Annotated in this window: 56 protein-coding genes (2 of these 56 cut by a window edge); 29 read left to right on the top strand and 27 right to left on the bottom strand. The window is 56.4% G+C overall.

Annotated features, from left to right (window positions below):
* Positions 1–201 carry the 3' end of a sigma-70 family RNA polymerase sigma factor gene (locus AAF465_05185; protein MEM7082105.1) on the top strand. 360 nt of this gene lie to the left of the window's left edge, so the window shows 201 of its 561 coding nt (coding positions 361–561); its start codon lies off the left edge, out of view; its stop codon occupies positions 199–201.
* A 166-nt stretch (positions 202–367) separates the two neighbouring features.
* Here AAF465_05185 and AAF465_05190 read toward each other — a convergent pair whose 3' ends face one another.
* On the bottom strand, positions 368–571 hold the full coding sequence (locus tag AAF465_05190) for a hypothetical protein (protein MEM7082106.1): 204 nt from the start codon (positions 569–571) through the stop codon (positions 368–370).
* Positions 572–925: 354 nt separating this feature from the next.
* Between AAF465_05190 and AAF465_05195 the strand changes: the two genes are divergently transcribed.
* Positions 926–1,669 carry a hypothetical protein gene (locus AAF465_05195; protein MEM7082107.1) on the top strand — a complete coding sequence of 248 codons (744 nt, stop codon included), beginning with the start codon at positions 926–928 and terminating at the stop codon, positions 1,667–1,669.
* Between the two features lie 231 nt (positions 1,670–1,900).
* Here AAF465_05195 and AAF465_05200 read toward each other — a convergent pair whose 3' ends face one another.
* From AAF465_05200 to AAF465_05220, 5 genes are all read right to left on the bottom strand, one after another.
* On the bottom strand, positions 1,901–2,614 hold the full coding sequence (locus AAF465_05200; protein MEM7082108.1) for a hypothetical protein: 714 nt from the start codon (positions 2,612–2,614) through the stop codon (positions 1,901–1,903).
* Positions 2,615–2,902: 288 nt separating this feature from the next.
* Positions 2,903–4,021, bottom strand: coding sequence for a hypothetical protein (locus AAF465_05205; GenBank protein MEM7082109.1), 1,119 nt, complete (start codon positions 4,019–4,021; stop codon positions 2,903–2,905).
* Positions 4,022–4,320: 299 nt separating this feature from the next.
* Positions 4,321–5,298 carry a phosphoserine phosphatase SerB gene (gene serB / locus AAF465_05210; GenBank protein ID MEM7082110.1) on the bottom strand — a complete coding sequence of 326 codons (978 nt, stop codon included), beginning with the start codon at positions 5,296–5,298 and terminating at the stop codon, positions 4,321–4,323.
* Positions 5,299–5,332: 34 nt separating this feature from the next.
* Positions 5,333–6,919 carry a phosphoglycerate dehydrogenase gene (gene serA / locus AAF465_05215; protein MEM7082111.1) on the bottom strand — a complete coding sequence of 529 codons (1,587 nt, stop codon included), beginning with the start codon at positions 6,917–6,919 and terminating at the stop codon, positions 5,333–5,335.
* Positions 6,920–6,931: 12 nt separating this feature from the next.
* The gene (locus tag AAF465_05220) at positions 6,932–8,113 is read right to left on the bottom strand and encodes a phosphoserine transaminase (protein ID MEM7082112.1); all 1,182 of its coding nucleotides are present in this window, start codon (positions 8,111–8,113) and stop codon (positions 6,932–6,934) included.
* A 207-nt stretch (positions 8,114–8,320) separates the two neighbouring features.
* Here AAF465_05220 and AAF465_05225 point away from each other — a divergent pair, with 207 nt between their 5' ends.
* The 4 genes from AAF465_05225 to AAF465_05240 all read left to right on the top strand — a co-directional run bounded on the left by AAF465_05225 (position 8,321) and on the right by AAF465_05240 (position 13,880).
* A complete protein-coding gene (locus AAF465_05225) occupies positions 8,321–9,664 on the top strand; it encodes a serine/threonine-protein kinase (protein MEM7082113.1) in 1,344 nt (447 codons plus the stop codon).
* Entirely contained in the window at positions 9,661–10,482 is an 822-nt protein-coding gene (locus tag AAF465_05230; GenBank protein MEM7082114.1) for a protein phosphatase 2C domain-containing protein, read from the top strand. Before AAF465_05225 ends, AAF465_05230 begins: the two co-directional genes overlap by 4 nt.
* 184 nt (positions 10,483–10,666) lie before the next feature.
* Positions 10,667–12,103 (top strand): tetratricopeptide repeat protein, encoded by a 1,437-nt coding sequence (locus tag AAF465_05235; protein ID MEM7082115.1) that lies wholly within the window; start codon positions 10,667–10,669, stop codon positions 12,101–12,103.
* A 13-nt stretch (positions 12,104–12,116) separates the two neighbouring features.
* Positions 12,117–13,880, top strand: coding sequence for a CRTAC1 family protein (locus AAF465_05240; GenBank protein ID MEM7082116.1), 1,764 nt, complete (start codon positions 12,117–12,119; stop codon positions 13,878–13,880).
* A gap of 275 nt (positions 13,881–14,155) precedes the next feature.
* On the opposite strand, the gene AAF465_05245 is transcribed toward AAF465_05240, so the two are convergent.
* Complete coding sequence (locus AAF465_05245; GenBank protein ID MEM7082117.1) at positions 14,156–14,704, bottom strand: VPLPA-CTERM sorting domain-containing protein; 549 nt, start codon at positions 14,702–14,704, stop codon at positions 14,156–14,158.
* Positions 14,705–15,207: 503 nt separating this feature from the next.
* On the opposite strand from AAF465_05245, the gene AAF465_05250 reads away from it, so the two are divergent.
* Positions 15,208–15,387, top strand: a complete 180-nt coding sequence (locus AAF465_05250; GenBank protein MEM7082118.1) for a hypothetical protein — start codon at positions 15,208–15,210, stop codon at positions 15,385–15,387.
* 14 nt (positions 15,388–15,401) lie between these two features.
* Here the strand turns inward: AAF465_05250 and AAF465_05255 are convergent, their stop codons facing one another.
* From AAF465_05255 to AAF465_05265, 3 genes are all read right to left on the bottom strand, one after another.
* Positions 15,402–15,752, bottom strand: coding sequence for a hypothetical protein (locus AAF465_05255; protein MEM7082119.1), 351 nt, complete (start codon positions 15,750–15,752; stop codon positions 15,402–15,404).
* 82 nt (positions 15,753–15,834) lie between these two features.
* A complete protein-coding gene (locus AAF465_05260) occupies positions 15,835–16,728 on the bottom strand; it encodes a hypothetical protein (protein ID MEM7082120.1) in 894 nt (297 codons plus the stop codon).
* Positions 16,729–16,916: 188 nt separating this feature from the next.
* The gene (locus AAF465_05265) at positions 16,917–18,086 is read right to left on the bottom strand and encodes a glycosyltransferase (protein MEM7082121.1); all 1,170 of its coding nucleotides are present in this window, start codon (positions 18,084–18,086) and stop codon (positions 16,917–16,919) included.
* 441 nt (positions 18,087–18,527) lie between these two features.
* Between AAF465_05265 and AAF465_05270 the strand changes: the two genes are divergently transcribed.
* From AAF465_05270 to AAF465_05320, 11 genes are all read left to right on the top strand, one after another.
* On the top strand, positions 18,528–19,184 hold the full coding sequence (locus AAF465_05270) for a hypothetical protein (GenBank protein ID MEM7082122.1): 657 nt from the start codon (positions 18,528–18,530) through the stop codon (positions 19,182–19,184).
* 173 nt (positions 19,185–19,357) lie between these two features.
* On the top strand, positions 19,358–19,960 hold the full coding sequence (locus tag AAF465_05275; protein ID MEM7082123.1) for a hypothetical protein: 603 nt from the start codon (positions 19,358–19,360) through the stop codon (positions 19,958–19,960).
* A gap of 241 nt (positions 19,961–20,201) precedes the next feature.
* A complete protein-coding gene (locus tag AAF465_05280; protein ID MEM7082124.1) occupies positions 20,202–20,891 on the top strand; it encodes a Bax inhibitor-1 family protein in 690 nt (229 codons plus the stop codon).
* Positions 20,892–20,973: 82 nt separating this feature from the next.
* Positions 20,974–21,708 carry a hypothetical protein gene (locus AAF465_05285; GenBank protein ID MEM7082125.1) on the top strand — a complete coding sequence of 245 codons (735 nt, stop codon included), beginning with the start codon at positions 20,974–20,976 and terminating at the stop codon, positions 21,706–21,708.
* A gap of 73 nt (positions 21,709–21,781) precedes the next feature.
* Complete coding sequence (locus tag AAF465_05290) at positions 21,782–22,480, top strand: alpha/beta hydrolase (protein ID MEM7082126.1); 699 nt, start codon at positions 21,782–21,784, stop codon at positions 22,478–22,480.
* A 36-nt stretch (positions 22,481–22,516) separates the two neighbouring features.
* Positions 22,517–23,122: a pyridoxamine 5'-phosphate oxidase family protein gene (locus tag AAF465_05295; GenBank protein ID MEM7082127.1), complete on the top strand. Its 606-nt coding sequence runs from the start codon at positions 22,517–22,519 to the stop codon at positions 23,120–23,122.
* Between the two features lie 125 nt (positions 23,123–23,247).
* Positions 23,248–23,718: a DUF4399 domain-containing protein gene (locus tag AAF465_05300; GenBank protein MEM7082128.1), complete on the top strand. Its 471-nt coding sequence runs from the start codon at positions 23,248–23,250 to the stop codon at positions 23,716–23,718.
* 3 nt (positions 23,719–23,721) lie between these two features.
* A complete protein-coding gene (locus tag AAF465_05305; GenBank protein MEM7082129.1) occupies positions 23,722–25,671 on the top strand; it encodes an MFS transporter in 1,950 nt (649 codons plus the stop codon).
* 140 nt (positions 25,672–25,811) lie between these two features.
* Positions 25,812–26,669 (top strand): acyl-CoA thioesterase II, encoded by an 858-nt coding sequence (locus tag AAF465_05310; GenBank protein ID MEM7082130.1) that lies wholly within the window; start codon positions 25,812–25,814, stop codon positions 26,667–26,669.
* Positions 26,670–26,892: 223 nt separating this feature from the next.
* Positions 26,893–27,747, top strand: a complete 855-nt coding sequence (locus AAF465_05315; GenBank protein ID MEM7082131.1) for a hypothetical protein — start codon at positions 26,893–26,895, stop codon at positions 27,745–27,747.
* A gap of 11 nt (positions 27,748–27,758) precedes the next feature.
* Positions 27,759–28,943, top strand: a complete 1,185-nt coding sequence (locus AAF465_05320) for a DUF4785 domain-containing protein (GenBank protein ID MEM7082132.1) — start codon at positions 27,759–27,761, stop codon at positions 28,941–28,943.
* A gap of 237 nt (positions 28,944–29,180) precedes the next feature.
* On the opposite strand, the gene AAF465_05325 is transcribed toward AAF465_05320, so the two are convergent.
* Complete coding sequence (locus AAF465_05325; protein ID MEM7082133.1) at positions 29,181–29,798, bottom strand: lamin tail domain-containing protein; 618 nt, start codon at positions 29,796–29,798, stop codon at positions 29,181–29,183.
* A gap of 257 nt (positions 29,799–30,055) precedes the next feature.
* Entirely contained in the window at positions 30,056–31,033 is a 978-nt protein-coding gene (locus AAF465_05330) for a hypothetical protein (GenBank protein ID MEM7082134.1), read from the bottom strand.
* A gap of 357 nt (positions 31,034–31,390) precedes the next feature.
* Here AAF465_05330 and AAF465_05335 point away from each other — a divergent pair, with 357 nt between their 5' ends.
* Positions 31,391–32,089 carry a hypothetical protein gene (locus AAF465_05335; GenBank protein ID MEM7082135.1) on the top strand — a complete coding sequence of 233 codons (699 nt, stop codon included), beginning with the start codon at positions 31,391–31,393 and terminating at the stop codon, positions 32,087–32,089.
* 12 nt (positions 32,090–32,101) lie between these two features.
* On the opposite strand, the gene AAF465_05340 is transcribed toward AAF465_05335, so the two are convergent.
* The 3 genes from AAF465_05340 to AAF465_05350 form a co-directional block, all read right to left on the bottom strand.
* Positions 32,102–33,100, bottom strand: coding sequence for an HD domain-containing protein (locus AAF465_05340; GenBank protein ID MEM7082136.1), 999 nt, complete (start codon positions 33,098–33,100; stop codon positions 32,102–32,104).
* A gap of 118 nt (positions 33,101–33,218) precedes the next feature.
* Positions 33,219–34,010, bottom strand: coding sequence for an exodeoxyribonuclease III (gene xth, locus AAF465_05345; GenBank protein ID MEM7082137.1), 792 nt, complete (start codon positions 34,008–34,010; stop codon positions 33,219–33,221).
* 166 nt (positions 34,011–34,176) lie between these two features.
* Complete coding sequence (locus tag AAF465_05350) at positions 34,177–36,207, bottom strand: M3 family metallopeptidase (GenBank protein ID MEM7082138.1); 2,031 nt, start codon at positions 36,205–36,207, stop codon at positions 34,177–34,179.
* A 408-nt stretch (positions 36,208–36,615) separates the two neighbouring features.
* On the opposite strand from AAF465_05350, the gene AAF465_05355 reads away from it, so the two are divergent.
* A complete protein-coding gene (locus AAF465_05355; protein MEM7082139.1) occupies positions 36,616–38,664 on the top strand; it encodes a S9 family peptidase in 2,049 nt (682 codons plus the stop codon).
* A 143-nt stretch (positions 38,665–38,807) separates the two neighbouring features.
* Here AAF465_05355 and AAF465_05360 read toward each other — a convergent pair whose 3' ends face one another.
* From AAF465_05360 to AAF465_05375, 4 genes are all read right to left on the bottom strand, one after another.
* Positions 38,808–39,365 carry a DUF1415 domain-containing protein gene (locus AAF465_05360; GenBank protein MEM7082140.1) on the bottom strand — a complete coding sequence of 186 codons (558 nt, stop codon included), beginning with the start codon at positions 39,363–39,365 and terminating at the stop codon, positions 38,808–38,810.
* 96 nt (positions 39,366–39,461) lie between these two features.
* Entirely contained in the window at positions 39,462–39,656 is a 195-nt protein-coding gene (locus tag AAF465_05365) for an RNA-binding S4 domain-containing protein (protein ID MEM7082141.1), read from the bottom strand.
* A gap of 46 nt (positions 39,657–39,702) precedes the next feature.
* Positions 39,703–40,608: a GIDE domain-containing protein gene (locus tag AAF465_05370; protein MEM7082142.1), complete on the bottom strand. Its 906-nt coding sequence runs from the start codon at positions 40,606–40,608 to the stop codon at positions 39,703–39,705.
* 140 nt (positions 40,609–40,748) lie between these two features.
* On the bottom strand, positions 40,749–41,318 hold the full coding sequence (locus tag AAF465_05375) for a LemA family protein (GenBank protein MEM7082143.1): 570 nt from the start codon (positions 41,316–41,318) through the stop codon (positions 40,749–40,751).
* Positions 41,319–41,388: 70 nt separating this feature from the next.
* On the opposite strand from AAF465_05375, the gene gorA reads away from it, so the two are divergent.
* The 4 genes from gorA (at position 41,389) to AAF465_05395 (ending at position 45,444) form a co-directional block, all read left to right on the top strand.
* Positions 41,389–42,735 carry a glutathione-disulfide reductase gene (gene gorA, locus AAF465_05380; protein ID MEM7082144.1) on the top strand — a complete coding sequence of 449 codons (1,347 nt, stop codon included), beginning with the start codon at positions 41,389–41,391 and terminating at the stop codon, positions 42,733–42,735.
* Positions 42,736–42,747: 12 nt separating this feature from the next.
* The gene (locus AAF465_05385; protein ID MEM7082145.1) at positions 42,748–43,221 is read left to right on the top strand and encodes a DUF3291 domain-containing protein; all 474 of its coding nucleotides are present in this window, start codon (positions 42,748–42,750) and stop codon (positions 43,219–43,221) included.
* The gene (locus AAF465_05390; GenBank protein ID MEM7082146.1) at positions 43,221–43,772 is read left to right on the top strand and encodes a gamma carbonic anhydrase family protein; all 552 of its coding nucleotides are present in this window, start codon (positions 43,221–43,223) and stop codon (positions 43,770–43,772) included. Before AAF465_05385 ends, AAF465_05390 begins: the two co-directional genes overlap by 1 nt.
* Before the next feature lie 127 nt (positions 43,773–43,899).
* The gene (locus AAF465_05395) at positions 43,900–45,444 is read left to right on the top strand and encodes a DUF4139 domain-containing protein (GenBank protein ID MEM7082147.1); all 1,545 of its coding nucleotides are present in this window, start codon (positions 43,900–43,902) and stop codon (positions 45,442–45,444) included.
* Positions 45,445–45,561: 117 nt separating this feature from the next.
* Here the strand turns inward: AAF465_05395 and AAF465_05400 are convergent, their stop codons facing one another.
* The 3 genes from AAF465_05400 to AAF465_05410 form a co-directional block, all read right to left on the bottom strand.
* On the bottom strand, positions 45,562–45,843 hold the full coding sequence (locus AAF465_05400) for a DUF427 domain-containing protein (protein ID MEM7082148.1): 282 nt from the start codon (positions 45,841–45,843) through the stop codon (positions 45,562–45,564).
* Positions 45,844–45,906: 63 nt separating this feature from the next.
* Complete coding sequence (locus AAF465_05405) at positions 45,907–48,471, bottom strand: FtsX-like permease family protein (protein ID MEM7082149.1); 2,565 nt, start codon at positions 48,469–48,471, stop codon at positions 45,907–45,909.
* 24 nt (positions 48,472–48,495) lie between these two features.
* Positions 48,496–49,182 (bottom strand): ABC transporter ATP-binding protein, encoded by a 687-nt coding sequence (locus AAF465_05410; GenBank protein MEM7082150.1) that lies wholly within the window; start codon positions 49,180–49,182, stop codon positions 48,496–48,498.
* On the opposite strand from AAF465_05410, the gene AAF465_05415 reads away from it, so the two are divergent.
* The gene (locus tag AAF465_05415; protein MEM7082151.1) at positions 49,181–49,825 is read left to right on the top strand and encodes an arylesterase; all 645 of its coding nucleotides are present in this window, start codon (positions 49,181–49,183) and stop codon (positions 49,823–49,825) included. The genes AAF465_05410 and AAF465_05415 overlap by 2 nt on opposite strands.
* Before the next feature lie 161 nt (positions 49,826–49,986).
* Here AAF465_05415 and aroE read toward each other — a convergent pair whose 3' ends face one another.
* Both aroE and hemB read right to left on the bottom strand, forming a co-directional pair.
* Positions 49,987–50,814 (bottom strand): shikimate dehydrogenase, encoded by an 828-nt coding sequence (aroE, locus tag AAF465_05420; GenBank protein MEM7082152.1) that lies wholly within the window; start codon positions 50,812–50,814, stop codon positions 49,987–49,989.
* A gap of 126 nt (positions 50,815–50,940) precedes the next feature.
* Complete coding sequence (hemB, locus tag AAF465_05425) at positions 50,941–51,936, bottom strand: porphobilinogen synthase (protein MEM7082153.1); 996 nt, start codon at positions 51,934–51,936, stop codon at positions 50,941–50,943.
* A 118-nt stretch (positions 51,937–52,054) separates the two neighbouring features.
* Here hemB and AAF465_05430 point away from each other — a divergent pair, with 118 nt between their 5' ends.
* Positions 52,055–52,576, top strand: a complete 522-nt coding sequence (locus tag AAF465_05430; GenBank protein MEM7082154.1) for a sigma-70 family RNA polymerase sigma factor — start codon at positions 52,055–52,057, stop codon at positions 52,574–52,576.
* A gap of 25 nt (positions 52,577–52,601) precedes the next feature.
* The gene (locus AAF465_05435; GenBank protein ID MEM7082155.1) at positions 52,602–53,363 is read left to right on the top strand and encodes a DUF3379 family protein; all 762 of its coding nucleotides are present in this window, start codon (positions 52,602–52,604) and stop codon (positions 53,361–53,363) included.
* Between the two features lie 119 nt (positions 53,364–53,482).
* On the opposite strand, the gene AAF465_05440 is transcribed toward AAF465_05435, so the two are convergent.
* Positions 53,483–53,953, bottom strand: a complete 471-nt coding sequence (locus tag AAF465_05440; protein ID MEM7082156.1) for a hypothetical protein — start codon at positions 53,951–53,953, stop codon at positions 53,483–53,485.
* Between the two features lie 261 nt (positions 53,954–54,214).
* Between AAF465_05440 and AAF465_05445 the strand changes: the two genes are divergently transcribed.
* Entirely contained in the window at positions 54,215–54,811 is a 597-nt protein-coding gene (locus AAF465_05445) for a DNA-3-methyladenine glycosylase I (GenBank protein ID MEM7082157.1), read from the top strand.
* Positions 54,812–54,888: 77 nt separating this feature from the next.
* On the opposite strand, the gene AAF465_05450 is transcribed toward AAF465_05445, so the two are convergent.
* Positions 54,889–55,572, bottom strand: coding sequence for a hypothetical protein (locus AAF465_05450; protein ID MEM7082158.1), 684 nt, complete (start codon positions 55,570–55,572; stop codon positions 54,889–54,891).
* Between the two features lie 89 nt (positions 55,573–55,661).
* On the opposite strand from AAF465_05450, the gene AAF465_05455 reads away from it, so the two are divergent.
* Positions 55,662–56,057, top strand: a complete 396-nt coding sequence (locus AAF465_05455; protein ID MEM7082159.1) for an MAPEG family protein — start codon at positions 55,662–55,664, stop codon at positions 56,055–56,057.
* A 166-nt stretch (positions 56,058–56,223) separates the two neighbouring features.
* On the opposite strand, the gene AAF465_05460 is transcribed toward AAF465_05455, so the two are convergent.
* A protein-coding gene (locus AAF465_05460; GenBank protein ID MEM7082160.1) for a S8 family serine peptidase crosses the window boundary here: on the bottom strand, positions 56,224–57,671 show its 3' end. It continues 1,552 nt past the right edge of the window; 1,448 of the gene's 3,000 nt are visible here — the last part of the coding sequence; its start codon lies beyond the right edge, outside the window; it ends in the stop codon at positions 56,224–56,226.

Consider the following 57,671-nt stretch of genomic DNA (forward strand, 5'->3'; position numbering starts at 1 on the left):
CTGATGCTGCACGAAGCGCTAGAGCGCTTAGCGGACGTGGACCCGGAGCGCTCGCGCTTGGTCGAACTTCGCTTTTTCGGTGGGCTGACGATTGAGGAAACAGCGGCGGTGTTGGGTAAATCGCCGGCAACCGTAAAACGAAGCTGGGAAGTGGCCCGGGGTTGGTTGTTCCAGATCATGAATAAGGGCAACACGGCCTGACCGCCTGTGGTGTCCGCCCGTTGCGTCCCGGGCCTACGAGAGGGTGCAGGCGTTGAGGGCGAATCGCGTTGTGCCCCTTCGTGAGCGGGTCCGCTATGCCAAGCGATCACCTGTAATGAGACCAGGCAGTTCCAGCGGATAGACCCGGCACAGACCCGGCTTTGAATCAGTCGGTCCGTTCGGCTTGGTCAAGAATCAGAAACTCACCGGAATTATCGATCGATTCGAGCAGCTCTTCCACATCACGCCGCAGAGCGTGATCGGTGCCGCACCGTCGGTCAAGAAACGTACCGCGTGCGACCGGCTCCAGTGCCAGCACTTCATCGCAAATCGACATGATTAATCGGTCCCTGTCTGATGGTGGCGTCATTTCCGTTTCCATCCGCGCGTCGTAAAAAGGCCCGGTTGGGCAGGCTAGGCGGCCTCGCCCGGGTACATAAGTACAGGCGCAAGTGAACGCGATTGTGGATCAATAAAGTTGTTCGTTGGGCAGATCGGCGATGCGGCACGCGATGACCTCGCGTTGTCGGGCAAAAGCGACGAAAGAACCGCCAAAAAAACGGGCCCGACGTGAGCTGTTTTTGATCGGTCTTGCGCCTAATCATTATGAGCACAGTCAGAATTCGATGGCTGTCTGTGTTGCTCGCGTCATTAACCAATATAAAACAATGATTTAAGCGGTCGCCCGGAGAGGCGATTCGATAAAAAAGGGGGAGAACCAACCATGGCCATTCGACACACTCTGTGCGCCTTACTACTGATGATGGGTGTCAGCAGTCACGCGGCGCTGACTCTGGAATTCACCACGCCCTCCGGCACCGCCGGGGCGAATGACGCGATCGAGATTTGGCTGACGCTATCAACCGATACCGGATTTAGCTTTGATCCGTTTGATCCTGACGGCGATATGTCTTACGGCGGGGCCATTGACCCATCCGACGTGCCCAATGAGGGCTTTTCCTTCGACGCCAATATGGGAACGGGCGGTTTTGTCGAATTCGATTTTATTGAGTTTGTCGGTCTTTCCCTGTTCGCCACCTGTAATGGTTCCTTTGTTGTGGAAGACGGAACGTGCGGGTTCGGCATGGGCGGCACCGACAATTATTCCTTTTCGTTTGGTCCGGGACCGTCACCCGGCAACGACCCCATATCGCTGGCTGCGGGCGAATCGCTCGACTTTCTCTTCGGCACATTTACGCCCGTGGCTGGCGGTGCTGAAGCCGGTACGTACGACTTTTTCCGGGTTGGCCTTTCGTTGTTTTTTGCCGGAGTCGGTTTTGATGACTTGGGTGAGGAGGTCGCCGTGGACGCGTTCTTTGATCTTGCCCTTGCGTGCGAAGACGGTGACCCGTCTTGCGCGTTTACACGCACCGTCAGTGCGACACCTGTGCCGGTTCCAGCCGCCGCTTGGCTTTTTGCCAGTGCGCTACTGGCGTTGAGCAGTTTGAGTCGACGACGACACCGATAACAATGGACCAACCCCGCTAAGAAAATCATCAAGGAGAGAGACAGTCGTAGGGTCTAAGACAACGACTGACCGCATGGAGTGATGCCTATGCATGAGGGACGCAACTAACAAGGATGTTTTCTTTTTTGCCCTGGGGGCAAGTGTGGCACGCGAATAGCCCCGACTGCCACGCGACGAAGGCTGTACCGCACAGGTGTTTCACCGATTGTTGGTACAGTCTTTTTTTTACGCTCAAAAAGCGCGGGTCGCCCAAACTCTGATATCGCTATCCGCAACCGGGTCGGTCAGACCAAACAGTGCTCCGGCGAATAGGCTCCAACCGTTACTCAAAGGCAGATTGGCAAACGGTCCCAGTGCGTGACGCTGCTCGTCACCGTCGGCAAAATCGCTGGTTGATCCAAAGTCGCTGAACAATTCAATGCCAAACTGGCGATTGTCGTCAAGCGTCCGATATAGGTTTGCACGTGTCTGTAACCCCACACCGTCTCGGCCACCGCTGCCCAGGTCGACGGTAGTGAGCAACAGCGCGCGCGCTTGCCACTGATTAGCAAGACGAAACTGATTCATCCAATTGACACCAATCGTTTCATTGCGACCGCTGTCTCGCACCCGCACATCGAATCGTACGCCGGTCTGCCAATCGGCCGATTGATCGGTGATGTCCCAAAACAATTCGCCCTGCACATAATCGAAGTCGAAGTCACGGCTTGCGGTTTTGCGCGTTTGCGCTACGACGCGCCACATGAGTCGACTATCGAGTGCTTGCTGGTAGTGCAGACGCTGCGCAAAACCATTGGTATCGTCCACAAACGCCGCCCGATACTGAATGCTCCTATGGCCTTCCTTGACCACAGGCCCAAAGACGCCGCCGGTGTTTTGGGCCTGCGCTATCGGCAGGAACAACCAAATTAGTACGCTGGTGGCAATTGCCTGTCGCTTGATCACGGTCAAAGTCTCCTTTCAAGGGCCGGTTTCGATAGCGCAATAAGTGTGGCGTGATAAGGCGTTTGTCGCAACGCCGGATGAGTCCCATCGCTGCGGATCACTCACAGGGGCGATGCTAATCGAGTGGGTGTCATGGACCGGTGATAGGCACCTCTAACGCGCCACCATTTGCGGTCACGGCGTCGCGGCTGAACGCGCCAAAGGCGGGCAATACCCCACTTCTGTGCCATTTTATCGTCGTCGACCGCGACACTTGACATCGCCGCGGGTGCGAACTATCACGTGCGATCAGCGTCGAGTGATCACGAAGCTCTCATCGTTGAACCACAGGCCATTGTGCTTGTGTAACACCCGCGCCGTGGCCTCCAAATAGTTACCGGACTGCAAGGCTTCCTCGAGGCGCTGATCATCGATTTGGGCCACATACACGGCTGCATTCCAGGCCGCAAACAGCGTTGACGTGCCGATGCTCTCGCCAATTTCTTCAGGGAGTGTGTGCATCTGGTACTGGAACAGGCCGTGCTCCTCGGCGCTGGCATCGATGGTGTAGTCATTCGATTGCTCGTCGAGCATCCGGCGAAGTTCACGCATGAGTTCGTGCCGATTAACCTGGAAGGGGTCTTCCTCGGGCCAAATTTCGCGAATGATCTCAAGACCTGGATCGAGACCGCAAGACTGAACCGCGATGAGTCGACCACCGGAGCGCAGTGCGCGTGTAAGCGGGGACAACACGTACTTAACTTTGAATTCGGCGCTCATGCGCGCTCGCCAAGGCTGTGACGCGATCACCAGGTCAAAGTCCGCACGCGGTGTGTCTTGTTTTGGTACGACCGAGTCCAGTAGAAACTTGTGGTCCTTTCGATAAACGACCAACACCGAGGGTCGCACGTAAAGTGGGTTGCCCGTTTTCTCGCTCGATTTAATCTGCCACCCGTCCACCAAAAACTCATCGAGACTGCCAAGCTGCTGGTCGTATTCACTGGCAGAGTTTCCTTCAAGCTCGACCACGCGCCAATTGATGTCTTCGAGCGCCATCTTGCTTGGGGTCAGCCACGGCGCTTCTTTGTACAGCATGTTGGTGTACACAACCACGGTTGCCGGATGCTCGACAAACCGATCCGGTAATATTTCAAGGCTTAAACGGATGTCTTCTAGACTGATTTCCTTACCGACGACGTAAAAGGGGTGGGTTGGAAAATGGAAGTGCATGGATCGCATGACGTGCGCCAGAATCGTACCGTCACCCATACCCGCGTCGAACACGCGTAGTGCTGGCGGTTGTGGCTCAAGCAGCGGCAGTTCACGTGATGCTCGCTCGCCCACCTTGCGTTTTTCATTGCAGGTGTTAACGAAAGCCAGATACTTTTGACGGTTGTCATAAAAGCGAATAGGTCGTTTGGCTGCCACGTGAGGTCTCCGATCCACATAGATAATCCGGGACAGCGATTACTATAGTCGAAGACTGGTTCGACGGGTGAGACTCAGTCGACGCTACTGGGCGCTGCATTGGACTGACCGGGCGGTGTGTTATGGCCGCGACAACAGTGTTTCGGGCGCTTTGTGTGTTGATTTCGGCAGCGGTTCCGATGCTGTTTGCGGTGCATTAAGCCGACTCAATTTTTTAAGTTATTGATTATTAATCGATTCGAGCGATTGCTTGGACAGGCTGCAGACACTGGGGTGTGGCGGCGCGACGGGTGTCTTGTTCACTGTGGCGGCGCGGCGCGACCAAAATCGAGCCAGTCGGTTAGGCGATCAAGCGGCGCGTGATCCAAGTGCCACGGCGTAGCGCCGTGCACAACCGGCTTGGCACGGTAGGCCACACCAACGCCGGCTTCGCCAAGCATGGCCATGTCATTGGCGCCGTCGCCAATGGCACACACTTCGTGTGGCGCCAGATTGAGCCGCTCACGCTCTTCGCGCAGCACGTCCAGCTTAGTCGCCTGCGTTACGATCGGTGGGCTGACAAGACCGGTCAGTGCGTTGTTGTCCAGCGCCAGCGTGTTCGCCACCACGCGGTCAACATCAAGAAGACGGCCGACATGATCGGCGAAATGGGTGAAGCCTCCGCTGATGAGGACAGTGCGGGTGCCTCCGGTATTGGCCGCGTCCAACAGTGTTTTTGCACCCTGGCTGAGTTCCGTGTGCTGCACACACGCATTGAGTTGTTGTAGGGAGAGTCCCGCCAGCAATGCAACGCGTTCGTTGAGCGCCGCAACGAAATCGAGCTCGCCGTTCATCGCACGCGCGGTAATCGTTGCTACCTGCTCGCCGATGCCAACATGCGCGGCCAACTCGTCGAGCGACTCGGTGGTGATGAGGGTGCTGTCCATATCGCAGACGAGCAATTTGACCACGGGTTTATCGATCGGCATGACCCACACGTCGACGGCCTCTTTGGCACGCCACAGTGTTTGCCACAGATGCCAAGCCCGGCGACCATCGGCATAGATGGACAGCGCACAGTGTGTGTCATCCGTGATCCAGTCACCGGTGGAAGTGAGACCCACGCGTGCCAGGAGTCCCGTGGTGCTTTTTTTGGCCTCGCTCAAGACCGAGTCGTCCCCGGCGAGTCGAATCTCAAACTCGCCGGTGATTGCCTCAACCCAGTAAGGCACAGAGTCGCTAAACGGTGCCTGCGCCGCGTCGCCGGAGCGAAGCCGTGGCAGTTGCGTTATCGACATTGCGATTTCGATCCAGTATCGGCCGTCATGTGGGTCATTGGCCAAACCGGAGGCTGTGGGCATCCTGAATGTGATCGAGCGAGCGCAGACCGGCCAGTTGCTCAGGTCCCAGCGGGGCATCGACCTCAAGCAGCGCGATGGCCTCGCCGCCACTATGGCGTCGACCAAGATGCATGTTGGCAATGTTAATGTCGTTCTGGGCGGCAAACGTACCGATGGCACCGATTACCCCAGGCTGGTCCGAGTTGGTTAGATACACCATATGTGGGCCAAATTCGGATTCGAGTTTGACGCCTTTGATATCCACTATGCGGCCCACTTTCTTAAACAGCGTGCCGCTGACGGTGCGCGAGCGACTTTCGGTCGTGACTTCAAGCGTAATGCGATTATGGTATTCGTTTTCAACTTCACTGCTGGCGGTCGTCACGACAATGCCCATATCACGGGCGACTTGCTGGGCGTTCACCGCGTTGACATTGCAATTGCTGGGTTCCAGCACGGCCTGTACCGCCTGCGTTACGATCGGCTCCATATTAAGGGTGGTCACGTCGCCATAGAGCGACAACGTGATGCCCTTTATCGCCTCGCGCGACAGCTGTCCGGCAAACGCGCCAAGGTTTTTTGCGAGTGTTAAGTAGGGAGTGAGTACGATCGCTTCTTCGGCGGTGAGATTCGGCGCATTGAGGGCGTTAGCGATCGCGCCATCAAGTAGATAATCCGACAGTTGTTCGGCGATCTGTACTGCCACTTTCTCCTGCGCTTCTTGTGTTGAGGCGCCAAGGTGTGGCGTGCAAATCACATTGGGTAATCCGAACAAGGGATTTTCTTTCGCGGGCTCATCGGTGTACACATCAAGCGCGGCCCCATGCAGATGATCGTTGAGCGCCGCCATTAGCGCCAGTTCGTCGACCAACCCCCCTCGTGCGCAGTTGATGAGCATGGCACCCGCTTTCATTTTGTTGATCGCGGTGGCGTCGATAATGTTCTCGGTGTCGGGCGTGCGCGGCACATGCAGTGACACGATGTCGGAGCTTTTGAGTAAGTCGTCGAACTCCACTTTTCGAATGCCAAGACTGTCGGCACGCACTTCGGTTAGGAATGGATCGTAGGCTTGGACGCGAAGGCCAACCCCCATCGCTTTTTTGGCGACGATCGAGCCGATATTGCCTGAGCCGATAATACCAAGGAGTTTGCCCGACAGTTCCGTGCCCATAAATCGAGACTTTTCCCATTTGCCAGCATGCGTTGAGGCATTGGCCTGCGGAATGTGTCTGGCTAACGCGAACATCATGGCCAACGTGTGTTCGGCCGTGGTGACGGCGTTACCAAACGGTGTGTTCATCACAACGATACCGCGCTCGGTACAGGCGCCTTTGTCAATGTTGTCGGTGCCAATGCCGGCGCGCCCGACCGCTCTGAGCCGGGACGCATGCGCGAGCAGTTCGGCGGTGACTTTGGTCGATGAGCGCACGGCAAGTCCGTCAAACTCCCCGATCAAATCGGTGAGCTCTTCGGGCGACAGTTTGGGCGACGAAACGGCTTCGATACCCCGGCTTTTGAAGACGGCCGCAGCCTGACTGGACATGGTGTCGGAAATTAAAACGCGAAGGGGAGTAGTCATTGACAGGTTTCCTTAAGAGTGTTCGTGCAACCAGCGAGTAAATGCCCAGTCGAGCCAGGGCAGCATGGCGGTAATATCGTCGGCTTCGACCGTCGCACCGCCCCAGATACGCAGGCCCGGGGGTGCGGCTCGGTAAGCATTGATGTCGAAGGCCACACCTTCGTCGGCCAGCCAGCCGCAGAGCGTTTTAACGGCGCTGCGCTGTTCCTCTTCACCAAGACGGGTAAACGTCGGGTGGGTAATCTTGAGGCACATTGATGTACACGATCGTGTTGCCGGTTCGTCGGCCAGCCAGTCTATCCACTGGCTGTCTCGCACCCACTGATCAACGGCCGCAAAATTGCGTTTCGAGCGATCGAACAGTGCCTTTAGCCCGCCTACATCCTGCGCCCAATCGAGCGCTGAATGGAGATCCTCAATGGCCAGCATGCTGGGTGTGTTGATGGTGGCGCCTTCGAACACCCCTTCATTCAGTTTGCCCTTTTTTGTGAGCCTGAAGATTTTGGGTAATGGCCGGGGTGGTGTGAACGTCGTCAGTCGCTCCACGGCTTTGGGCGATAACGCCAGCATGCCGAATCCTGCCTCGCCGCCGAGCACTTTTTGGAACGACCACGTAACGACGTCGAGTTTTGCGTAGTCGAGCGGCATGGCGAACGCGGCAGACGTCGCGTCGCACAGAGCGAGCCCCTCTCGATCGGCGGTCAACCAATCCAAATCGGGCACACGTGTGCCGCTGGTGGTGCCGTTGTACACAAACACCACATCGCGGTCTGGCTGTACCGCCGATAAGTCAGGCAATGCGCCATAGGGCGCGCGCAGATAACGAACATCGTCCAGCGCGAGCTGTTGCTCAATGTCGACCGCCCAGTCCGATGAAAAGCTCTCCCATACCAACACGTCGACGCCGCGGGCACCGAGTAGTGACCACATGGCCATTTCGAATGCTCCGGTGTCGGAGGCAGGTACCAGTGCCAGTCGCCAGTCGGCGGGTAGCTCGAGCAGAGTGGCCTGACGATTGATAACCGATTGAATGCGTGCTTTGTGTTTCGGTGCGCGGTGGCTGAAACCAAGATGTTGGTCGGAGAAGTGGGCGGGCGACCAACCCGGATGCTTTTTGCAGGGGCCCGACGAAAAGCGTGGGTTCACCGGGCGCACAGACGGACGACCGGCAACACCCCGATTAGGCGTGTTCACAATGTTAACCTCTAGTTATTGGCGGTTTGCGCCGCCGACGCACGAGTGACGATACAGAGGTTTTCGAGGAATGCAACCGCGTGGCGTGGCGACTGAGTGAGTGCTCAGTTTGGTATGCGGTTTAAGAGCAGGCGCAATAGCAGTTTGTTACACTCGTTGCACCGTGCCAGACACCGCCTAATGACACTGCGCTGACAGCTTGCACTCATGAATCAGGAAATACGTTTTCGCAAACGCCAGCGGCACGGCAAGTACCGCATTGAGAGCTGCTTATTGCGCGGGCCTTACGCGAATGTGTACAGCGCGTGCGATACGGTCGAAGGCGTTAAGGTAGCGCTTAAGCTGCCGCATAAAGATCTGTCGAACAAGGATTACCTGAGCGATTTTTTGCGCGAAACACGGATTGCCGCCAAGCTTGAGCACGAGAATGTGCTGCCGCTCAAAGACGCCAGCTTCATAAACGATATTTTTACCATGGTGACCCCGCTTGGCGCGGAGACGCTCGAGGCGCGACTCAAGCGGCGGCTGTCCAATGAAAAAGCGTTCGACTATGCAAAGCAGCTGATTTGCGGGGTAGCGTACGCCCATGAGCAGGGCATCATGCACTGTGATATCAAGCCCGCTAATTTGATTTTATTTGGTGACGGTCGCCTTCGTCTGGCGGATTTTGGTATTGCCAAAACCACGTATAAAACCATTCAAGCATCTGGATCCGGCACGCTGGGGTATCTGGCGCCCGAACAAGCGATGGGTCGCCCTTCGTTTCGCTCAGACGTGTTCGCGGTGGGATTGATTCTGCACCAAATGCTCAGCGGTGCACTGTACGAGTGGCCGTTTCGATGGCCATCGTCGGGTTACAAGCGACTCAAGCAGCGTGCGCACCCAAAACTCGTCGACTTTCTGCGCAAGGCGCTTGAATTTCAGCCCAACAAGCGGTTTCGAGACGGTCCCGCGATGCGTAACGCCTGGATACTGTTGGAGCGACGCGGCCACCTGCATGGCAAAACACGCTCCGCGGCCACCAAGATGGCACCGGGGCGTCAACACACCGGTAGTAAAAGTGGTCGGCATTGGCGCGAAATTCAGTTCAAACAATTCCAGCGGCGTTTTGGTAAAGCGCTGGACACCCACATGCAGTGCACGGAGTGCCAGGGGCCGATTGCCGAGAGCATGACGTACTGCCCGTGGTGCAAAACGAAAACGCAAGGCCAACCCGACAACACGCGTTATGCCTCGGTGTGTCCACACTGCCAGCACGGTGTTAAGAACGACTGGGAATACTGTCCATGGTGCTACGGTTCGGGCTTTGAAACGTCGACCAAGCGGCGCGCGGATAAACGCTATACCGCGACGTGTCATCGCAAATCGTGTGGCGGGCCGATTATGCCTTTCATGAAGTACTGCCCTTGGTGCCATGCGCGAACCAAGCAACAGTGGACGCTGCCGGGTATGGTTCAATGCGAAAAATGCAATTGGGGTATCGCCGGCGAATATTGGGACTACTGTCCGTGGTGTTCAACAGCCAATACGGCCAATAAGGAACGTCGATGAGCGGTCTGCTGACTATTCCAAAGAGTCAGAAACTGGTTCGCGGTGATTTGGCCACGATTGAGCATCAACGTATCAACGTCGGGGAAGTGGCGTATTTTGCCCACTCGAGCCCGGACAAATCGACCGGCAATGAAGACAGCCTCGGCGTGATGGAGCTCGATGATCGACGCGCCGCGCTGGTGGTGGCGGATGGCTTAGGCGGTCATCGCGCGGGTGCGGAGGCCTCGGCGACCGCGATTAACTCGTTGTTCAGCAGTTTGGCCCAACACGACGACGCACGTTCACTGCGCGCGACGATGATGAATGGTTTAGAGGCGGGCAATCGCAATGTGATGGAGGTGGGTGGTGGTGCCGCGACGACCATAATCGGCGCGTTGCTCGAGGACCATACGCTGCGCATCTATCACATTGGTGATTCGGGCGGCCTGCTGGTTGGACAGCGCGGCGCCATCAAGCTGCGCACAGTGGCGCATTCACCGGTGGGTCATGCGGAGGCAAGCGGGCTCATCGATGAGGAGATGGCGCTTGCGCATGAGAGTCGGCACATTGTGTCGAATGTGCTTGGCAGCAACGAAATGAGTATCGAGGTCGGCCCTATCGTAAAGCTTGCTCGCTTTGACACGCTGCTGCTTGCCAGCGATGGCTTGCTCGACAATTTGCGTACCAGCGAAATCGCGGCCCTCATACGCAAGGGCAAATTGCCCGTCATCGCCGAGGCGTTGCGGGCTAAGATTCAGGAACGTATGACCACGCTGTCGCCGCAACATCCCAGCAAACCGGATGACCTGAGTTTCGTATTGTTCCGGCGCACGGCCTGATTCATCGCGACCCGCTCGCGCGTTACCCGCCTCCAATTTATGACAAATGCCTCGCTGCGCCAGGGGCCGATCGCGAGCCGGTGCGGTGTATCGGTAAATTGGGGGTGTGTCGTGACCGGTATTGAATCCGTGCTCGCAACCGGCGAAGATGTCAGTTTGCAGCGCAAACAACGACAAAAACACCGTGACTCGATGGCTTAACACGCGCTTTATCTTTCTTCTTCTGCTCGCAACGGCTGGCTGCGAGCGCGGGGCGCGTGTGGCCGATCTTGAGCCGGTACCGGTGGTCGAGACATCGCGCTACTTGCCGGTGATACAAGCCCAGTTTGCCGACGCGATGCAGGCCGTTGACGAGTCACCCGGCAATCCGGACGTCAATGCACAGCTTGGTCGCCTGCTGTACACATACGATCAGTTTGAGTCTGCAGCAGTACTATTTGAACGTGCGGCGGCGCTTCAGCCGCGCGAGTTTATTTGGCCCTATTTGTCGGGCCGAGCCCGCGCCGAACTTGGGCAGACCGAACGGGCTGAACAATCGCTGACGCGGGCGCTGGCGCTTGAATCGCGCTACGCGCCGATCAATGTGCACTTAGCGGAGCTGTATCTCAAAGCTAATCAGGATGCGGCCGCTCGTGACGCCGCTGAGCGCATTCTCGAGCACGCACCTGAGCGCCCGGAAGCGCATTTTATTTTGGCGAAACTAGCTGTCCGCGATGGCAAGTTCACGCAAGCACTGGCGCGTCTACAGCGTGTCGAACAACTCTCGGGCCGCTTCGCCGCACTACACTATCAGTATTCGCAAACGTATCGCATGCTCAATCAACCGGATCAGGCGGATGTGCACCTTCGGCTTTATGAGCAACTGCGAGAGGTCACCGCCGATATTAAGGACCCGGTGATGGGCGAGGTGCACGCACTCAATCAAAGCGTGGACTATCTGGTGTCGCAAGCGAAATGGCATGTGGCGAACGGTCGCAACGAACCCGGCTTAGCCTTGCTGGAACGAGCGGTCGAGAACAATCCGCAAAGCCTAGCGGCGCATGTCACATTGGTCGGCGTATACTCGTCGAATCGTCGCTTTGCGGACGCCGACCGTCATATCGCGGCCGCCAGCGCCATCGATGAGAATCACCCTAAACTTCAATATGCCATTGGCGTTGCGCGAATGATCGAGGAACGTCGCACCGAAGCCACCCGAGCATTTGAGCGTGCCTTACGCGCCGATCCGCAAAACGTTGACGCCCATGTGCAAATTGGCGTGCTTCTGGAACAGCAGCGGCAGCCGGAGCGCGCCGCGCGTCGTTATGAGCGAGCGCTGGATCTCAAACCCGCACATCGCGTTGCGCATTGGCGGCTAGGTCGGCTTAAATTGAATCAGAACGATGCGACGGGTGCGTTGGCGCATCTGACGCAAATTCGCTCGTTGGTAGACCCCGCTTCGCCCGAAATCTTGCTGGATCTGGCCCGCGCGTTGGCGCTCGACGAAGACTATGCCCAAAGCATTGTTGTACTGGAGGAGGCCAAAGCTGTTGCTCAGCGTTTCCGCAACCAGAATGCGGCTCAACAGGCGTCGATGCTACTCAACCAATATCGCAATAGGCGCTCGGACAGCACACCATGATCAGTCGACCACGATGAACATTCGTCTCTTCCACTGCCGGGTACTGACGTCCATCGTCGTCGCTATGCTCATCACGGCCTGCGGGGAGCAGAACACACCCACCACTCAATCGGCCGTCGAGGACACGGCTGCCGCCGCTCCGATCGGCCCCATGTTCGACGATATCGCCGCTCAGACCGGTCTTGAGTTCGAGCACTTTGTTGGCGCAACGGGTGAGTTTCTGATGAGCGAAGTCATGGGCTCGGGCGTGGCGCTGATGGATTACGATAATGACGGCGATCTCGATGTGTATTTGATACAGGGCGCCATGGCGGACCCGCGGCGTAGTCTTTCCGAGTCGATTTTTGACCCGCCCGACGGCGCGCTGACCAATCGCCTGTTTCGCAACGAACGCATTCCCAGCGGCACGCTCTCATTCACCGATGTGAGCGAGATCTCGGGTCTGGACCATGATGGCTATGGAATGGGTGTTGCGGTTGGGGATATCGATAACGACGGGGACGCGGATGTCTACCTCACCAATTTCGGACCCAACGTTTTGTATCGCAACAATGGTGACGGCACCTTTGAGGACATCACCGATAACAGCGGCATCCGCGCGCCGGGTTGGACCACCAGTGCCGCGTTTGCGGACTTTGATCGCGACGGGGATCTGGATTTGTTTTCGGTGGATTACGTAGCGTTTGACGTGTTGCGTAATACTGAGTGTTCCAGCGTGGGAGGGCGACGCGATTATTGTGGTCCACAGGTGTACCCGCCCATGGCCGATCAACTGTATGAAAATCTCGGTGACGGTCGGTTCCGTGATATCAGCGCGACCGTCGGCGTAGCGGGTGCAACCGGTCCGGGTCTGGGTGTGGTGTGGGCCGATTTCAATGGCGATGACTGGCCCGACGTGTTTGTTGCTAATGATGGTGCGGCGAATTTTTTGTGGTTAAACGAAAACGGCAAACGCTTTGAAGAGGCTGGATTGCGTTCGGGCACAGCCTATAACGCCATGGGTGGTGCTGAGGCGAGTATGGGGGTAACGGCGGGCGATTATGATAGCGATGGCGATATGGATTTGTTCATGACCCATCTTGTTCAAGAAACCAACACGCTGTATGTCAACAATGGCAATGCGCAGTTCTTTGATGGCACCGACCGCGCCGGACTAGGTGCAAGTAGTTTACCGAGCACGGGCTTTGGCGCGCGGTTTTTCGACCTGAATAACGACGGCTGGTTGGATTTGTTTATTGCCAACGGTAACGTCAAGCTTGAGGAAAAACGGGTGGCCGTATCGGACTATCCACTCGAGCAACCCAATCAACTGTTCATCGGCAAAGAAGGGCGTTTCCAAGACGTGTCGCTCAGCGCGGGGGAGAGCGTGAATGAGCTTCGGGTCAGCCGAGGCGCCGCGTTTGGTGACATTGATGACGACGGCGCCATAGACGTTGTCGTGACCAATAATAATGGTCCGGTGCGACTCATGCGCAATGTCTTTGCACCGCAAGGCCGCGCCTTGACCGTACATCTACAGGGCACAGAATCGAGCCGCGATGCGACCGGCGCACGCGTGGCGCTATTGCGCGACGATCAACCGCCGATCTGGCGACGCGTGAGCACCGACGGCAGTTACCTTAGCGCCAATGCACCATCAGTGCATTTCGGTCTTGGCGATCGCGCAGAGGCACGTGTCACGTTGGGAGTGATTTGGCCGCTCGGCAAAAAAGAAACGTTTTCGGTCCCCACAGACCGGACGTCGACGCTGGAAGAGGGCACCGGTCAGTCTTGGTAAGGGCGTCGGGGTGCGCGTGACCCATGCGGGCTTTTGGTCGCCACCGTGCTGAGCGTTTTAAACACCGTGAAACGGTTGATGGCGCGTCCTGCTCACTCTCGTCACAGATCATAGGTCACACGCCAGCGGTCCTATTTCACAGATCTCAGTGCTCCAGCGGAGTGGCCGTGCATGCGTTGCCACACGATCTCCATGACGTGGGGCAACCCGGTAAGTAGCGGGCAAAAAAAACCCCGCCGTTTGGCGGGGTTTTTCACAACGTAAACGGACGTCGTTTAGCGGCGTCGTCGGAGTCCTGCGAGACCGACCAGACCACTGAGCATCAGCCATACGGCCGCAGGCAGTGGCACGGCGGTAACGTTACCAGGACCGGTGATGTCGATTTCCCATGCGCCGTTGGGCTGACCAAAGCTGTTAGGCACATCGGTGAACGAGGTGATCACGAGAAAGTAGCTCGTGCCAGCTGTGAGGTTCACATCGAGGATCTGTGAGGTGTTTGAGCCACTCGGACCATCGTCGTCGAACGACAGGGCGCCCGCACCGTCACCGGCGGGATCAAACGCGGCTTCGAAAATGTAGATGTAGCCGTCGAGGTTCTCGTCGAGGGCCGTGTCACCTGGGTAGAGCGCGTCGATCGTGTACAGACCACTGGCGTCGACCGAGAATTCAACCACGTCGTAGTTACAAGAAGGCGGTGTGGCTGATCCACAGCCTCCCCACGTTGGATCGCTAGGATCCAGGCTTCCGCTGAACAAAGCAGCGCTGGCGGCTGAGCTCATAGCGAACGTACCCAGCAGCGTCGCGAGTGCGAACAGTTTCTTCATTATTGGTTCTCCCCTGATTTGTTTTCCATGCTTATTAAAGGTCAGAAACAGCTACGGATTGCCCACAGTGCCAATAACCGATGGCAGAGTATATTCATATGTGACGACATAATGCCAATTTCGCCGCCATTGAATGAAAACAACTCTATTGCGACGCAGCAATAGGAGTATATTGTCAATAAATACCCTGGTTTGTGATGAGCGAGTCGAAGCAGTGAACAGCAAAAAGATTATGTAAAGCCAGTGGTTGCGCAAAAAAACGGCAATTTTTTGCAAGCCATGCGGACGATCCCGACGACCGTAGACCGTTATGGCGACCCGGGCCGACTGAAGGGGCCATCGACTCGCGTTTGACCTAATTTACGGCGGCGCGTTTGAGGGTTATGTCCAGAGCCGGTATTGCGTTGCTGCGGTCTTGCCAACCCGGCCGATGGGCCGTCCAGTCATCCGATTTCCAGACATTGGTCACAGATCGGCGCAGCGAAAATTCGTACCGTAGCGCTATGAACAATGACATTCATTATTTTATCGTCGATACCCACCCCGATAAGATTGCATCACGCAAGCTTCCGACGCCGTTTCCCAACCTGCAGCAAGCCGTGAAAGCGCTGGGGTTCTTGCGCCGTCATCATCAGTATCCGGAGTGCCTGTCTATCTCCCAGGACGTCAATACGCCCAATTAGTGTGTTGCCGGTTGTTAGCCGATAAGCGGTAGTTTGACGATCGTGTTGAGCATGCGTAACAGGTCGTTAACTTTCTTTAGTGCCGTTTTGACTTTGGTCAGCGATTTGCGCGCTTTTCGAAGCTCAGCGATACCCGCTTTCAATTCTGCTTCATTGGCTTTGAGCTGCCTACCAATGTCACGCAGTTTGGCGTTGCCCAGTGTGAGGATAGCCATCTCGATGTCGAGGCGGGCAGCGGCGTCGTCGCGCCGCACAGACTTGGGTTGACGTTGAATGGCGAGCAGCCATTTGGCGGTGGACATGTCGCGGCGTGTGCCACGCAACGTGGACAGTGTCTCTTGCTTAAGTCGTGTTGGGGATGTCATTGGCGTCTTCCATTCATTGGTTAAACCCGACTCGATTCCACGGGAGTCGTAACAGGCGATGGTTGCATCGATCGTGCGCCGATCAGTCGTCGTCTTTAAACCGGTTTGTGAGCGCAATAAGGTTTTGGATGTCTTGGATTAGCACCGCGATCGCCGGATCGGCATTTGACTGGGCGGCAAACGCGCGCCAGGTTCTGCGCAGGTTGCCAGCAGCCGTGCGTATGTCGGCGTAGGATTCCAGCTCAATCGATCGTGAGAATTGGGCCAGGCGCCGTTCACTCCAATCTTTATTGACGCTGTTGCCCGTAGCGAAATCGATGACGATCGGATTGGTTTCTTCCATGAGTAGAATCTGTTGCGCATTGTCGATCATGTCTTCAACGAGCAGCGCGATGGCCGTTTCTTGTAGGGCAAGCTCCGTATCGATGACGTTCCGGCGAGCGTCGATTTCGTTTTTCAGCGCGGCGTTTTGAAAGGCACCCACCGCTATTGAGGTGGTTTGTTCAATGGCCTCGCCGACGGTGGCACCGCCCACTGACGCATTCTCGATTCTGGGCCGTAGTTGCGCCAGCTGGTCGATCACCGAGTTGGCTTCGCTCGTAATGCCGGTGGCGTTGTCGCTCGACGCCAGCGCTCTGAGTGCAGCAAAGTAATTCTTCAAGACGTTCGCGTGCCGCTGGAGATTGCCCAGTAGTGTGGCGCGTTCGCGCAGGACTTCGTCAAACAGCGCCAGACGACGCTCGCGCTGTTCTTCGCTGAGATCGGCGCGCGCATTGAGAAGCTGTAGCGAATTTTGCCTTACCGACAGCCGAAACGATTCGTCGAGCACAGCGGGGAGCGCTTCGGTATAGCCGATGCCCGCGGTAGCGAACGCCTCGGCATTCCCAAGGCGCTGTTGCGTGGTAGTGCAGGCGCTCATCAATGCGAGCAGTGTCAGAAGACCGATCCTTTGGCCCAAGCGGCGTGTGAGAATCATCCGTGTCTCCTTATTCGAGTGCGGCGCCTTGCGTTCAGCAGTCTGTGCACTGAGCGATCATCCAGGCACGCAGTACCGCTCGGGTTGAGCTAACCCGCCATGAATCACGCCCTTTCTCGGCGTTGAATGTGTACGAGCTACCGATGAATAATGTACGCCGTTAGGTGAAGTGGCGCAATGTTGGGTGATCAGCCCGTGCGGTGTTCGATCGATGCGGTGGCACTAAGATCGGCGGCGGCATACGCGCGCACCACACGAAACAGTTCGGCCGCTGATTTTTCAAACGTATACCGCATGGCGCTCTTGTGATTGCGGCCGCTGACGATAATTCGAAAGTGAATATCCGCCATAGACCGTTCGAGCGTATTGGCCAGATCGTTCGCATCGCCCTGTATAAAAAAACGTACTTTACTACCCAAGTGTTTTTTGACCATCTCAGCGTTGGGCGCGACGACCGGTAGCCCGCTGGCCATCGCTCGCAGCATAGGCGCATGGGAATGGTCGGAGCGGTCACCCCACACAAACCCATCGGCGGCCGCAAAATGACCGGTTAACTTTTCGGGCTGAGTTTCATCGATGAGCTCAACGAAACTCAGCTGTCTAAATCGCTTTTCGAGTGAACGATTAAATTCCTCACCGCGTTCGTGAGCTTCATCGGGTGCGGGTACCAGCACTTTGAGTTCAATGCAGGCACCATAATCACGCAGAATCTGCACGGCCTTAATGGTCGTGTCGATCGAGTCGGACGCCGGATCAGCGGCCGCCAGCCAAATGAAAGGGTTTTCGATCGTCACTTCATCCACGAGCCGGTGTCGCCGAAGAGACGAAAAAAACTCAGGCGCGACGCCCAATGGAATGAGGTGCTGCATTTTTTTGAACTGCGCGGTCTTGGCTACCGCGAAGCAACTCAGCGCGATGATGCCGCTGGCGCTGTCGATCTCAGGCAGTGCGGACCGCGCTGAAATTTTTTCTTTGAGCCGCTGTAAAAAGCCACCGTCACCCTGATGCGTGAGCACAGAGCTTGCTGAATCACTCATCAACACCGCCGAGCGCTCGTGGGTAAAACGCATGGTATTGAGTGACACAAGTACCGTTTGTGGCTGGTTGTCGAGCTCAGCTTGGATATGGTCATCGGTTTTGGTGTTGTCGCCCGATTCACCGCTTGCTCGCGTTATCGTTAGCCACGCGATGTCGGGCCAGTCGGTCGCGTCCTCCGCGTGGACGACCAGCTCAACCTGACCAAAGCCAAAGGCAGAGGGCGTGGCCGCCTGTAGGATGCGCGCCACGACGCCACACAGCCCCTGCGCCATGTCGGAGGAGGCGTCGATGAGCAGCCGATACGAACCGTCGTCGCTCATAATGTGCAGATAAGAAGCGGCATAACCTGAAAACTATAGTCAATAATGGCCGTAAAATCTGTGAGCGATCTCAACAAACGATCTTAATAACTGAATGATTTGCCAGGCATCCTTGGAGGGCTTGTGAAAGCCCGCGCGGTACGATAGTCTACGTAGTACGATAGATTACGTACTATCGTTTCCATTGTGTGGCCACAATGACGGGGCAGCGTCTTTGTGGCCACACGATGGTGTTGGTCAAAAAAACAGCAAGATTGACCCTCTTTTTTGAATCTAAATCGGCGTTTTACCCTCTGCGCTGAGATGATAGGACTGAGCGTAACTATCTGTTTTTTCGTGATGTTCCGCTTTCAGCTGATTGTTGACAACGTTGTCTTTTCTGAGTATAACGAGTCTGTAGCTACCTACTAATAACTAACGAAAACCCTTGGGGAGAGAAAAATGTACAAATCTGTTCGTCTTTCAATCGCTGCCCTCGCAACGGCACTACTGTTCAGTGCAAACGCGATGGCCGCAAACATTGCCATTAACGGCGACGTCGAAACCGGTGATCTGACTGGCTTCGAACTGTTTCCAACCGGGAACGGCAGCTTCGCGGAAGCGTCAACGGTCAACCCATCTAGCGGTGCCTATTCACTGCACATCGTTAACCTGCAAGAAGCGTCAGCCTATGTGGTCAAGCAGCCTAATCTGGCGGCGGGTCAGCTGATGCCTGGCCAAGAAGTCACCATCTCATTTGATGTGCGTGGTTCTTTCGGTCCTGGCGGCGTGCTGTTCGCGGAATTGTTCTCAGAGCTTGATGGTGGCGGTACCTCTGCGTCTGAACTGCTGGGAGGTGCTCCAATCTTCCCAAGCGCTAACGTCGATGAGTGGACCACATTCAGCTTCACGACGAACCTGGGTCCTGATGTGTCTGGCGGTCTGACGCTGCAGTTTGCTGCGGTGACCGGTGCTGTTGCTGGCAGCTTTGCGGACGTGTTCATTGACAACATCGTCATCGAAGCGGACCTGCCGGCACCTGTGCCTGTACCGGCCGCTGTTTGGCTCATGGCTTCGGCATTGGGTCTTCTTGGGCTGAATCGCAAGAAAGCTGCCTAAGCGAGCAACGCCTCTTTGCTCAGAAAAGCCCGGCAATGCCGGGCTTTTTTTGTTTCTAACACTTCACATTCCGGCCTATTGGCAAAACTGTGACATGGCCACAGACACTTTCGTTGGGTTGCTCTACAGTGAACATGGGGGCAAGTATCAAGGCGCTGGCAAACGGAGTCATTATGGACATGAAAGAGTGGTTGGTTCAGGAGGCGCAAAAACTCACCAACGACATCAAGGAATTGCAAACAGACATTGCCGTGCTCGAACGAAAGTTTGAGATTCAGGTTGTTGACTCGGAAAATACGCTGCCACTGGGTCACAACGAATGGAAGCAGTTCAAGGACAACATTCTGTCCTCGTGCATGATCATGATTGAACAACTCGAAGACTTTATCGACAATCGCTACGAACGACAGCTTCATTGGTCTGCGCTTCGCCTGCTCGCCGCTTCCGGTGTGCTGTCAGCTGAAATCGATTCCTATCAATCTAAACTGGCGTATGTCGCCAAGAATCCGTCTGATCGGTCGCCGGGCGTCACCATGCTGTACGACTACTTTGTTGCTCGACTTCAACCGGTCGGGAGTCGATTCTCGCTTCGCATCACGCAACTACTGACACGTGTAATGGACCCATTCTCTTGGTCCGTTGAAGCGAATTTGACGCAGAGTCAGTCTGATCCAGGCAGCGTCAAACTGCGCATGGAATTTCACCCCAACACGAAGCAGCGTCGCAAAGAGGAACTGGCACGCGAGAAACATCTTAAGCGTCTCGAACTTGATTGAATCGTCGATGGTTTCGTGGCGTAGTGGGATTCTAACCGTTACTCGATGGCACCTAACCCGCACTAAGGTGCGATTACCGCACTTCTAACCGACTGAATTTATTGATCGGCCTTGCCCGACTGTACCCCTTGAGCCTGGAAAAGCCGGTGGCCCCAACGTGCGCATCAACGTGTTATGCCTTTAGTTTGTGTGCTCGCTTCGCTACACTTTGGGACTATTCGATGACAGACGGAGTGAACGCATGTTTTCAGACACTTTGGATCAACTGAGCGAAAAAACACAGGGTCGTGAGCGGTTTATCACCCGATCGTACAATCATCTGCTGTTGGCTGTGGGCGCGTTTGTCGCCTTTGAGTACTACCTGTTTAGTTCCGGACTTGCCGAGCGCATTGCGGCCGCACTCACCGGCGTATCGTGGTTACTCGTGCTGGGCGCATTTATGATTATCGGTTTTCTCGCCTCAAGCGCCGCGATTCGCGCTGAATCAAAAGGTGTGCAGTATGCGGCGCTGTTTGGTACGTCCATCGCGTGGGCCATTATTTTTGTGCCGCTGATCTATTTCGCGGAAATGCGTGTGCCCGGCGTGACGAAAACGGCGGGTATTGCCACTATTTTAGGATTTCTCGCGCTAACCTCAATCGCTTTTCATACGCGCAAAGATTTTTCGTTTCTCGGCGGCTTTTTACGCTGGGGCGGTTTGATCGCAATTGGCCTGATTGTACTGGCCGTTTTGGGCATGCTGGATCTGGGCGTGTGGTTTTCGGCGGCAATGCTGCTTTACTCCGGTGCTGCCGTGCTGTTCAAGACGTCTGAAATCATTCATCACTATCCGGATGATCGCTATGTTTCAGCGGGCCTTGAATTGTTCGCTGCCATTGCGCTCATGGCCTGGTATATGGTGCAGATCTTCACCTCGTTCTCCGGTGACTAGCCGACCGCTAGTGGCAACACCACCTTCAAGAGAGGTCCACGCCAACGGCGGCGTGGACCTTTTTTCGTGAGCGAGCATCGCAATGCCCTTCATTATTCTCAGTGGACTGATCACCGTTGTGTTGCTTGTGCACTGTTACAAAACCGGACGCGACCGTTCGTGGCTGTACATTCTTCTCATTGCACCCGGCATTGGTGCGGCGGCCTACATCCTGATCGAGATTCTGCCTGAGTTCTTTCGCGGCATTACGGGTCAGAAAATGACGCGTAAAGTGAAGAATGCGATTAACCCTGGTGGGGAGCTCAAAAAGCGTTCCCAGGATTTTGCCCGAAGCCAAAGTGCAGCCTCAACTCATCAACTGGCCGAGGAGCTAATGACGCGCGGTGACTACGCGCAGGCTGAAACGTTGTATCGCGAAGCGCGCACGGGCATGTTCGAATTTGATCCGGTGCTTATGCAAGGGCAGGCAACCGCGCTGTTTGGTCTGAATCGGTATGACGACGTGATCGAGATGATGGACGCGTTGATCATGCAGGTGCCCGACTATCGCAGTCAGCATGGTCATTTGCTCTATGCGCGAGCGCACGCAAACGCGGGCCGCGAGGCGCGCGCAAAAGAAGAGTTCGATGTGTTGGTTGATTATTTTACCGGGCCGGAAGCCCGTGTACGCTACGCCGAATACTTGACGAGTCTGGGCGACGAGGCCGGGGCGCATGCCCAGTGCGAGGAGGTTATGCGAACCGCAGAGCTGTCGCCTAGGCACTACCGACGCACACACAAAATATGGCTTCAGCGCGCCAAGTCGCTGCTCAAATAATGGTATGCGCATAGAACCGGCAATCGTGTTGAGTGTTGCGATCTGTCTACTGCTGTTCATGCCGGAGACTGCAATGGCCGCCAGCGAACATGATGCCGAGCCCGTGGTGTTGTTACATGGACTGAAACGCACGCGCTACTCCATGAATAAGATTGCCAGAGGGCTGGACAAAGCGGGCTTTCATACGTGCAACATCACCTATCCATCGAATCGGCTGCCGGCCGTCGAACTCGTGGCGTTTATTCGCGATGAAATTTCGCGGTGTTTTGGCGACACCACGGTGCCTGTCAAATTTGTCACCCACTCTATGGGCGGCATCATGGTGAGAGCGCTGGCCGCTACTGGCGGCACGCCCAGAATGGGTCGCGTGGTGATGATCGCGCCGCCAAATCACGGCAGCGAAATTGTCGACCTACACGGCAACTCCGCGCTCTTTCGTTGGCTCATGGGGGAGGTGGCCACTCAGCTGGGCACCGGCGCTAACAGTTTGCCCCTGCGGTTGGGGCCCGCTGAATTTGAGGTCGGCGTAATTGCAGGTGAAGGCCTGTCCAACCCCATGGGTCTGTGGGTGTTCGATGAACCTAACGACGGAACGGTCGCCGTCCGCAGCACGCGGTTAGCGGGGATGAGTGACTTTATTGTCGTACCGTATGGTCACACACTCATCATGCGCAAGCCGCGTGTGATCGAGGAGGTCATTCACTATTTTCAGCACGGCGTATTCAGTCCCCGCTATCGGGAATGGGCAAAGGACTCGCAAAGTGGCGACTAAAGTCAATTCGTATTGGCCACCGCAGCAGGGGATGCGATGACAACACACGCCGATTCCCATGATGATGTTTCAGCCGTCGCGCTCGAGTCCATGGTTAATGCCAGCTGGTCACAGTTAGCCCGCGCGCTGAGTCAACCTTCCCACCCCATGCGTTTTCCGGTCGTTGCGACGCGCACAGCGTCGGGGGTCGATGCGCGGATCGTTGTGCTTCGCCATGCGGACCAGGCTACGCGAACCTTGGAGTTTCACACCGATACACGGTCGGCGAAACGGCATCAGCTTGATAAGAGCGCTGCATTGATCTGGGTGTTTTACGACCCTGAGACGTCGCTGCAGCTGCGGTTTCGCGGTCGGGCGTTGCGTTGTCGAGATGAACAAATGGTGGCCGACCGGTGGACAGCGCTTGCTGAGCACGTACAAAAAGCCTACACGCAGTCTTTGGCGCCCGGTACGATAGTTGACGCCATTGTCGACGGTGCACCGTGTCCAAATGCCACCGACACGCAGAGTGGGCGCCAACACTTTGCCGTCATGCACTGTGCGGTCGATGAGATCGAATGGCTGCGGTTATCGCGGCACGGCCATCAACGCGCCCGGATGGTGTTTGCAGATGAGTGGACGGCCAATTGGGTGATGCCTTAATCGCGCCATTCACCCGCCGATGGGCCCTGCGGAGCGAATCGACTGGGTGCAATTGAGCAACAGGGCAACCGCGTGCTGTTTTTGTTAGCATCAGATGCTCGACGTTAATCCACAAAGGTCTGTCTATGCGCTCGAATTCACTGTCTGCCCTGCTCTTGTTGGTGTGCGTAGCACTGGGCGCGTGCAGTCCAGGAAAGTCCTCGATGCCGACAAAGGCGGCCGCCGCGTCGATGGCCGTGAAGGCGCTGCCAGCGGCCTCACCTCGGGTGTACATTATCAGCCCAGTTGATGGCGAGACCGTTGCGTCGACATTCAAAGTGGTGTTTGGCCTTGATGGCATGGGCGTCGCGCCAGCGGGAATTGAGTTGAACAACACCGGTCATCACCATCTGCTGATCAACATGGATACGCTTCCTGATCTGACTCAACCACTGCCGGCGAGTGAGCAGCTGGTGCACTTTGGCGGTGGACAAACCGAAGCGAGCGTTACGCTACCCGCCGGGTCGCATACGCTACAGCTCTTACTCGGCGACTTTTCGCATGTCCCCGTTGAGAACATGCTGTCGGAAAAAATCACCATCACGGTCGTCGAGTAAGCGGTGAACGACGGGCCGGCAGCCCCTCGCTCGACCTCATCGGAGGCGGATGCCGCAGCTGGTGGCGCACACCCCAGCGCCTGGACGCTCTTGCGTCAGCGCAAGTTTGGCGCGTTTTTCAGCACGCAATTTTTAGGCGCGTTTAACGACAATGTCTATAAGAACGCCCTGGTGGGGCTATTTACCTATCAGTTGGTGTCGTTGGGAGTGTCTCAAGCCCATAGCCAGTCGTTGATCAACATCGCGGGCGGCCTATTTATTCTGCCGTTTTTTCTGTTCTCCGCGATTGCCGGGCAAGTGGCCGAAAAGTACGAGAAAGCCATGCTCATTCGCCGCATTAAAAATTACGAAATCGGCGTCATGCTGCTGGGCACGGTAGCGCTCGTCACGCAGCAACTTTGGCTGCTCATGACGGTGTTGTTTTTAATGGGAACTCAGTCAACGTTTTTCGGGCCATTGAAATACAGCATTTTGCCGCAGCACTTGCGCAACGATCAGCTTATGGGCGCGAACGCGCTGGTCGAGATGGGCACCTTTCTTGCGATTATTCTTGGCGTCATCGCAGGGGGGTTACTGTCAGCCATTCCGGATGTCGGTATCTATGTGGTGGCGATCACAACCGTTTCACTGGCCATCGCTGGCCGCCTTTCTAGCGGTTTTATTCCGTCTGCCGATGCCACCGCACCGGCGCTCAAACTGAGTTGGAATGTGCCGGTAGAGAGCTGGCGTATCTTGCGTAACACCCGTAAAAATCGCACCGTGTTTCTTGCCATCATGGGTGTATCGTGGTTCTGGTTTTTCGGCATTTATGTGTTAAACCAGGTGCCAAGCTATGTCGCGGACAGTCTCGGCGGCACGCAAACGGTCGTCACCACGCTAATGGCCACCTTTTCAGTTGGGATCGGCATCGGCTCTATGTTGTGCGCGCGCTGGAGCGGTCGCGCGGTGGAAATCGGGCTTGTGCCGCTCGGTGCGTTGGGCATGACGCTCTTTGCGCTGCATCTTGGTTTGGCCCCTGTTGCCACGGACACCAGCACACTCGTTGGCGCGCGCGAGTTTTTGGCGCGACCCGGGAGTTGGCGTATTTTGCTCGATCTATTGGGCATTGCCGTATCGGGTGGACTGTACATCGTACCGCTGTATTCCATGATTCAAACGCGCGGCGATCGTGGTCACCTATCGCGAACTTTCGCCGGACTCAACATCATGAATTCATTTTTCATGATCGCGGCAACCGTGGTGGCGCTGCTGCTGCTCAAGGCTGGGTTGACGACCTCACAGCTGTTTATTGTCCTGGCCCTTATGCATGTGGCGGTGGCCCTGTTTATTTTCTTTCTCGTGCCAGAGTTTGTGCTGCGACTGGTCGCGTGGGTAATTGTGCGCGTGTTCTATCGTTTGAAGGAAACCGATTTGCATCATATTCCGCTCGAAGGCGCGGCGGTGATGGTGTGCAATCACGTGGCGTTTGTCGATGCGTTAGTGGTCGGAAGCTGTTCGCGTCGCCCGCCGCGATTTGTCATGTATCACAAGATTTATGACTCGAAACTGCTCAACCCTGTGTTCAAGACAGGCAAGACGATTCCCATCGCGCCGGCCAAAGAAAACCCGGAGCTGCTTGAGGCAGCCTACGATGCGATACATGACGCCCTGAATAATGGCGAGTTGGTTTGCGTGTTTCCTGAGGGCATGCTGACGCGCGATGGGGAAATGGGTGAGTTCAAACCCGGCATTGAGCGCATTCTTGAACGTAATCCCGTGCCGGTCATACCGCTTGCGCTGCGCGGATTCTGGGACAGTTTATTCAGTCGTCAGCCGGGCGGCTTTTGGCGCCGTTTTCCAGGTGTGCTGTTTAAGCAAGTTGAAGTGGTTGTCGGGCCGGCGATCGCACCGGAACGCGCGACAAAAGACCATCTGCATGAAGTCGTGAGTGCGCTACGCGCGGGTAAAGCCTGACCAACTCTGGCGCGTTGCGTCGAGCCTTCACATTGGCGTGCACTATGGCGTGCTCGACGGTGGCGTAGCGTCCGAATAAGTCGTTCGGTTTCGCTGAGAAACCGCGTACACTGTGCGGCTCATTCATCAATCAAATCGACATGCCGGCCATCCTCACAGAATTACTGGACCACTTGGCGCTTGAGCAACTCGAGCGTTTTTTATTTCGCGGCGAGTCGCGCGACATCGGTAGTCCGCGCGTGTTTGGCGGACAGGTGTTGGCGCAGGCATTGAGTGCGGCACTCACCACGGTTAAAGAGCGGCCGGTTCACTCGCTGCATGCCTATTTTTTGCGTGCCGGCGATATTAAAAGTCCGATCGTTTATGAGGTGGACAGAGCGCGCGATGGTTTGAGTTTTTCGATGCGCCGCGTTACAGCAATCCAGCACGGCCGGCAGATCTTTAATTTGTCCGCATCGTTTCATAAAGCTGAGCAGGGACTGGAACACCAATTTTTAATGCCGGATGTAAAACCGCCGGCGGCACTGCCCGATGCACAGGCGTTCGTAACAAAGATGGGTCAGCGTATGGCGCCAGCGCTGCGCGACTTTTATCTGCGAGAACGGCCGTTTGAATTCCGTTTCGGCTGGGGTGAACCGCTGGGCGAGGGTACGGGACCTGATCCGAAAACGTATCTGTGGTTTAAAACCCGCGGCTCACCGCCCAATGATGATGATCTGCATCGCACATTGCTCGCCTACGTTTCTGACTATCATCTTATTCGCACCGCTACACTGGCGCATGACGTGCAATTCGGCGATCAGCGCGTGCAGCTTGCCAGCCTCGATCACGCCATGTGGTTTCATCGTGACGTGCGGGTTGACGATTGGTTGTTGTACACGATGGACAGTCCCAACACGAAAGGCTCTCGAGGCCTGGCCCGTGGCATGATTTATAACCAATCGGGCGAGCTTGTGGCTTCAACTGCGCAAGAAGGATTAGTGCGCGTGCTCGATTAGTCGGCCTATCCTCTGCCTCATCAACACTTCGCTGTGTTACCGCACACTCGATCTTCCCACCTTGACGTTCGATCACCGATTGAGTGAAGGGGTTCGTTCGACTTAAGTGCCTGACAATCCGCGTCTTTCGGTTATACTGGTTGAACACATGAGGGGGATTATGTCATGTGTATTCACTCTGCTCGTGCGGCGTGAGTTGCGCGAGCCCTAATCAGGGGGATTTATGCAACGACTAACACTATGCGCTTTAGCCTGCGCAGCGTTATTGCTGGGGGCGCCGGCGCTGGCCAACACGGGCGTCGCGTTCGTACACGGCACAGGTGATCAAACCAACGCTGCGAACGACTATTGGCAATGGAACAACATCAATTCCGTACGCCAAGGCCTGTCAAATCAGAACAATTACACGGTAATCAATTGTCAGTTTTCGCAGTATATGTGGCGATCCGGGGCGGCTGGTTGTTTGGCTGACCAACTGACCAGTTTTATTAATAGCCGTAACATCACTGACCTGGTCGTCATTACGCATTCAAATGGTGGCAACGTCATGCGTTGGATCCTGTCCAATCCAACATGGGACAGTCGCTATCCCAACATCATCAGTAAAACGCGTCGCGTGTACGCGGTTGCGGCCTCAAGTCTCGGCACTCCGCTGGCCGACGCCGTAACCAATGGCAATGTCTTTGAGCAGTCCCTCGGTTGGCTGTTGGGTTACGCGAGCGATGCGGTGCGCATGCAGCAGGTATCGTGGATGGCCTACTACAACGCGTATTGGCTATTGGGCACATCGGGCCGTCCGGCGTTACCGAAGCCGATGACCAACATTGTCGGTACGGATGTCGAAACGGCGTTTTGGGACAGCGACTCCTATTGTGGCGGATATACGCTGAACCTGGGTCTCGAGTTCACGCAAAACTGGCTCAATAACTGCTCCGACGGTTTTATCGACTGTAGTTCGCAGGCGGGCGCTGGCAGCGACACCCTTTACGATAGTGCGTTTACTAATGAACCACTCAGCCACAACCAGAGTCGCCGCAAGTGCTTCGGCATCGACGTATTGCTGCGTAACGCACTTTAAGGAGAACCGATATGAAACTACAAAAAACAGTTCTCATTCTTGCGGCATGTCTGCAAGGCGGTGTGACATTGGCGGAGTCGCTGCAGTTGCGCAGCGAGGGCAACGATTTGCGTGTGAGCGTATTAACCGCCGCGCCCGATAGTCCGCTTGCCAACACTCGGCGCGAAGCCGTTTCGTTTTCAATGCCGCTTAACGGCTCTGCAGCCGGATTCACAACCCCTTCGGCGTTTACGGCCGTGAGTCGCGAATACCGAATTCCGGTAAGCGCGAAAGCACTTGCCCAGGGCGTGTCGGTTCGTACCACTGCCCCGGGTGCCGTATTGGCATTGAGTCCGGTTGGGTCGGTCAACGGCGCGGCCCTTGGCCCACTTGATCTGACGATCAAAACCCCGGCTGGCGCAACGTTACGGGGCAGCGACGCGATGGATCAGCTTGTCGACCAACGGGCCATTGCGGCCACGGGCGTGCCCTTTTCCAATGGCATGATTGGTTTTCGATTCAATCGTGCGCTGGGGGCGGGCGAGTTTGTGGTATCCGCGAACAAACGCGTCACGCAACACTACGTGCTGCATGTGTTTGATGCGTCCAGTCGCGCGACACTGAGTCTCGCTGCGCCCGAGCAGGCGTTGGTGGGACAGACGTTTCGAGCGGCGGGAGGCTTCTCTGGCAATAATGCGCCGATCGAGCGCGCGGCGGGTTTTTTAGTAAGCCCTAACGGCGATCGCGTGCCAGCCGAGGTTTCGATCGACGGTGCCTCGTTTGACGTTAAAGCCAATGCGACCGATGCGTCATCGTTCGACGGCCTGTGGGAACTTCACGTTTCGGCTGTCGACGCCAATGGGCTGCAGCGCGACGTGAAAACCGCACTCGCGGCCGCGTACGCGACGGCTCGACTCGACGGCACGATCGAAAAACGCGGCCTTCAGTTTGAGTTTGGTATCGAGGCGGCCATCGCGGGGCGGTATGAAGTCAGTGCGGTACTGGTTGGCACCGGCGCGTCTGGGCCCACGCCAGTGCTCATGGGTGCATCAGCAAAGTGGCTCGAGCGCGGTGCGGGGCACATCACACTCGAGTTTGATGCGGCTGCGCTTAAGGCGGCGGGCGTGGATGCGCCATTCGCACTGATGTCTGTGGCGCTTAAAGATCAGAGCCGCATGGCGGTGCTTGAACGCGTCGCACAAGGCGTCAGCTTCTAGTTTGACTGCTTGCCCGGCGCCAAGGCAGCGGCTGTTTACGCTGCCTTGGCGCTGCTTTGCGCTCGGTATTATCGGCAACTAGCCCCATCCGGGTGGCGCATCGAAACGTTGTCCTCCGGGCTTAGATTGTTGGCCTATGGGGCCGTGCACAGCGTCTGCCACCTCAACGACCTCGCCCACCCTGCTCCGTCGAGGTCGCCACCGCAGCGGGCGTTGCTTGGTGCGGCAGTCGGTGCGTTAGGCACGCCGTCGACGAAAGAGACCGACCAGTGCCAGCGATGAGGCCAGCAACGGCAGCGCCGCCGGTATCGGCACAGGACTGCCGAATCCTTGTCCTGTATTGAGTAGCCCGCTACTGGCTAGCCCAACAACCCACTCGAATTTATCCGGATGAGGCCCAGTGAGTTGGAGGCTCATGCCCGGAGCGGTGTCCGGCGCCTCGAAGAGTCCAATATCGACGCTGAACTGGCCGACGGCGGCACCCTCGGTGGCGGCAAAGGCGCCTTCGTAACTAATGAACTGCAGCACATTGCCGTCGGGATCGGTGAGCGCGATGCCGTCTGGTCCGTTTTGTAATCCGGTGGCGAAAAACAGTGCACCGTAGTTCTGACCTTGATTTTCGATTACGCCCTCAAGCGCGATGTTGTCGTACACCGATCCATTGCTGCCGTTGTACAAAAGTAACGAATAGCCAGTTAAGTCCGTGCCGGCGATACCGGCGATTTCGATTCCTTCGTTCGCGTCAACCCCGGAGTTGTCGTAATGAAACTCATTGATGAACAAACTGGCGTGTGACGGCGACGAGAGGGCGGTGATCAAACAGACCGTGGCCAATCTGACTAAATCCTTTTTCATGACGGTTTCCTTTCCATGACAAGAGTGAGTGGAGGGCACCACGGTAGAGCGTCTCCGCACCGGTCACCAGCGATGTTTATCGCCAATTCCCACATAAACTCAGATCGGTAACGGAAAGGATTCGCTGATGCGCGGCAAAGCATCGCCGTCGGATTTGGCAGTTGCCCGCGAACACGTTCGCGACGCAGCCTTGAAGCGAATGGCTGCGCAGAATGAAATCGGTAATTCGCTGTGCCGTCGGCCAACGGCCGGTAACGCTAGGAAGGGTCTTCGAGTCGGAAAGAGCTGAGTGTTGTGCGAAACACGTCGAAGTCGTTTTCGCGATCGTCCAGTTTGGTGAATCCTTGCGCGACAAAGAATCCTGAATGGGTTTCCATGATGACCTGCATGACCGCGACTTCATAACCCAAATGACGATGTTTCCCGGTGCCTTCGATAATGACACTCGGTACACCGGCTATCGACTTGCTCTGCGTCAGGCCGATACTCGGGTTCTCGAGCAGCGTGATGCGTTTGAACTGCCCAAGGGCGAAGTCTTCATTCAGCGCTGTGCCTTCCGGTACCGGTTTGAGCGACATCATCAGCAGCGCATCGGTGTAGTAGAGGTCCGGCATGCGTCCCGTTTCGGTGAACACGAGACTATTACTCATTCGCGTCACGACCCGCAGATTCGGTACGTCGTCGACACGGAATCCTAGGCCGTCGAAATGATCGAGTGACCGAGACGAATCCCAAAATGATGAGCGCAATGCTTGTTCAATTGGCGCGCGCAGCTTGCGCGCGTTTGCGATCGGAAAATAGCCGGCGACCATGACGCTTTCCCTTGTGTCGCCAGTGATGAGAATCCAACGCTCATACTCAACACCCCGCAATATTTGTCGCACGCTCAGCAACTGTCCCGATAAGCCATCCCGTTCAAGCAATTCGCGTTTAATTAGGCGCATTTCCGACTTAGCAAGACCCGCGGCACTGTAGTTTCGTGAAAACTGAATGTATGAACTGGGCACTTCGTTGACGACAATGGCCGACACGATGCTGCTGTGCTGTACGCCGGGGAAATACAGCGAGGGCTTAAAATTATCTGGAGGCGTTAAGGTGACGCGTGTGCCCTGGATTTGCAGCGCCATGCCGTGACTCGCCATCAAGGGGCTCCACGTAAGGGCCGCCACGATCAGTAGCATGATGATCGATCGACGTCGGCCGGGACGAAGTAAATCCAAAGGTCTGTTCAACATGAGCTCCGAGTCTTGAGTCGTTATTTATAGCCGATTCTATTCGGATCGGTCCAGTGTCTACGATATTATGTCGCCAAAGGTTGCCATGTGCGGCGGTTGATGCACGACAGGGCGGTCGTGCGGGGTGCGCTATTTGCCGCGGTTGACGCTACAATTGTTCGTCGTTTCAACGGACTCAACGCATGGCGCAATGTGCGTGCCGTTATCTCTGACAAGCGCGTGCTGACAGGGTTCAGGTTTGATGCGCAAAGGCTAAACGGGGATCCGACGCTCCACCGATTCGTTTTGATCGAGCGATCCACGATCGGTGGACAATACGCGAAGTGACGCACAGACAAAAACAGATAGGTTCTCGATATGAGTGACAATGAATCAACGTCCGTGATCGGCGCGATCACCAAGCAAGCACAGGTCATTCTGACGCTCTTTTACCTGTCGACGGTGGCCATCGGAATGCTTTACTACCACCAAAAGTATTCCGAGTTTGGGATCAATATTTTCCAGTACGCTGATATCCTACATTTTCTGGTCGCGCCATTTGAAGATGCGTATATTATTCGACTGTGTCTGGTTGCCATTGTGGTGTTGGCGTTCGGCTACTCGGTCGACCGTTTTTCGATGCAGCACTTTCCAAGGCTATACCGCGCCAGCTATTGGAATCTCAATGACAAGCCGTGGTTTGAAACCTTTAAAACAACGTCCTGGCTATTGTCGTTGGTGGCCCTCATTGTGATTAACTCTTATTCGTACGGCGCAAAATCAAAGGACAAAATCTTGGCGCGAGCACCCGTGACGGTGACGTTTGAGGACGGCAGCACGATGACAGGACGCATGATTGGCAAAGCGAGCGATACGGTATTTTTGATTGATGGCGATTTGGTCAGAGCCATTCCGATGCAAGCGCTGGTGCGTGACTTGACGGTAGGCCGACTTGACGGTATCGCGCCCGAGGCCCGCCCGGCGACGACCGCCGCCAATCCAGCGAATGTGTTGGATGACCGTGTGCGCTCAAAAAAGTCCAGCGCGGTGCAAGCGGAGACAGAAACACGCGAGTAACCGTAGTAGTAGTTAGGCTTTTGGTAGCTCGCTGAGTTTGAGCGCAACCATTTTTTGCGTATCGCTCAGGCTATCTTCTTCGACTGTGAACACCGGTGGTGTGCGCCGAAGCCGACCGAGGTCGTCAGATACAAGCAGATTTTTGAGAAACTCTAGGTTTTTCTCAATGCCCGCGGCGTACGGATCGCCATCCGGGAACCAAGCACCGAGGTAACGCATTGCGTTATCAAAGGTGCCTTTGAGGCGTTCGCGCGTCACGTTTTCATAAAACATGGGCGTTTTCTTGAGCAAGTCTTCGCCGGACTGATACTCAACGCGAGTCGTTCCGTCGTGCTGTTCGCTGATGGCGACACCACCGAGAACAAACTCCGAGTAGAGTCGGTCGCGACACTTTTCCAGGTAGCAGCGGTCCGCCATTTGCGCGACTAAGTCGGCGGTTCCCAGCAGCTTGCCCATAATGCGATAACGCGGGTCAGAAAACTGCAGCGCATTAAGATCCACCTCGTAGCCGGTGTAGTGCACTAACTGAACCGTGTCGTTGATATGCGCGTCCATTTCAAACTGCGGCATGAAGCGTTCGAGAAACCGGGCGCTGCGCGATACATGACTCTTGGTGTACTGCGCACCGTTAACAAATTCGAGATCGTCTGATTTGCGAATATAGCCGGCGTCATGGAAAAGCGCGGCGACGATGCCGACCATGCACAGTTCATGACCCAATTTTTCACTGGCCGGTGCGGCACGCTCTTGGCCGCCAAGAATGCGCGCCATCGCGAGCGTCACGTCGAGCGAATGCTGCATGTCGTGGTAGATCGTGTCGCAGCCAGCGTAACCGGGCAGCTCGCCCTCAAAGAGTTGCCGGAATATGTCAAACGCTCGGGACATGCGCGAGTGGTCTTCGCCCGCGAAGCACTCGTCGAAAATATCGATTACGGCCTCTCGTACCGCGTACGGATTTGAGACCTGTACGGTGCCGGTTACGTCGTAATCGCTGTTGCGCGAATTGTCCACTCACAAACTCCAATGGAATGCCCCCAAGTCTAGGAAATATATAGGGCAAACGCGAGGCAAGGAGGCCGTAAAATGCGTGTTTTATGGCCCTCAAAGAGCCCAAAACAGACAATTTTTTCTAAACTGTGAACTCGGCCACAATCGGCGCGTGATCGGACGGACGCTCCCAGCCTCTTGGGGTCTTATCGATCGTGCTGTGAGTGAGTGATGCGGTGAGTGCAGCGGAGGTTAACAGCAGGTCGATGCGGACGCCGCGGTTGCGGCGAAAGCCAGCCGCTCGGTAGTCCCACCAACTAAACAGTGCGGGTGCCTGATCGAAGGCACGAAAGCTGTCCGTGAGACCGAGCGACAGCAATCGTTCGTAGGCCGCGCGCTCAGCGGGAGACACCAGCACCTGTCCTTCCCACGCGATTGGATCGTGCACATCGTCATCGGTCGGAGCGATGTTGAAATCGCCCATTACAATGAGCTTTGAATGGGCGCGAATCTCTTGTGCCAGATGGTGCTCAAGATGCTGCAGCCAGTCGAGCTTGTAGCGATATTTATCCGAGTCAGGCGTGGCGCCATTGGGTACATACAAGTTGGCGATGCGTAGGTCACCGAGGGTTGTGATAATCACGCGTCGCTGCGGATCGTCTAGGCCCGGTAGGTCGGTTACGATTGACTGCGGACGGCCAACGCGATTTGTCACCGTCTCGGTACGCATGAGCATTGCCACGCCGTTGTAGGTTTTCTGCCCGTTGAACACCACATCGAAACCCGCCTTGTTGAGCGCCTCAACCGGAAAGTCAGCATCGGGTGTTTTGGTCTCCTGCAGCCCGAGAATATCCACACCGGTATTGTCGAGCCACTTGATGACTTGGGGCAGGCGTACACGCAGTGAGTTGACATTCCAGCTTGCGATTTTCATGACGTGTGCTCCCCCGATTGATGGTCAGTCTTTTTAAAATCGATCCGGTGTGATGATGCGCACGCGCCCCAACGATAACGGCCAACTGCCCCGCTGGCGTGGGTGCTGACCGTGTTACCGTGCACCGTTAGACAGAGTGTAGGCGGAAGTCGCCGGCCGGTGGAGTTTATGTCGCGGCCAGTCCGTTGTGTCGGATGAGCGCATCAACAGTCGGCTCGCGCCCCCGAAAGGCGGTAAACGCGTCCATGGCATCGACCGATCCGCCTTTTTCAAGAATGCAGTGCTTGAAGCGCTGGCCTGTCGTTTGATCGAGAATGTGGGTGTCTTCAAAGGCGCTGAACGCATCGGCCGACAGCACTTCGGCCCATTTATAGCTGTAGTAGCCTGCGGCATATCCCCCTGCAAAAATGTGCGAGAACGCATTGGCGAAACGATTGTTGGGTGACACCGGCACTACCGACACCTCTTCGCGCACTTCATGCAGAATGTCCTCATAGTGTTGACCCGGCGGCTCAAGATGCAGGCGCATGTCAAACAGCGCAAATTCAAGCTGACGAACCGACTGAAGCCCGGCGTGAAAGGTGCGTGTGCCGAGTAGTTTGTCAAACAACGCTTCCGGCATGGGTTCGCCTGTTTCGTAATGACCACTGATGAGGCTCAACGTATCGCGCTGCCAAGCAAAGTTCTCGAGGAATTGGCTAGGCAGTTCCACCGCATCCCAAGGTACGCCGTTAATGCCCGCGATACCCGGATACGCGACTTTGCTGAGCAGCAAGTGCAGTGTGTGGCCAAATTCGTGGAAGAGGGTGACAATTTCACTGTGCGTCAGCAGCGCAGGCCGGTCGCCCGACGGTGGCATGAAATTACACACCAGGTAGGCGACTGCTGAACTGTCTGGGCCGTTAATGCGGTTGTGGCCGATGCACTCATCCATCCATGCGCCGCCGCGTTTTTTACTGCGTGCAAACAGGTCTGTATAGAATCGACCCGCGCGCTGACCGTCGCTACCGGTGACTTCAAACAAGCGCACATCGTCGTGCCAAGCTGTTGCGGCATCGAGTGGGCGAATGGTGATTCCGAAAATTTTACCCGTGATGTCGAACATGCCTTCGAGCGCTTTTTCAAGCGGAAAATAGGGCCGTAATGATTCATCGGAAATCTCAAAACGGTCTTCGCGGAGTCGTTCCGCGTAGTACGAAATGTCCCACGGTTTGAGTTCGCTCCCCGCAAAATCTTGTAAATCGCGAAACTCACGTTCAGCGGCTGGGCGGCTGCGACCGGCCAGATCGCGCACAAAATGCACGACCTGTTCACCCGACGCGGCCATCTTCTTAGCCAGTGAATACTCCGAGTAATGGTCAAAGCCGAGTGCCGTCGCGAGCTCTTGGCGCAATGCCAACGTTTCTTCGATGATCGGCGTGTTGTCATAGGCATCGTCGTGCACGCTTCCGGCGGAGGCGCGTGTCGACCAGGCGTTGTAGAACCGCTCGCGCAGTGTGGCGTTTTTGGCATGCGACAGAACAGCAAAATACGCCGGAAAATCGAGGCCAAAATACCAACCGGTCAGGTCACGATCGCGCGCTTCTTGTGACGCCCGAGCCAGAGCGCTCGGCGGTAGGCCTTCAAGTTCTTCGTCCGACTCGGTGTGGTAGTGCCAGGCGTTTGAGCAGTCGAGTACGTTTTCTTCAAATTTCGAGCGTAGCGCCGACAGACGCAGCTGGATTTGCGTAAATTTCTCGCGCTCGTGCGGCTCGAGCGCGACGCCGGCGAGCGTAAAGTCGATCAGCGCGAGATCGAGTAGGCGGGCCTGCTCGGCCGACAGCGCGTCGGTCTCTCGGACAGTCTGATAGGCTTGATACAGCGCCTGGTTCTGACCCACTTCTGACCAAAACGCGGTGATCTTTTCTAGACATGCATTGTGCGCTTCGCGCAGTGCATCGTTGCTCATGACCGAGTTTAAATGACTGATTGGCGACCAAACACGCGCGAACTGGTGGCTCATGATTTCGAGTGGTTCGACGATATCAGTAAAGGTGCGCGGTGTGGTCTCACGCAGCACCGAGTCGATCAGCGCGCGGGACCGGTCGAGCACGTGCTCAATGGCTGTGGTGGCCTCCTCAGCACCCACGCGCGAAAAATCGGGTAGATCGTCCAATATCAATAAAGGGCTAATCGACTTATCGTATTCAAGCGTCATAAATCATCCAGGTGAATTCCCAACTGCCGCCGATGGTAAAGCAAATGTTCACCCTCGCCAATTGGTGACCGTTGCATTTTCGCCCCTTTTCTTGCGGTTTTGCCCTATCTTCTTTCCGAACCGAACGCGCTGATACGGTTTTGATTCGACGGCACTTCGCAAGGCACGTTGATGCTCGGTCGGCGTGGGGTAGTGATGATGAGGTGAAAGCGCGCCGAAACGCTCGTTGGACGCGACCGAATTTACCCACACACGACGCGAACGGGTTACTATTGAGCGCTGTCTAAAACAACAGGAAGAAACATGCGCATCCTCGCCCCAATTTTGGCGCTCTGGCTACTGACACTGGCCAGTGCGTGCACGTCAACCGATTCCGTTTCCAGCCCATCGCCTGACAAAGGGTCTTCTATGAATACACCGCCGATCGCCAAAGTCGCGCCGCATTCCCTGACGGCGCATGGTCACACACGGGTTGATCCGTACTATTGGATGCGCGATGACGCTCGGGAAGACACGGAGGTGCTGGCGTATCTGGAGGCCGAAAACGCGTTCATGAAAACGCAGATGTCGCACACCGAAGAGCTCCAAGAACAACTGTTTGACGAGTTGAGTGCACGCATCAAGCCCGATGATACGAGCGTGCCGGTTCGATATGGCGATTACGAATACTGGACTGAATACCGCGAAGGATTGGAGTACCCCATCTATAAGCGGCGTGATCCGGACGGTTCAGGCGAGCAAGTCATTTTGGATGTCAATGCGCTGGCTGAGCCGTTTGACTACTACAACGTCAGTGCAACGGAAGTCAGTGACAACGGCGAGTGGTTGGCGTATGCCGAAGATACGGTGAGTCGCGGAGAATATCAGCTACGTTTTAAGAATCTCAAAACGGGTAACACGCTCGACACCCGTATTCCGATGGTATCGGGATCTGTGGCCTGGGCCAGTGACAATCAGACGGTGTACTACGTGCGACTGCAGGACGACACACTCATCCCCTATCAGGTCTATCGCCATTCCATTGGCGACGATCCAGCCAATGATGTGAAGGTCTTTGAAGAATCCGATAGCACGTTTTTCGTATGGATGAGTCGCACCCGAGACGGTAATCACATTCAAATCGGTTCCTCGAGCACGCTATCTTCTGAGATGCAGCTCATCGATGCGCACGACGCGGCGGCGTCTGCGGTAACGGTGCTGCCTCGCGAATCCGATCACGAGTATTTTATTGAGCCGCGAGGTGATCATGCCTTGATTCTCACTAATTGGATGGCGCCCAATTTTCGCCTGATGAAATCAAAGCTGGCCACAATCAGTGACAAGTCAACCTGGAAAGAGGTAGTGGCCACCAAGGACGATGTTCTGCTCAGTCGATTTCAGACGTTTAACGACTTTTTGGTGCTTGAGCAGACCGAGGAGGGCATCAATACGCTCACCATCTTGCCCGACGGCGGTGAGTCGTTCGTGATCGACTCCGACGAAGCCGCTTATGCCGCCTCCATTGATGCCAATCCCAATATGGACAGCCATGTGTTTCGTTATCGCTACGAGTCGCTGGCCACACCCGATTCGATCATCGATTACGACCTTAAAACGGGCAAGAAGACGATTCGCAAGCAGCAATATGCTGGCCCCGATTTTGATTCGACTGATTACGAAACCGCGCGCATTAATACCATCGCCCGTGACGGTACGGCCGTACCGGTCTCACTACTGTACAAGAAGGGGCTCAAACCCGATGGGTCTCACCCCCTTTATTTGCTCGGATACGGTTCGTACGGCTCGACCTATGAGCCTGGGTTTCGTAGCCAACGCATGAGTATGGTGGATCGAGGCGTGGTGTTTGCCTTGGCGCATATCCGCGGTGGACAAGAGAAAGGTCGCCAATGGTATGAGGACGGCAAGCTGCTCAAAAAGAAGAACACGTTCACCGATTTTATCGACGTCGCTGAAGATTTGAAGGCGCGTGGGTGGGCGCATCCGGACAAACTGGTGGGCACCGGGCGTAGTGCTGGTGGCTTGCTCATTGGGGCGGTGGCCAATATGGCTCCCGAGACGTTCGCCATCTTGCTAACCGAAGTACCGTTTGTGGATGTCGTGACCACCATGCTCGATGAGTCGATACCGCTTACAACGTTTGAGTTTGATGAATGGGGCAATCCAAAAGATAAGGCGTACTACGACTATATGCTGTCTTATTCGCCCTATGATCAGATCGAGGCCAAAGACTATCCCCACATGCTGGTCAGTACCGGCCTATGGGATCCGGCTGTGCAGTATTGGGAGCCGGCAAAATGGGTCGCCAAACTGCGCGCAACAAAGACTGACGATAACCGTCTGCTTTTTTATACCGATATGAACGCCGGTCACCGAGGATCGGCGGGCCGCTTTAAGCGCCAGCGAGATTTTGCGATCAAGTATGCTTTTATGTTTGATTTGCTCGACATTGACTTCTAAACGCACGAATGGTCTTTGCCGTTGGCGCTAGGTGAGGATCCGGGTTCTGTCGAACAACGGCTCGATCAGGTGATGGCCGGTGAGGTTGAGTGGCGGTGACTTGGCATCACCGGCTGATGAGATGGTTGATCGGCAACGTGCGGTTACGTTAGCGATGCCAATCGTGCTCGGATGGCGTGTAGGCCCAGTGCGTTGAGTTTTTCAATGTTATTCGCGGGAATTTGATCGGGATTGGCATAACGCTTGAGCGCCGCTTCGACACTGGCCTCTCTTAGAAGGTGCAGCATCGGATAGGGGGAGCGATTCGTGAAATTTTCTGGGTCATTGTTCTTGGTGCCGGCAAATTGGTAGTCAGGATGAAAGCTGGCAACCTGATAAACACCGGCATGCGACAGTCTCACGAGCGCGTCGTCCGCCGCGTTGAGAAACTGGTTGTAGTCGAGAAACTGTGTGAGCACATGCGGATGGATGAGCAGCGTGGTCGCGACTTCGGGATGCTGATCGAGATGCGACAATTCAGTCTCTAGGTCGCAGAGCAAATCGGCTTCGGTGGCGGCATCGGAGACGCAAAAACGAATCGTCTCGAGCACGCGTTCGCGTCGAGCGAACGGGCATAGGTCCAGTTCAATAACGAAGTGATCGAGCCACTGTTGGGTCTGACGAACCGCGGTCGCTGCGTTGATCAGTTCGTTATCCTGCATCATACGTTGATCGTCGAGGTCGGCGTGGCCTCTCCCTTGTCCCATCCGCTAGCACGGCGCGAACCTCGAATGACGGAAAACCTGGCATGACGCTAATCAGAGAGGGTCTGACTCAGTCAAGGCGGGTTGGCAGCGGACTTGGTATCGTTCGCCGTCAATCTCGATGATATCGCGGTCTACGATCTTCCGCCGTTTGCGGGTTTCAGGCTCATTGTTGACCTGAACATTGCCATCGGCGATGCGCTGTTTGGCTTCGCCGCCGCTCGTCGCTAGATTCTCGAGCTTAAGCAACTTGAACAGTTCAATGGGTTGATGGCTGATGTGGATAATATTGATGTCAGCCCCCGTAGCGTTTTATCAGCACATACGTCAGTCCAACCCCTAAGAGCACCGATACGGCAAAAGAGCCCAAGGCTTTCCAACGCATTTTTTTTGCAAAATCGCGGTTGGTAAACGGCGCGATTAAGAATGGACGCTTGTCTGGTGGCGCGCCGATCACATTAATGCCGGGAATCGTCGCATGGCGTCGTTTCTCGAGCGCGATTTGCTGACGGGCGTCCTCGCGCGCGACTTCCCACTCGGCTTGGTCTAGTACGCCATCGTTGTTGCTGTCAAAGCGATTAATCAACTCGGTTTGGTTTTTTTTCCAGTTGGTGATCAATCGCCGGATTTCATCCGCATCGTTCCAATCGTCAATCGCCTCATGCGTTTTGTGCAGTCCGATGACGCAAATGAGTTCATTCGGCATGATGAAGTACTCGCGAAAACGATAGTTTGTGCCGCGAAACGAACCTACGGTGCGGAGCGTGGCGGCTTGATTGCCGTTCCAGGTGCGTTTGTGCACGGGAAACACGTCGGCGCCCTCAGGATCAATGACGCAGGTGCCGGTCTCATCGCGTATCGCAAACAGCGAATCACTGGTTTCACTTTCCACATGCACCCAGTCATTATTGCGATTGCGCTCAACAACATACGACCACCACGCGCACTCTCGACCTGAGAGGGGGGATTGGATGGGTGGCCCGTCGAGCAATTCGGCGCGGCCTTCAAGCTCCACATAGCCTTGCTCAGCGGAACGGGCTTTAGAGGTGGGAACGTCCTCAAGGGTCCGAGCGCGAATAAGATAGCGAAACGCCCAGAACAGTGACAAACACAGCACAACGGCTAAACCACCGCCGATCATCAGGAAACCCTGGGTATCGGCGGTGGCAATGTTGTCACCGATGCGCGTAAGAAACCTCATTTGCGGAGTGTGGTCGCGTGCTACTGCCAGTAACGTTACCGCGTCAATCGGCTCGATTGACCCGCGCATTGAGCGGCGAGCCGGTGAAACCGCACGCCACTAGGTTCGCTAGCTGTCCGCTCGACCGCGTGCATCCTGCGCTAGTTAAACAACGCTTTGACGTTAACGTCGGCTTTTTCTTCTTCGGCAAACTCAAGCAAATCCGCTTTTTCGAAGTTGAAAAAGCGCGCGATAAGCAGGTCCGGAAACTGGTCAACCCGAATGTTGTTGAGATTGACCGAGGCGTTGTACAGCTCGCGACGGTCGGCAATCGACTCTTCCAATGATGTGATGCGCTTGGCCAGATGCTGAAACGACTCGTTTGCTTTGAGGTCAGGATAGTCTTCTGCCACAGCAAAAAGGCTGCCTAATCCCATGCGCAGCTGCGTTTCGGCTTTGCCCAGTTCGTCGAGGTTGCCACTTTGCTGGGCTTGCGATACACGGGTCCGCGCTTCCATTACTTGGCGCAGCGTTTCCTGTTCATAACCCATATATTCTTTACAGGTATCGACCAGCTTGGGCAATTCGTCGTGGCGTTGTTTGAGCAGCACGTCGATGTTGGCCCAGTTTTTCTTGACGTTCTCGCGCAGTGCCACCAGGTGGTTATAGAGCACTACGCCGTAGGCAAATATCAGACCAAGAACGGCGAGTGTGATCAAAAAAGAAACCATAGTCGGCCCCTTGTATACTTAGACAGCAATCATTATATCATTGCCACCCATCTTAAAAGGGACCTGTTTCATGTCTTATGAATTCGATCTGATCGCCATCGGCGGAGGGAGCGGCGGCTTAGCGGCGGCTCAGCGGGCGGCGTTACACGGCGCCAAAGCGTGCGTCATTGAATCGGGGCCGCTGGGTGGCACCTGTGTCAACGTGGGGTGTGTGCCCAAAAAGGTGATGTGGTATGCCGCGCATGTTGCGCATGCCGTGCATGACGCCAACGGCTATGGCGTGCTGGCAGCGCAAACCGGTATGGACTGGGAAGGGCTTGTGACGCGGCGGGACGCCTACGTTAAGCGGCTCAACGGTATCTACGAGCGCAATTTGGCCAATAAAGACGTGGAGTATGTGGTGGGCAGCGCGGCATTTGAGGATGCCCATTCGGTACGTGTAGGCGATCGACGCCTCACCGCGAAGCACATCATCATTGCGACGGGCGGTTTTCCTACCCGGCCCGATATCCCGGGCGGTGACCTTGGCATTACGTCTGATGGGTTTTTTGAACTGACGCATCAACCCAGAAAAGTCGCCGTAGTGGGAAGTGGCTATATTGCAGTCGAACTGGGCGGAATGCTCAACGCATTGGGCAGCGAGGTGCATCATTTTGTGCGCAAGGAGTCGGTGCTGCGGGGGTTCGATCCGATTCTTAAGGACACACTGATGGAAACGATGGCGGCGCAAGGTGTGTCGTTCTACACGAATACGGCGCCAACAGCGGTCGCCAAGCAAGGCGGCGCGTACACGCTCACCACCAACACCGGAGACCAGCACGAGGGTTTTGACGAGGTGCTGTGGGCCATCGGTCGGACCCCCAATACGGCGACACTCAATCTGGATGCAGCGGGCGTCGAGCATGACCGTCGAGGCTTTGTGCCGACCGATCGATATCAAAATACCAATGTCGAGAACATTTATGCGATCGGCGATGTGGCGGGTACTGTAGCGCTTACCCCGGTTGCCATCGCCGCAGGTCGACGATTGTCCGACCGCTTATTTGGCGGCATGAGCGACCGCTATCTGGATTACAGCGATATCGCCACTGTGGTGTTCTCTCATCCTGTGATGGGCACCGTCGGGCTGACTGAACCTGAGGCGCGTGAGCAGTTTGGCGACGACATCGAGGTATTTACCTCGCGATTCACGCCGATGTACTACCAGCTGACCGAGCGAAAACTGCCCGCCGCCATGAAGCTCATCACGCAGGGTAAAACACGCAAAGTCATCGGTTGTCACGTGATTGGTGACGGCGCCGACGAAATGATGCAAGGCTTCGCCGTCGCGGTAAAAATGGGCGCAACGAAAGACGACTTTGATAACACCGTCGCCATTCACCCCACGAGTGCCGAAGAGTTTGTGACCATGCCGTAGTGGTGTTGATGCGTGTATCACCTTGCTCAGCTCAACATCGCACAACTTGTCGCGCCACTGGATTCGCTTCAGCTCAAGGGGTTTGTCGATCAGCTGGAGGGCATCAATGCTCTGGCCGATAACGCGCCCGGTTTTGTGTGGCGTCTGCAGACTGAAGAAGGCGACGCGACCGGCATTGACGCGTTCGGCGACGACATCATTGTCAATCTCTCCGTGTGGGAAAACGCGGAGGCACTTCGAGCATTTGTCTATGGTGTCGCACATCGAGATGTCATGCGGGGCCGCAGGCAGTGGTTTAAGAAAATGGAGGCGGCCCATTTGGTGATGTGGTGGATAAAAAAGGGCGATCTGCCGACGGTCGAGGACGCTCGGGACAGGCTTGATCATCTGCGCGCCCAAGGTCATAGCGCTCGCGCATTCGATTTTCGGCATCTCTATCCGATCGCCCAGCCGTGCGGTCGACCAACGCCTAAAAGAACTGACTGATGACCGACAATACTCACATTCGACGCTTTCTCGACTACACGCCCATGCTAGGGCAACGTGTTTTTGTCGATTCGTCAGCGGTGGTGATCGGTCAGGTAACACTGCACGACGACGTGTCGATCTGGCCGCTTGTCGTCGCACGAGGCGACGTCAATTTCATCAGTATCGGGGCGCGCAGTAATATCCAAGATGGTAGCGTGCTTCATGTGGCTTCACGTCGCCCGGATTTGCCCGAGGGTTATCCGCTCATCATCGGTGAGGATGTCGTGGTCGGTCACAAGGTAATGCTGCATGGTTGTCGCATTGGCGATCGGTGTCTGATCGGTATGGACGCGATGGTGATGGATGGGGCGGTAGTTGAGTCGGAGGTGCTCGTGGCAGCGGGTTCGCTGGTGGCCCCCGGCAAAGTGCTGGAGAGTGGGTTTTTGTATCAGGGACGACCGGCACGGCGGGTGCGGGCGCTAACCGACAATGAGCACAAGCGGCTGCACTCGGGCGCGGCCCACTACGTGGAGCTCAAAAACGCCTATTTGGCTGATGAAAACTCGTAAACGATTGAAAAGACTGGGCTAGTGGCCTTAAGCTGCGCGACGATTTGCGGTATCTTGAGCGTGGTTTAACCCCTTTTTCAGGTGCTGGTCGTTTCTACACGCATACCGATCAACTCCGGAGTTCTTCATGATACCCACTTATCAGTCAGATTTATTCTCTCGCCGCCGCATCGCGTTCCCGCGTTCGCGAGCGGGTGGCATCCTGAGCCTGCGGCAAAAACTGGCCGACGCACGCTTCAGCACCCTGGCTGTGTTGTTATTGACGGCCGGTTGCATTGCAGAGGCCCCCTCTTTGAAAGCAGAAGAAATACGCACCACGTTGGATGACCAGCAATCCGTTGCGGTCACTATCTATAATGAAAATTTGGCGCTCGTAAAAGACGCACGGCAGGTCACGCTCGACAGTGGTGTGAATCAGCTGGCCTATCGTGGCGTGAGCGCCCGTATGCGTCCCGAAACCGCCCTCATCCGCAGTCTGACCAAAACCGGGAGTGTTCAGGTCATTGAGCAAAACTTCGATTTCGACTTGCTCACCCCGCAAACGCTGCTTGAGAAGTACACGGGCAAAACGGTGCAGATTGCGACCATGAACCCGGCTACCGGCAAGGAGACCATTGAAGATGCAACCGTGCTCAGCACGAACGGGGGTACAGTCGTGCGCATCGGGGATCGAATAGAGGTTAATCCCACTGGCCGATTTATTTTCAGCGATGTGCCCGCCAATTTGCGCGACGAACCCACGCTGTCGATCATGATGAACAACAGTGGCGCGAAGTCTCAAGATCTTGAGCTTAGCTATCTGACCGGCGGCTTGTCGTGGAAGGCCGACTATGTGGCTGAAATTAGCGACGACGATCGCGAGCTCGACCTGATGGGGTGGGTCACACTTAACAACCAAAGTGGCGCGACGTACAACAATGCAACGATGCAGTTAGTCGCCGGCGATGTGAACCAAGTACAGCCGGAGAACATGGCGCGCATGATGAAGTCGCGCTCTATGATGGCCGAATCCGTGGCCGCCGATGCGAGCATGGCTGAAGAAAGTCTGTTCGAATACCACCTGTATACCCTCGGGCGACCTACGACGATAAAAGACAAGCAAACCAAACAGGTCTCTTTGCTGACGGCAGCCGATGTCGGCGTTAAAAAAGAACTGGTGTTGCAAGGGAGTAATTACTACTACAGCTCGAGCTATGGCGACATTGGCCAAAAAATGAAGTTTGGTGTGTTCGTGCAGTTTGACAATGAAAAGAGCGAAGGACTGGGCGTGCCGCTACCCAAAGGCGTGGTGCGTGTCTACAAGAAAGACTCGAAAGGCAATGCGCAGTTTGTGGGCGAAGACCGCATCGATCACACACCCAACAAAGAGCGCGTGCGACTCAAGCTGGGTGACGCCTTCGATGTTACAGCGAACAAAAAACAAACCGATTTCAAGGTGCGAGAGCGTGTGATGAAGCGCAACGTGTTCGACTCCAGTTTTGACATTGAAGTGAAAAACGCCAAGAAAGAAGCGGTGGAAGTGGTGATTCGCGAACCGATTCCGGGTGACTGGGAAATGTTATCGGAAAGCGAAACACATAAGAAAGTAGCCGCTGGCACGGCGGAGTGGCGCATCCGAGTGCCGGCCGAGGGGTCCAAAACCCTCACCTACACGGTGCGGGTGAAATACTGACTTGTAGCGCTTAATCGCGACGTCCGTGTTCGCTGTGGAGCCGTCCTGGCCAGCAGCGGATGCGTCGGCGTCGCGAGCGCGCGTCAGGCGGTGATGATCGGACAGTATCGCGACGCCCTATTCTACGACCTCAACACCCCGCCAAAACGCCACGCGATCTTTGATGTTGCTCGCCGCTTTTTTGGGCTTCGCGTAGTAGAACGCGGCGTCTGCATTTTCTTTTTCCGCCACGACTACGTTGTAATAATTGGCCGTGCCTTTCCAAAAACACGTGCTGGTTGTGGTGCTGTCAGTAAAGTACGCTCGATTGAGCGACGCCTCCGGAAAATAGTGATTCCGCTCCACGACCACTGTGTCGTCCGACTCAGCGAGTACCACACCGTTCCATATTGCTTTCATCTCAATTCCTCTTTCCCGCGGATGCGTATCCGCTCAATGGCTTGACCCCCGCCAACCTCCGCGTCAACGCAATACGGTGACGGGGGGAGTGTCGATCGCACTTTTCGTCGCGGCAATGCCGCTTACGCCAACGATTGCGGCGCCGGCAGTAGCGCCGACCAGCCACAGCCACGGATTGATCGACCAGGGCATGTTAAACAGCTGCGTCGCCGCCAGCGCGCCGACAATGGTGGCCCCAAGTGCTGCGAACAAACCGCTCGCGAGGCCAAGCAGGGTGAACTCGGCGGCTAGACCCATAAAAACCGTGCGCCGTTTGGCGCCGAACGTACGGAGCAGCGCACTTTCGTAGCGGCGCTCGTCCAGCGTGGATTGAACCGCGGCAAATAAGACAACCACGCCAGCGAGCAGCGTGAACAGAAAGACGACCTGCACCGCGAGTACCGCCTTGTCGATAATGCGGCGAACTTGATCGAGAGTGGCTTCAATGTCGATGACCGAAATGCCAGGATAGGCGCGCACCAGCTTTAGCAGGGCTGAGCGCTGATCGTCTTCAACATTAAAACTGGTGATAAAAGTTTGCGGTGCATCGGCCAGCGCGGCGGGCGTGAACACCATAAAAAAATTGGGCTCAAACGACTCCCATCGCACTTCTCGATGGGAGGTGACAGTCGCTTCGATCTCATTACCGGCCACGTTAATGGTGATTACGCTGCCCAACGGGAGCGCCATGGATTGGGCGGCATCGATCTCCACTGACACCTGGTTTTGATCGGGGCTGGATGTGGCCGACCCGTTGCGGTGGTGTGGAGCGTTGGGCGTGGCTGACACGTCGTCGCGTTCGTCCAAGTAGTCGCCATCGATCGTGCCCCACCACTCGCCGGCCACAACGGTGTTCGAGGCAGGCAGTTGATTGCCGTAAGTCAAGTTGGCATCGCGGTTGGCGAGCCGTCGACCGCGGGGGTCGGCGTACACACGCTGCGTTACCTCGACGCCATCGACATGGGTCATGCGCGCGCGCACCAGCGGCACCAACTCCGGTTGCCCCAATCCCTCTGTATCCATCAGCGACATCAGTCCGTCGACTTCGCCGGGTTGAATATTGATGATGAATTGATTCGATGCGGTGGCGTCCAGCGTCGCGCGCCAACCCAGCAGCAAATCGTTACGCACAATCGTCAGAACGAGCAACACCATCAGCCCCAGACCGAAGGCCACTATCTGCACCGCACTGTCGGAGCCGCGACGCGCGATGTTGGCCAGCCCATAGCGCCACGCCACACCCACGCGGTTGCTGCGCTTGGACAGCAGCGCAACCAACAAACGCCCGACGCCAAACAATACCGCGCCGGTTACCGCGGTACCGCCGAGAATAACAACCAGCAGCGGTAAATCGCGCACCGACCAATAGACCAACCCACCCAGTGCCAGAATGGCCAGGCCGTACGTCAGCCAGGCGCTGGTCGGGGGCGGCAACAGGTCTTTGCGCAGAACGCGCGCGGGCGGCGTGTCGCCCAGATGCATCACCGCGGGCAACGCGAACCCCGTAAGCAAAATAAGCACCGTGCCGATGCCCAACACAAACGGTTTGAATGAGGCGGGCGGTAGGTCGTCTTGCAGCAAGTCAGCCAGAATAGTTGTCAGTAAGCGCTCGGCACCGTAACCCAACGCCGCGCCGATAAAACTGGCGATCAACCCGATCACCACCAACTGCGACAGCGCGCTGAGTAACACAAAGCGCTGTGAGGCGCCCACCGTCTTCATCAGCGCGGCGGTATCGAGGCGACGTTGGGCATAGCGGCGCGCCGACATGGCCACGGCAACCGCCGCCAACAGCAGACTGATCAGCGACGCGAGCCCCAGAAACCGACCGGCCCGGTCAATGGCGTTATTGAGCTGATTGCCCGCATCGCCCTGACTTTGAAGACGCACTCCTTCCAGGTCGAGCGCCTGGATATCGCCGATAAAGCGCTCGACTTGAGCGGGTTGACCTGCCATCAGGCCAAAATGTTGAACGCGCGAGCCTTCCTGCACCAGCTGGGTGGAGGGCACGTCGTCGATATTCATAATGAGCGTCGCGGACAGTCCTGAAAACCCAGGGTTTTGATCCGGACGGAAGCTGAGCACCGCACCGATGGTGAACGTGCGAGCGCCAATCTCAACTTGCTCACCCGGTGCGGCGCCGAGGCGCGCGAGCAAGGCGGTATCAAACCACACGACCCCAGGTTCGGGCATCGATTCAACACGCTCCCCCGGTGCGCCGATGCTCGGCGCGATGCGCACCTCTCCTCTGAGCGGATAGTCACTGCTCACCGCCTGAATGGTTGCGAGCACACTTTCGTCGTCGCGAAACACAACGGATGGAAAATTGAGGATTCGAGCGGTGCGCAAATCGAGTCCGCGCGCGGTGGCAAACACAATCGGGGGTAACGGCTGTGCCGAACGCAAACGCACATCCGCCGCTAACACTTCCGACGCTTGGCGCTGCACGGCCTGGTTGATGCGGTCGGTGAGAAAACCGATGGCTGTGACGGTTCCCGCCGCCACAATGAGGGCCGCGAGCAATACCGCGAGTTCACCCGCCCGTGCGTCACGCCAGAGCGAGCGGAGGCCAAACCGAATGGCGCGCATTAGAGGTTGGCTCCCGATAGGGCGCTACGCATCGTTGACCAGTTGTCCGGCGGCAAGCCGCAATGTGCGATCGCATCGGGCCGCCAGTGTTTCATCGTGCGTGACGAGCACCAGCGTGGTTTGCTGCTGATCGTTAAGTGCGAACAACAGATCGACGATCGTATCGCCCGTCGCGCTGTCGAGATTACCGGTGGGCTCATCGGCAAACAGCACGCTGGGTTTGCCCGCAAACGCTCGAGCGATTGCCACGCGCTGTTTTTCGCCGCCGGAGAGTTGATTGGGATAGTGTCCGGTTCGGGCACCCAGTCCCACCGATTCGAGTATCTCCAGCGCGCGGCGCTTGGGGTTATGGGTGTCCCCGAGCTCGAGCGGCAGCATCACGTTTTCCAACGCGGTGAGTGAGGGCACAAGATGAAACGACTGAAACACAAAGCCAACGCGATTGGCTCGAAGTGCTGCACGTCCGTCTTCATCCAGTGCACCGAGCTCGGTGCCGTCGAGACTGATTGAACCGCGGCTGGCGGTGTCGAGCCCCGCCAAAAGTGCCAGCAGTGTGGATTTGCCTGCGCCGGACGGTCCACAAATTGCCACAGTTTGACCCGGGTCAATACGGAAACTCACGTCGTCGAGAATGGTCAGAGATCCCTCGGGACTGGTAACCTGTTTAGTCAGCGATTGCGCGTCAAGTGCCGGAGGTTGGTGATTGCTCATGAAGAAAATCTGGATAGCTGTGTGGTGGATGGTGTTGGTGGCGTTTCCAGCGGCCGCATGTGAACACACGAACGATGAAAAACCGGTGATTCTGGTGGTTGGCGACAGCTTGAGCTCGGCCCTTGGCCTCGATCTGAATCAAGGTTGGGTGGCCTTACTCGAGCAGCGTCTTGCCCAACAGAGTATGGACTATCGAGTGATGAACGCCAGTATTTCTGGCGACACCACATCCGGTGGCTTATCAAGGCTCAAAAACGCCCTGCCCGAGCTTAACCCAACGCTCGTTGTCATCGAACTGGGTGGCAATGACGGGCTGCGCGGCTTGTCGCTCAAATCGATGAAACAGAATCTCACCGACATGATTCGCTTGGCGTCAGAGCAGGGTGCCCATACCGCACTGCTTGGCATGCGCATTCCAAGTAATTATGGACCGCGCTATACCCAAAGGTTCCACGCCATTTACGCTGAGCTCGCCGAGGAGCATGACTTGCCCTACGTGCCGTTTTTCATGGAGGGGGTTGCGCTTGATCAGACGCTCATGCAGAGCGACGGCATTCACCCGAATGCAAGTGCACAACCGGTGCTGCTCGACACCGCCTGGCCGGCCATTGAGCAGGGCCTGAAGGAAGCCTGCGCGCGGTAGCACTTCCACGCCCACGCCATCAATCGCCTTAATTGTTGAGCGCGGGTGTTCAGCGTCTTCGTGACGGCGACGGGTGGTCGAGTGCGTTTTAGCGCAGGCCAGTACGCGCTTTGCGGCCGAGCGTTGGTGATTCACTGCCGCGCCCGATTGGATGTTGGGCGTCAGCGTCGGCGGGGTTGCGACGCCATGAGCGTGTCGCGCACCGACGCGGTATCGGGTCGTACTTCGTGCCATACCCAAAACGCCTCGGCGGCCTGTTCAATCAGCATGCCAAGTCCGTCGTGCGCCGCGTGGGCACCCTGTGCCAGCGCCCATTTTAAGAATGGTTGAGCGGCGTCACCGTACATCATGTCGTAACACACCGCGTCGCGCAGCCACGCCGGATCGATGTCGGGCTGATGCCCGTGCAGCGATGCACTGGTGGCGTTAATGATGACATCCATCGGTTCGGCCGCGGCCGTTACTGAGTCGATTAAACGCACGTCGCCCAGACGGGCGACTCGTTCGATAAGGGTCTCGGCGCGCGACACGGTGCGATTATGGATGAACACCGCCGACGGCATTTCGGCGAGTATCGCACCCAGACTGCCTCGCGCCGCGCCGCCGGCCCCCAATAACAGCACGCGCTTGTTCAGTAGCGAAACACCGTGGAATCGCAAATCGGCAATTAACCCGGCACCGTCCGTGTTGTCGGCCAGCACCACATCGTGATCCAGAAACTGCAGCGTATTTGCGGCGCCCGCATTGAGCGCGCGGTCGGTGCGCAAATCGGCGTACTCAAACGCTCGCGCTTTGTGTGGCACCGTGACGTTGAGGCCGCGGCCACCCGAAGCGAAAAACTCGTTCACCTCGTCGTCAAACTGCTCGACCGTTACACGTTGGCGCTGATAAGACAGATCGATGCCAAACTGACGCGCAAAGGCATTGTGAATCGTGGGTGACAGGCTCTGAGCGATGGGGTCGCCAATAACGGCAAAGCGCAGCGTCATGGCGTCGGCCGTCGTTCGCGGTTCGTAGATCGACTGGAAATCGGGTTTGCAGAGGAGGGTAAAAAGGCGCACGCGCGCACGCGGTGCGTCTCAGCGCAGGCCGTTTGCGTGTTTCTTGGCACGGGCTTAATCGCTGAGTAACGTCGCCATGGCCGGCGCGAAATACGTCAGGATCCCGTGGGCGCCGGCGCGCTTGATGCTGGTCAGTGATTCGACCATGACCGCATCATGATCCAGTGCGCCGGCGGCAGCGGCCATTGTCATCATGGTGTACTCGCCGCTTACCTGATACGCCATCACCGGCACATTAACCGCCTCGCGCGCTCGTCGCACGATATCCAGATACGGCAGCGCGGGTTTGACCATCACCATGTCCGCGCCCTCGTTGACGTCGAGAATCAGCTCGTCGATGGCTTCGTCGCTGTTTGCGGGATCCATTTGATAGCTTTCTTTTGAAGCGCCGCCCAGGCTCTTCGCGCTGCCGACCGCATCGCGAAACGGGCCGTAAAACGCGGAGGCATATTTGGCCGAGTAGGCCAGTATCTGCGTATGGATATGTCCGTCGTGTTCGAGTGCCTGGCGGATGGCGCCAATCCGGCCGTCCATCATGTCGGAGGGTGACACCACGTCGGCGCCCGCGTCGGCATGGGACAGGGCCTGTTTGACAAGCACCTCAACGGTTTCATCGTTGAGCACATACCCCGCGTCGTCGGTGAGCCCGTCCTGGCCGCTGGCGGTATACGGGTCCAGCGCAATGTCCGTCATGACGCCCAGCTCAGGAAAGCGCTCTTTGATCGCACTGACACTCGTTTGCACCAGTCCAGCAGGGTCATAAGCATCTGAGGCGTCTTCACTTTTTGCGTCTTCGCCGACGACCGGGAAGAGCATGATGGCCGGGATATCGAGCGCCACCGCACGCTCAGCCGCCGCCAGTAGCGCATCGGGTCCGTGCCGGGCCACGCCAGGCATCGAGGGGATGTCTTCCTGACCTTCGTAGGGAGTAATAAAAACCGGCCAGATCAGGTCATCCACAGACAGTCGATGCTCGCGGGCGAGACGTCGTGAGAAATTGTGTTTGCGAAGCCGTCGTTTTCGCGTGTTCGGAAACTGCTGGTGAGTCATAGGCGCCTCGAAACCCGTGGCGGCAATGGATGCACGGCGCGGGCCAGGTGTCTGAATGAGAAAGAATTTATACCTATGGATGATACCTGAATTGCACTTTGCGTGTAATATTTGCGCTATGAGTACGGTCCCTATTGATGACGCAGTCCGCCGCGAGCGTTATGACAAGCTTGTGGCCACGTTTAATGCCGATTTGTTTCGCTATGCCTATTGGCTGAGCCGGGACCGACAGCTTGCTGAAGACGTGGTGCAGGATACGTTGCTTCGCGCCTGGAAATCGCTCGACCAGCTTCGCGACGACGCATCCGCCAAGCATTGGCTGTTCACCATCGTGCGGCGCGAGCATGCACGGTTTTACGAGCGCAAGCGACTCGAAACGGTCGATATCGATACGCCGGGATTGCATGACGAAAATTTAGAGACCAGTGGTTGGAACCACGATGTTGAAGCGGTACGCGACGCCATGGCGGAGCTACCGGTGGAGTATCGAGAGCCGTTGGTTTTACAAGTGAGTCTTGGCTATAGCGTAAAAGAGATAGCCTCGCTCATGGAGCTGGGCGACGGCGCGGTACTGACTCGATTGTTCCGTGCACGCAAAAAGCTCAAAACGATTTTGGAAGACAGCTACGCCCGCTCTTGATCAGCCGGCGTGACGAGAAGTAACGATGAAGAAAGACAAACCGTTCATTCAAGACATGGTGGCCGACCCGGGCAACCTTAGCGATGAATTGAGGGACCATCTCGCCCGCGATGATGACAGTCGTGCGTTGCATGAGGCGGTCGTTGAGTTCGACGAGGCCATGCGCGCCGCGCTGGATGTTGATGTGCCCGAGGGACTTGGCAATCTCGATGCGCTGCTCGCGCGAGACAGTGCGCAGGACACGAGCGGCCAAAACGTGGTACCGCTCAGGAAGCCAGCCACCGCCAGCACACCCATCGAACCCCGCAGCAATAAACCACTCTTTGCGTTGGCCGCGTCGCTGTTGTTGGGCGTGGGTGCACTGTTCGGTGTTCAGCTAGGGAAAATCTCTACGGATTTACCTGAGGCGATGGTGGCGCACGTCGATCATGAGCCCCATTTACTGTCTGGGGACTGGTCGACTGTGCCGGCGTTTCACGTGCAATCGGTGTTAAACCGGGGTAACGTGTCGCTAAAAGGCGACATTGGCACTGTCAGGCATGCTGGACTATGTTCATTTCGGGGAAATAATGTTGCGCATGTCGTGGTCCAGTCTTCTAACGGACCTGTAACGCTGATGTTACTGCCCGATGAAAAAACTCGGGGTATTCAGTCGTTCGAAGAGGAAGGCTATAGCGGTGTTCTGATTCCGGTTGGCGACGGTAGCATTGCGATAATTGGCAATGACGAACAGTCAACCGAAGAGGTGCGACAAAACGTAACCGACAAAGTCGCTTGGACAATTTAAGCGCGTAACTCAACTCAAGCCCTGTTTTGGGGGCAATTCTATCTTGGAGATTTACCATCATGGCGAACAAATCAAACTTAAACCCACTGGCTCTTGCTGTTAGCGCTGCTGTTGCAGGTTCAGTTCTTGCCGCTCCTGTCAGCAATGCAAGTCCCTTTGGCATGAACGCCATGGGTGCTGGCTACATGGTTGAAATGGGCGAAGGCAAATGCGGCGAAGGCAAATGTGGCGGCGAAAAGTCTGAAGGCGAAGGCAAGTGCGGCGAAGGCAAATGCGGCGGCGACAAAGCTGAAGGCGAAGGCAAGTGCGGCGAAGGCAAATGCGGCGGCGACAAAGCTGAAGGCGAAGGCAAGTGTGGCGAAGGCAAGTGCGGCGGCGACAAAGCTGAAGGCGAAGGCAAGTGCGGCGAAGGCAAATGCGGCGGCGACAAAGCTGAAGGCGAAGGCAAGTGTGGCGAAGGCAAGTGCGGTGGTGCTTCCTAAGCAAGCTACCTGACGCCCTTCGCGGGCTCGATCAAAGAGGGTCTGCTTCGGCAGGCCCTTTTTTTTGTCGCGGTGATGCCCGGTGGGTGGATCTTGGCTTGCGTCCATGAGTCGTCAATCGCGATACAAGATCGCGATGAATAAGAAGTGGTTGCGCCAAAGACTCATTGCGTCACTCGGTGGCCACTCCTGCGTGCTCGAGCGGGGCAATGGACGCGCATCACCGGATCAGCCGTCTTCGCGCAACGAATCAGGCCTCATTGCAGGGTGCGTCGGAAATTTGTTTTGCACACAATGTGCCCACCTTCACCCTACCGGTGGTTTGGGCAATAATCCCGTGACAAGAATCAGTAAACAGAGGCGGGTTCTGTGGACGGTGCAGTGAAACGATGTGGTTGGGCGAGTGGACAGGATGACGCGTACGTGCGGTACCACGACGAAGAGTGGGGCGTGCCGTGTTACGACGACACCGTACTGTTTGAGTTTTTGATTCTCGAAGGCGCACAGGCGGGTTTGAGTTGGGCGACAATCTTGAAAAAGCGTGAGGGCTACCGACGCGTGTTCGTCGATTTTGAGGCCGCAAAAATTGCGCGTTTCACTCAGAAGCGAATAGAAAAAGCGCTGCTTGATCCGGGCATCGTGCGGAATCGACTCAAAGTGAACGCGGCGGTGACGAACGCCAAAGCCTTTTTATCGGTCCAGAAGGAATTCGGCTCTTTCGCGGAGTTCATTTGGGGCTTTGTCAACCACACGCCCGTTCAGAATCGTTGGACCTCAATGAAGCAGGTGCCGGCGAGTACCGCGGAATCTGATCGAATGAGCAAGGACTTAAAAAAACGGGGCTTTAAGTTTGTGGGCAGCACCATCCTATACGCGTACATGCAGGCGGTGGGCATGGTGAATGACCACACGACCGATTGCTTTCGTCACGGACCCTGTAAAAAATTGGCCAAAGCGGGTCGTTAACATGCCGACCCGATTCGGGCGTTGTGTGCCGAAAGCGATTCGGTCAGGGTCGCCGCGGTGCGGGTTTCGTTCGCGAATTACGGCAGTGGGTTGGTTAGATCAAACACGACTCGGAACATGCGCTGCTCTTCGATTCGCTGCAGCTCATAGGCAAACGACTCACCCGGCATGATCTCAATGGCCCAGACGTTGGTGGCGGCCGCCGGAATCAGAGAGCCCGTATTTTTGTCCGCCGGAAACTCTTGTCGAATCGGATTGCCCTGATTCGCTGTGGTGCCCCCATAACCGCTGGTGGCGTCGGGTTGGCCCGATTTATCCAGATGTCGATGGTGCAGGGAGATCGCGCCATCGACGCGCCGAAACATCCAGGTGCGGGAATCGTCTTCGTCGGCTTTAAAACCGATATCAATGGCGTCGGGCTGACACTGTCGCGCTTTCATAGTCAGGTCGGCTAGGCCGAAATCGCGATCCGATTCCTCCGTGCCAATCGTAAGCTGTCCGCGAAAACGTCCATGACAGAGGGTTTTCAGCGCCTCCCAAAATATGACCTGCGCATTTTCGATCGGTGCGACCGCGATCGAAGGTGTGGTCGATGACTCAATGGTGGATTGTTCAACCGCCGGCGCCATGTCGGACGGCGCTTTGGGTGCGGTTGTGTTGTCAGATTGACAGCTCGCGATACTCAACGCGATGCCCACGACGACGACGGTATATCGAACGCGGCGAAGAGATGGTGACAGAGGGTTCTGGCGGATTTTCATCGTTATCGCCTCTTTTGAATGGCCGAACAATTGACTCCGGATTATACTGTTTGCCCCTGATTTAACCAGCTCATTGCAGGAGACTCACTATGCTCGCATTGGTTACGGCCCTCTATGGTTCACTCGCGGCGCTTTTAATCGTTATCACCGCACTGGGTGTCGTGAAGGTTCGACGTCGCGAAGGCATTGGCCTGGATAATGGTGGGAATAAGTCGCTGACTCATGCCATGCGTATTCACGCTAACCTCGTCGAGTACGCGCCCATCTCGGTACTGCTACTTCTGTTTCTGGAGCTCAATCAGGCGGAGACGGTATGGCTGCACACGTTTGGTATCGTGTTTTTGTTTGCACGCGTCATCCATTTGTGGGGCTTTTCGAGCAATCATGGCTATAGTCACGGTCGTTTTTTAGGCACGCTCATCACGTTACTCAATATTATCGCGATGTCGTTGGCCAACGTGTTTTTACTGTTACGCACGGTTTGATCTAACCCACTATCGCCCCTCGGTCACGGCCGCCATCGCGTCGGCACGACGGACTCTGCGCGTCGATTCTTGGCGCGTTGATCTCGCCGTGTTGATGCCATCGCTCCATACCGCACAACACACTCTGCGGGCGCCGGCGATCCGAGGTAAAGCGCCTGGCGCATCCTTACGGAATGATCAGTGACTGAGTTGGCGCGGGGTTGGTTGGAAAGAGCCAGAGCTGGTTAGAGGTTGTTGCGACCTCATCACCCAGTGTGAGCGTGCGGGTGGATTGCGCGTTTGCGGCGGGGTTGTCGAGGTCGATTGTGCCGGACAGTTCCGAGGCGTTCCCATAGCGATCGAGCACGATCAGCGTCACATCGAACCGGCGCTCATGGGGTTTGAACAACGCATTGGGGCCTTGCTCGGCGTTGAACCACGGAAGAATGATGGTGCGATCATTGTAATCCACGTTTTCGGCGATCCAATGCGAGACGCTGTTATCGGTGCCCACATCGTTCAGATCCTCGAGGTAGTCAAGGCCGGTAATAATGATGCCGGGATCAAAACCCAGGCGCGACCAGTCCACCGCAAACAGTGTGCGCTCTGCCGCCGGGTCGTTGTCGGTGTTGAGGCGAAGGAAAAACCGATAATTGGACGGATTGTCCCAGGGATCGCGAAGCGCGACCGCCACTTCCAACACCGGCTGGGTGAAAAGCTCGGTGTGTCGCCACCCGAACGCCTCAATGGGATTACTGCGATCATCGCCAGCATGACCGGTCAGCACAAAGCTATGGGCAATGCCCTTTTGGGGGCCTGAGTTGGTCAGTGCGAGCGTGCTGCGGCCTGTTGCCGACGAACGCATCGCGCTCGTGGTAGGGAGTTTGTGAGTGCGCAACGCGCGATCGCTCGCCTTAGATGCCGGCGCCGCGCGCCCTCGTGGTCCATGCGCCGCGCGCTGTCGGAATCGGGATGACGCGTGTGCCGTCGGGTGAATATTCGATGCGCCGTCAGCGCCGACAACATAGCCAACGCGCAACGTGTCGCGCTCGTCGCTAAAGACGCACCAGCCGCTGGCTTCGCGTCGATTGAGTAAGGCATCATCATTGTCGAGCGCATTGGCGTCTGCGAAAAGTTCGATGCGCACATCCGCTGTACCCAGAGCGTCCACTTCGATTTCTGCCGGGCACGTCACGTCAATGCCGTTCAGAGAGGTAGCGATGTCTTGGCTGCCGCGAAAACGACGGGGCGTATTGTCGAGGTTGTGTAGGGTAAGCACACGCCGGGCGGACTTACTCACCAGCGGATTGATGTAGCCAAAAGAGGCGCTGGCCGGCTCGATCAGACTCGTCAATCGGCTGGCGTCGGCACCGCGCATCACACCGATACCTTGCCGTGTGAGTGGCTCCGGCGTGTCGGTGCCGGGACCATCTTGCTGCGAGGGTTGTGCGCTATTCATCAACAGCGCTTTGATAAAGCGCGGTTCGAGCGTGGGGTATTGCTGACGCAACAGCGCGGCCATGCCCGCCACATGCGGGGCCGCCATCGAGGTGCCGCGACGCTGAACGCCGGCAAAGCCTGTGCCCGCCTGCGTTGAAACCGTAAAACGCCCAGGCGCGGCGAGGTCCGGTTTGA

This window comes from Pseudomonadota bacterium, from assembly GCA_039028935.1.
Classification (GTDB): domain Bacteria; phylum Pseudomonadota; class Gammaproteobacteria; order Steroidobacterales; family SZUA-146; genus SZUA-146.

Coding starts and splice junctions, on each gene's coding strand:
- AAF465_05395 (MEM7082147.1), top strand. CDS start 43,900: ATGATACCCACTTATCAGTCAGATTTATTCTCTCGCCGCCGCATCGCG.
- AAF465_05410 (MEM7082150.1), bottom strand. CDS start 49,182: ATGAGCAATCACCAACCTCCGGCACTTGACGCGCAATCGCTGACTAAA.
- AAF465_05315 (MEM7082131.1), top strand. CDS start 26,893: ATGCAACGACTAACACTATGCGCTTTAGCCTGCGCAGCGTTATTGCTG.
- AAF465_05195 (MEM7082107.1), top strand. CDS start 926: ATGGCCATTCGACACACTCTGTGCGCCTTACTACTGATGATGGGTGTC.
- serB (MEM7082110.1), bottom strand. CDS start 5,298: ATGTCGATAACGCAACTGCCACGGCTTCGCTCCGGCGACGCGGCGCAG.
- AAF465_05390 (MEM7082146.1), top strand. CDS start 43,221: ATGACCGACAATACTCACATTCGACGCTTTCTCGACTACACGCCCATG.
- AAF465_05430 (MEM7082154.1), top strand. CDS start 52,055: ATGAGTACGGTCCCTATTGATGACGCAGTCCGCCGCGAGCGTTATGAC.
- AAF465_05300 (MEM7082128.1), top strand. CDS start 23,248: ATGCGCTCGAATTCACTGTCTGCCCTGCTCTTGTTGGTGTGCGTAGCA.
- AAF465_05400 (MEM7082148.1), bottom strand. CDS start 45,843: ATGAAAGCAATATGGAACGGTGTGGTACTCGCTGAGTCGGACGACACA.
- AAF465_05370 (MEM7082142.1), bottom strand. CDS start 40,608: ATGAGGTTTCTTACGCGCATCGGTGACAACATTGCCACCGCCGATACC.
- AAF465_05355 (MEM7082139.1), top strand. CDS start 36,616: ATGAATACACCGCCGATCGCCAAAGTCGCGCCGCATTCCCTGACGGCG.
- AAF465_05330 (MEM7082134.1), bottom strand. CDS start 31,033: ATGTTGAACAGACCTTTGGATTTACTTCGTCCCGGCCGACGTCGATCG.
- AAF465_05285 (MEM7082125.1), top strand. CDS start 20,974: ATGCCCTTCATTATTCTCAGTGGACTGATCACCGTTGTGTTGCTTGTG.
- AAF465_05255 (MEM7082119.1), bottom strand. CDS start 15,752: ATGACATCCCCAACACGACTTAAGCAAGAGACACTGTCCACGTTGCGT.
- AAF465_05335 (MEM7082135.1), top strand. CDS start 31,391: ATGAGTGACAATGAATCAACGTCCGTGATCGGCGCGATCACCAAGCAA.
- AAF465_05350 (MEM7082138.1), bottom strand. CDS start 36,207: ATGACGCTTGAATACGATAAGTCGATTAGCCCTTTATTGATATTGGAC.
- AAF465_05310 (MEM7082130.1), top strand. CDS start 25,812: ATGCCGGCCATCCTCACAGAATTACTGGACCACTTGGCGCTTGAGCAA.
- AAF465_05190 (MEM7082106.1), bottom strand. CDS start 571: ATGACGCCACCATCAGACAGGGACCGATTAATCATGTCGATTTGCGAT.
- AAF465_05450 (MEM7082158.1), bottom strand. CDS start 55,572: ATGAAAATCCGCCAGAACCCTCTGTCACCATCTCTTCGCCGCGTTCGA.
- AAF465_05260 (MEM7082120.1), bottom strand. CDS start 16,728: ATGATTCTCACACGCCGCTTGGGCCAAAGGATCGGTCTTCTGACACTG.
- AAF465_05405 (MEM7082149.1), bottom strand. CDS start 48,471: ATGCGCGCCATTCGGTTTGGCCTCCGCTCGCTCTGGCGTGACGCACGG.
- AAF465_05360 (MEM7082140.1), bottom strand. CDS start 39,365: ATGCAGGATAACGAACTGATCAACGCAGCGACCGCGGTTCGTCAGACC.
- AAF465_05270 (MEM7082122.1), top strand. CDS start 18,528: ATGTACAAATCTGTTCGTCTTTCAATCGCTGCCCTCGCAACGGCACTA.
- AAF465_05240 (MEM7082116.1), top strand. CDS start 12,117: ATGAACATTCGTCTCTTCCACTGCCGGGTACTGACGTCCATCGTCGTC.
- AAF465_05325 (MEM7082133.1), bottom strand. CDS start 29,798: ATGAAAAAGGATTTAGTCAGATTGGCCACGGTCTGTTTGATCACCGCC.
- aroE (MEM7082152.1), bottom strand. CDS start 50,814: ATGACGCTGCGCTTTGCCGTTATTGGCGACCCCATCGCTCAGAGCCTG.
- AAF465_05230 (MEM7082114.1), top strand. CDS start 9,661: ATGAGCGGTCTGCTGACTATTCCAAAGAGTCAGAAACTGGTTCGCGGT.
- AAF465_05275 (MEM7082123.1), top strand. CDS start 19,358: ATGGACATGAAAGAGTGGTTGGTTCAGGAGGCGCAAAAACTCACCAAC.
- AAF465_05225 (MEM7082113.1), top strand. CDS start 8,321: ATGAATCAGGAAATACGTTTTCGCAAACGCCAGCGGCACGGCAAGTAC.
- xth (MEM7082137.1), bottom strand. CDS start 34,010: ATGAAAATCGCAAGCTGGAATGTCAACTCACTGCGTGTACGCCTGCCC.
- hemB (MEM7082153.1), bottom strand. CDS start 51,936: ATGACTCACCAGCAGTTTCCGAACACGCGAAAACGACGGCTTCGCAAA.
- serA (MEM7082111.1), bottom strand. CDS start 6,919: ATGACTACTCCCCTTCGCGTTTTAATTTCCGACACCATGTCCAGTCAG.
- AAF465_05440 (MEM7082156.1), bottom strand. CDS start 53,953: ATGGACGCAAGCCAAGATCCACCCACCGGGCATCACCGCGACAAAAAA.
- AAF465_05320 (MEM7082132.1), top strand. CDS start 27,759: ATGAAACTACAAAAAACAGTTCTCATTCTTGCGGCATGTCTGCAAGGC.
- AAF465_05435 (MEM7082155.1), top strand. CDS start 52,602: ATGAAGAAAGACAAACCGTTCATTCAAGACATGGTGGCCGACCCGGGC.
- AAF465_05245 (MEM7082117.1), bottom strand. CDS start 14,704: ATGAAGAAACTGTTCGCACTCGCGACGCTGCTGGGTACGTTCGCTATG.
- gorA (MEM7082144.1), top strand. CDS start 41,389: ATGTCTTATGAATTCGATCTGATCGCCATCGGCGGAGGGAGCGGCGGC.
- AAF465_05375 (MEM7082143.1), bottom strand. CDS start 41,318: ATGGTTTCTTTTTTGATCACACTCGCCGTTCTTGGTCTGATATTTGCC.
- AAF465_05415 (MEM7082151.1), top strand. CDS start 49,181: ATGAAGAAAATCTGGATAGCTGTGTGGTGGATGGTGTTGGTGGCGTTT.
- AAF465_05265 (MEM7082121.1), bottom strand. CDS start 18,086: ATGAGCGACGACGGTTCGTATCGGCTGCTCATCGACGCCTCCTCCGAC.
- AAF465_05290 (MEM7082126.1), top strand. CDS start 21,782: ATGGCCGCCAGCGAACATGATGCCGAGCCCGTGGTGTTGTTACATGGA.
- AAF465_05295 (MEM7082127.1), top strand. CDS start 22,517: ATGACAACACACGCCGATTCCCATGATGATGTTTCAGCCGTCGCGCTC.
- AAF465_05250 (MEM7082118.1), top strand. CDS start 15,208: ATGAACAATGACATTCATTATTTTATCGTCGATACCCACCCCGATAAG.
- AAF465_05280 (MEM7082124.1), top strand. CDS start 20,202: ATGTTTTCAGACACTTTGGATCAACTGAGCGAAAAAACACAGGGTCGT.
- AAF465_05455 (MEM7082159.1), top strand. CDS start 55,662: ATGCTCGCATTGGTTACGGCCCTCTATGGTTCACTCGCGGCGCTTTTA.